This is a genomic window from Kitasatospora sp. NPDC004240 (genome assembly GCF_053603215.1).
Map to the genome: position 1 here is coordinate 1 of NZ_JBSGFD010000022.1, position 56,309 is coordinate 56,309.

The 56,309-nt window shown below is 73.9% G+C and carries 48 protein-coding genes and 2 pseudogenes (1 of these 50 running past the window's edge); 13 read left to right on the forward strand and 37 right to left on the reverse strand.

Annotated elements, in window-relative coordinates; all coding sequences use genetic code 11:
• Positions 1-371: pseudogene (locus ACWEQL_RS08835) on the forward strand (hypothetical protein); the annotation flags it as partial.
• A 46-nt stretch (positions 372-417) separates the two neighbouring features.
• Here ACWEQL_RS08835 and ACWEQL_RS08840 read toward each other — a convergent pair.
• Positions 418-1,227 carry a TrmH family RNA methyltransferase gene (locus ACWEQL_RS08840; RefSeq protein ID WP_452149495.1) on the reverse strand — a complete coding sequence of 270 codons (810 nt, stop codon included), beginning with the start codon at positions 1,225-1,227 and terminating at the stop codon, positions 418-420.
• Positions 1,228-1,314: 87 nt separating this feature from the next.
• Between ACWEQL_RS08840 and ACWEQL_RS08845 the strand changes: the two genes are divergently transcribed.
• On the forward strand, positions 1,315-4,065 hold the full coding sequence (locus ACWEQL_RS08845) for a SpoIIE family protein phosphatase (RefSeq protein ID WP_452149496.1): 2,751 nt from the start codon (positions 1,315-1,317) through the stop codon (positions 4,063-4,065).
• A 67-nt stretch (positions 4,066-4,132) separates the two neighbouring features.
• On the opposite strand, the gene cobA is transcribed toward ACWEQL_RS08845, so the two are convergent.
• From cobA to ACWEQL_RS08890, 9 genes are all read right to left on the reverse strand, one after another.
• Positions 4,133-5,386 (reverse strand): uroporphyrinogen-III C-methyltransferase, encoded by a 1,254-nt coding sequence (gene cobA, locus ACWEQL_RS08850; protein ID WP_452149497.1) that lies wholly within the window; start codon positions 5,384-5,386, stop codon positions 4,133-4,135.
• Between the two features lie 98 nt (positions 5,387-5,484).
• Positions 5,485-9,510, reverse strand: a complete 4,026-nt coding sequence (gene cobT / locus ACWEQL_RS08855; protein WP_452149498.1) for a nicotinate-nucleotide--dimethylbenzimidazole phosphoribosyltransferase — start codon at positions 9,508-9,510, stop codon at positions 5,485-5,487.
• Positions 9,511-10,008: 498 nt separating this feature from the next.
• The gene (gene cbiE, locus ACWEQL_RS08860; protein ID WP_452149499.1) at positions 10,009-11,319 is read right to left on the reverse strand and encodes a precorrin-6y C5,15-methyltransferase (decarboxylating) subunit CbiE; all 1,311 of its coding nucleotides are present in this window, start codon (positions 11,317-11,319) and stop codon (positions 10,009-10,011) included.
• Between the two features lie 243 nt (positions 11,320-11,562).
• The gene (locus tag ACWEQL_RS08865) at positions 11,563-12,192 is read right to left on the reverse strand and encodes a GNAT family N-acetyltransferase (RefSeq protein ID WP_452149500.1); all 630 of its coding nucleotides are present in this window, start codon (positions 12,190-12,192) and stop codon (positions 11,563-11,565) included.
• 220 nt (positions 12,193-12,412) lie between these two features.
• Positions 12,413-13,243, reverse strand: coding sequence for a MetQ/NlpA family ABC transporter substrate-binding protein (locus ACWEQL_RS08870; RefSeq protein WP_452149501.1), 831 nt, complete (start codon positions 13,241-13,243; stop codon positions 12,413-12,415).
• 74 nt (positions 13,244-13,317) lie between these two features.
• Positions 13,318-14,055: a methionine ABC transporter permease gene (locus ACWEQL_RS08875; protein ID WP_452149502.1), complete on the reverse strand. Its 738-nt coding sequence runs from the start codon at positions 14,053-14,055 to the stop codon at positions 13,318-13,320.
• Positions 14,052-15,077, reverse strand: a complete 1,026-nt coding sequence (locus tag ACWEQL_RS08880; protein WP_452149503.1) for a methionine ABC transporter ATP-binding protein — start codon at positions 15,075-15,077, stop codon at positions 14,052-14,054. Before ACWEQL_RS08880 ends, ACWEQL_RS08875 begins: the two co-directional genes overlap by 4 nt.
• Positions 15,078-15,623: 546 nt before the next feature.
• Positions 15,624-16,127, reverse strand: a complete 504-nt coding sequence (locus ACWEQL_RS08885) for a GNAT family N-acetyltransferase (protein ID WP_452149504.1) — start codon at positions 16,125-16,127, stop codon at positions 15,624-15,626.
• A 219-nt stretch (positions 16,128-16,346) separates the two neighbouring features.
• Complete coding sequence (locus ACWEQL_RS08890) at positions 16,347-17,570, reverse strand: RNA-guided endonuclease InsQ/TnpB family protein (RefSeq protein WP_452149505.1); 1,224 nt, start codon at positions 17,568-17,570, stop codon at positions 16,347-16,349.
• 33 nt (positions 17,571-17,603) lie between these two features.
• On the opposite strand from ACWEQL_RS08890, the pseudogene tnpA reads away from it, so the two are divergent.
• Positions 17,604-18,013: pseudogene (tnpA, locus tag ACWEQL_RS08895) on the forward strand (IS200/IS605 family transposase).
• 70 nt (positions 18,014-18,083) lie between these two features.
• Here the strand turns inward: tnpA and ACWEQL_RS08900 are convergent.
• From ACWEQL_RS08900 to ACWEQL_RS08940, 9 genes are all read right to left on the reverse strand, one after another.
• The gene (locus ACWEQL_RS08900) at positions 18,084-18,362 is read right to left on the reverse strand and encodes an RNA polymerase sigma factor (RefSeq protein WP_452149506.1); all 279 of its coding nucleotides are present in this window, start codon (positions 18,360-18,362) and stop codon (positions 18,084-18,086) included.
• Between the two features lie 77 nt (positions 18,363-18,439).
• Positions 18,440-19,864, reverse strand: a complete 1,425-nt coding sequence (gene argH, locus ACWEQL_RS08905) for an argininosuccinate lyase (RefSeq protein ID WP_452149507.1) — start codon at positions 19,862-19,864, stop codon at positions 18,440-18,442.
• Positions 19,865-19,995: 131 nt separating this feature from the next.
• Positions 19,996-21,189 carry an argininosuccinate synthase gene (locus ACWEQL_RS08910; RefSeq protein ID WP_452149508.1) on the reverse strand — a complete coding sequence of 398 codons (1,194 nt, stop codon included), beginning with the start codon at positions 21,187-21,189 and terminating at the stop codon, positions 19,996-19,998.
• Positions 21,190-21,404: 215 nt separating this feature from the next.
• Positions 21,405-21,953 (reverse strand): arginine repressor, encoded by a 549-nt coding sequence (locus ACWEQL_RS08915; protein WP_452149509.1) that lies wholly within the window; start codon positions 21,951-21,953, stop codon positions 21,405-21,407.
• A gap of 17 nt (positions 21,954-21,970) precedes the next feature.
• The gene (locus ACWEQL_RS08920; protein ID WP_452149510.1) at positions 21,971-23,179 is read right to left on the reverse strand and encodes an acetylornithine transaminase; all 1,209 of its coding nucleotides are present in this window, start codon (positions 23,177-23,179) and stop codon (positions 21,971-21,973) included.
• Entirely contained in the window at positions 23,176-24,051 is an 876-nt protein-coding gene (gene argB / locus ACWEQL_RS08925; protein ID WP_452149543.1) for an acetylglutamate kinase, read from the reverse strand. Before argB ends, ACWEQL_RS08920 begins: the two co-directional genes overlap by 4 nt.
• Before the next feature lie 93 nt (positions 24,052-24,144).
• Positions 24,145-25,299, reverse strand: coding sequence for a bifunctional glutamate N-acetyltransferase/amino-acid acetyltransferase ArgJ (argJ, locus tag ACWEQL_RS08930; protein ID WP_452149544.1), 1,155 nt, complete (start codon positions 25,297-25,299; stop codon positions 24,145-24,147).
• Positions 25,300-25,328: 29 nt separating this feature from the next.
• On the reverse strand, positions 25,329-26,357 hold the full coding sequence (argC, locus tag ACWEQL_RS08935; RefSeq protein WP_452149511.1) for an N-acetyl-gamma-glutamyl-phosphate reductase: 1,029 nt from the start codon (positions 26,355-26,357) through the stop codon (positions 25,329-25,331).
• A 145-nt stretch (positions 26,358-26,502) separates the two neighbouring features.
• Complete coding sequence (locus ACWEQL_RS08940) at positions 26,503-27,714, reverse strand: methyltransferase (protein ID WP_452149512.1); 1,212 nt, start codon at positions 27,712-27,714, stop codon at positions 26,503-26,505.
• 89 nt (positions 27,715-27,803) lie between these two features.
• On the opposite strand from ACWEQL_RS08940, the gene ACWEQL_RS08945 reads away from it, so the two are divergent.
• Together ACWEQL_RS08945 and ACWEQL_RS08950 are read left to right on the forward strand one after the other, a co-directional pair.
• Positions 27,804-28,205 (forward strand): VOC family protein, encoded by a 402-nt coding sequence (locus tag ACWEQL_RS08945; protein WP_452149513.1) that lies wholly within the window; start codon positions 27,804-27,806, stop codon positions 28,203-28,205.
• Between the two features lie 25 nt (positions 28,206-28,230).
• Positions 28,231-28,605, forward strand: coding sequence for an RNA-binding S4 domain-containing protein (locus ACWEQL_RS08950; RefSeq protein ID WP_452149514.1), 375 nt, complete (start codon positions 28,231-28,233; stop codon positions 28,603-28,605).
• Positions 28,606-28,620: 15 nt separating this feature from the next.
• On the opposite strand, the gene ACWEQL_RS08955 is transcribed toward ACWEQL_RS08950, so the two are convergent.
• Positions 28,621-29,142 carry an FBP domain-containing protein gene (locus tag ACWEQL_RS08955; RefSeq protein WP_452149515.1) on the reverse strand — a complete coding sequence of 174 codons (522 nt, stop codon included), beginning with the start codon at positions 29,140-29,142 and terminating at the stop codon, positions 28,621-28,623.
• A gap of 130 nt (positions 29,143-29,272) precedes the next feature.
• Here ACWEQL_RS08955 and ACWEQL_RS08960 point away from each other — a divergent pair, with 130 nt between their 5' ends.
• The gene (locus tag ACWEQL_RS08960) at positions 29,273-30,139 is read left to right on the forward strand and encodes an arylamine N-acetyltransferase family protein (RefSeq protein ID WP_452149516.1); all 867 of its coding nucleotides are present in this window, start codon (positions 29,273-29,275) and stop codon (positions 30,137-30,139) included.
• A gap of 79 nt (positions 30,140-30,218) precedes the next feature.
• Here ACWEQL_RS08960 and ACWEQL_RS08965 read toward each other — a convergent pair whose 3' ends face one another.
• On the reverse strand, positions 30,219-31,100 hold the full coding sequence (locus tag ACWEQL_RS08965; RefSeq protein WP_452149517.1) for an SAM-dependent methyltransferase: 882 nt from the start codon (positions 31,098-31,100) through the stop codon (positions 30,219-30,221).
• Between the two features lie 241 nt (positions 31,101-31,341).
• Between ACWEQL_RS08965 and ACWEQL_RS08970 the strand changes: the two genes are divergently transcribed.
• Positions 31,342-32,238: a polysaccharide deacetylase family protein gene (locus tag ACWEQL_RS08970; protein WP_452149518.1), complete on the forward strand. Its 897-nt coding sequence runs from the start codon at positions 31,342-31,344 to the stop codon at positions 32,236-32,238.
• Between the two features lie 26 nt (positions 32,239-32,264).
• Here the strand turns inward: ACWEQL_RS08970 and ACWEQL_RS08975 are convergent, their stop codons facing one another.
• Complete coding sequence (locus ACWEQL_RS08975; protein ID WP_452149519.1) at positions 32,265-33,083, reverse strand: SDR family NAD(P)-dependent oxidoreductase; 819 nt, start codon at positions 33,081-33,083, stop codon at positions 32,265-32,267.
• Between the two features lie 276 nt (positions 33,084-33,359).
• Here ACWEQL_RS08975 and ACWEQL_RS08980 point away from each other — a divergent pair, with 276 nt between their 5' ends.
• Complete coding sequence (locus ACWEQL_RS08980) at positions 33,360-34,229, forward strand: 3-hydroxybutyryl-CoA dehydrogenase (protein WP_452149520.1); 870 nt, start codon at positions 33,360-33,362, stop codon at positions 34,227-34,229.
• 404 nt (positions 34,230-34,633) lie between these two features.
• Here the strand turns inward: ACWEQL_RS08980 and ACWEQL_RS08985 are convergent, their stop codons facing one another.
• The 9 genes from ACWEQL_RS08985 to infC form a co-directional block, all read right to left on the reverse strand.
• Complete coding sequence (locus ACWEQL_RS08985; protein ID WP_452149521.1) at positions 34,634-35,365, reverse strand: DUF7873 family protein; 732 nt, start codon at positions 35,363-35,365, stop codon at positions 34,634-34,636.
• Positions 35,366-35,461: 96 nt separating this feature from the next.
• On the reverse strand, positions 35,462-36,286 hold the full coding sequence (locus tag ACWEQL_RS08990; RefSeq protein ID WP_452149522.1) for a chitosanase: 825 nt from the start codon (positions 36,284-36,286) through the stop codon (positions 35,462-35,464).
• A 244-nt stretch (positions 36,287-36,530) separates the two neighbouring features.
• Positions 36,531-39,032 carry a phenylalanine--tRNA ligase subunit beta gene (gene pheT, locus ACWEQL_RS08995; RefSeq protein ID WP_452149523.1) on the reverse strand — a complete coding sequence of 834 codons (2,502 nt, stop codon included), beginning with the start codon at positions 39,030-39,032 and terminating at the stop codon, positions 36,531-36,533.
• A complete protein-coding gene (pheS, locus tag ACWEQL_RS09000; RefSeq protein ID WP_452149524.1) occupies positions 39,032-40,153 on the reverse strand; it encodes a phenylalanine--tRNA ligase subunit alpha in 1,122 nt (373 codons plus the stop codon). Before pheS ends, pheT begins: the two co-directional genes overlap by 1 nt.
• Before the next feature lie 210 nt (positions 40,154-40,363).
• Positions 40,364-41,467 carry an ATP-binding protein gene (locus ACWEQL_RS09005; protein WP_452149525.1) on the reverse strand — a complete coding sequence of 368 codons (1,104 nt, stop codon included), beginning with the start codon at positions 41,465-41,467 and terminating at the stop codon, positions 40,364-40,366.
• Between the two features lie 49 nt (positions 41,468-41,516).
• Positions 41,517-42,392 carry a TrmH family RNA methyltransferase gene (locus ACWEQL_RS09010; RefSeq protein ID WP_452149526.1) on the reverse strand — a complete coding sequence of 292 codons (876 nt, stop codon included), beginning with the start codon at positions 42,390-42,392 and terminating at the stop codon, positions 41,517-41,519.
• Positions 42,393-42,675: 283 nt separating this feature from the next.
• Positions 42,676-43,068 (reverse strand): 50S ribosomal protein L20, encoded by a 393-nt coding sequence (gene rplT / locus ACWEQL_RS09015; RefSeq protein ID WP_452149527.1) that lies wholly within the window; start codon positions 43,066-43,068, stop codon positions 42,676-42,678.
• Positions 43,069-43,173: 105 nt separating this feature from the next.
• Positions 43,174-43,368: a 50S ribosomal protein L35 gene (rpmI, locus tag ACWEQL_RS09020; protein ID WP_153460093.1), complete on the reverse strand. Its 195-nt coding sequence runs from the start codon at positions 43,366-43,368 to the stop codon at positions 43,174-43,176.
• A 142-nt stretch (positions 43,369-43,510) separates the two neighbouring features.
• Positions 43,511-44,245 carry a translation initiation factor IF-3 gene (gene infC, locus ACWEQL_RS09025; RefSeq protein WP_452149545.1) on the reverse strand — a complete coding sequence of 245 codons (735 nt, stop codon included), beginning with the start codon at positions 44,243-44,245 and terminating at the stop codon, positions 43,511-43,513.
• 531 nt (positions 44,246-44,776) lie between these two features.
• Here infC and ACWEQL_RS09030 point away from each other — a divergent pair.
• Entirely contained in the window at positions 44,777-45,109 is a 333-nt protein-coding gene (locus ACWEQL_RS09030; RefSeq protein WP_452149546.1) for a DUF1844 domain-containing protein, read from the forward strand.
• Positions 45,110-45,241: 132 nt separating this feature from the next.
• On the opposite strand, the gene ACWEQL_RS09035 is transcribed toward ACWEQL_RS09030, so the two are convergent.
• Positions 45,242-45,985, reverse strand: coding sequence for an SseB family protein (locus tag ACWEQL_RS09035; protein WP_452149528.1), 744 nt, complete (start codon positions 45,983-45,985; stop codon positions 45,242-45,244).
• 150 nt (positions 45,986-46,135) lie between these two features.
• Between ACWEQL_RS09035 and ACWEQL_RS09040 the strand changes: the two genes are divergently transcribed.
• Positions 46,136-47,365: an alanine racemase gene (locus tag ACWEQL_RS09040; RefSeq protein WP_452149529.1), complete on the forward strand. Its 1,230-nt coding sequence runs from the start codon at positions 46,136-46,138 to the stop codon at positions 47,363-47,365.
• Between the two features lie 263 nt (positions 47,366-47,628).
• Positions 47,629-48,543, forward strand: a complete 915-nt coding sequence (locus ACWEQL_RS09045) for a lytic polysaccharide monooxygenase auxiliary activity family 9 protein (protein WP_452149530.1) — start codon at positions 47,629-47,631, stop codon at positions 48,541-48,543.
• A gap of 192 nt (positions 48,544-48,735) precedes the next feature.
• Here the strand turns inward: ACWEQL_RS09045 and ACWEQL_RS09050 are convergent, their stop codons facing one another.
• The 4 genes from ACWEQL_RS09050 to ACWEQL_RS09065 form a co-directional block, all read right to left on the reverse strand.
• Positions 48,736-49,929: a DUF2510 domain-containing protein gene (locus ACWEQL_RS09050; RefSeq protein ID WP_452149531.1), complete on the reverse strand. Its 1,194-nt coding sequence runs from the start codon at positions 49,927-49,929 to the stop codon at positions 48,736-48,738.
• A gap of 108 nt (positions 49,930-50,037) precedes the next feature.
• Positions 50,038-50,940 carry a 3-oxoacyl-ACP reductase gene (locus ACWEQL_RS09055; RefSeq protein ID WP_452149532.1) on the reverse strand — a complete coding sequence of 301 codons (903 nt, stop codon included), beginning with the start codon at positions 50,938-50,940 and terminating at the stop codon, positions 50,038-50,040.
• A gap of 10 nt (positions 50,941-50,950) precedes the next feature.
• A complete protein-coding gene (locus tag ACWEQL_RS09060; RefSeq protein WP_452149533.1) occupies positions 50,951-52,372 on the reverse strand; it encodes an aldehyde dehydrogenase family protein in 1,422 nt (473 codons plus the stop codon).
• 15 nt (positions 52,373-52,387) lie between these two features.
• Positions 52,388-53,791, reverse strand: coding sequence for a glutamine synthetase family protein (locus ACWEQL_RS09065; protein ID WP_452149534.1), 1,404 nt, complete (start codon positions 53,789-53,791; stop codon positions 52,388-52,390).
• 222 nt (positions 53,792-54,013) lie between these two features.
• On the opposite strand from ACWEQL_RS09065, the gene ACWEQL_RS09070 reads away from it, so the two are divergent.
• A complete protein-coding gene (locus ACWEQL_RS09070; protein WP_452149535.1) occupies positions 54,014-54,760 on the forward strand; it encodes a gamma-glutamyl-gamma-aminobutyrate hydrolase family protein in 747 nt (248 codons plus the stop codon).
• Positions 54,761-54,880: 120 nt separating this feature from the next.
• Here ACWEQL_RS09070 and chrA read toward each other — a convergent pair whose 3' ends face one another.
• Complete coding sequence (chrA, locus tag ACWEQL_RS09075) at positions 54,881-56,062, reverse strand: chromate efflux transporter (RefSeq protein ID WP_452149536.1); 1,182 nt, start codon at positions 56,060-56,062, stop codon at positions 54,881-54,883.
• Between the two features lie 171 nt (positions 56,063-56,233).
• Between chrA and ACWEQL_RS09080 the strand changes: the two genes are divergently transcribed.
• On the forward strand, positions 56,234-56,309 hold the beginning of the coding sequence (locus tag ACWEQL_RS09080; protein WP_452149537.1) for a cation diffusion facilitator family transporter. Its footprint extends 965 nt past the window's final position; only the first 76 of its 1,041 coding nucleotides appear in the window; the start codon lies at positions 56,234-56,236; the stop codon falls past the right edge of the window.

The window sequence follows — 56,309 nt, forward strand, 5'->3', positions numbered from 1 at the left end:
GCCACCCCGAGCACCCGGCAGAAGCTGCTGCTGAAGATCGCCGACGCGGTCGAGGGGCCCGCTACCGGGGGGCGCCGGCGGCCCTGGTGGTGCTGCGCCGGGCCGAGGGCTCGGTGCCGGTGGACCTGGTCCAGCTGTTCACCTTCGCCGGTGACCAGCCGGTACCGGTGGCCGCCCGCTCCTCGGCCGCCGACCCGCAGGCCACCGCCGCGTGGCGGGTGGAGAACGGCGCCCTGGTGCGCGAGGAGCGGGTCGCGCAGACCGGCGCAGTCACCTCGACCCGCTACACGGTGCGGGCCGACGGCAGCCTGGACGAGTCCTGGCCGGGAGCCGGCACCTCCGGCGGCCAGTCCCCGGCGGTCCAGAACTAGGGTCCCGGCGGTCCGGAACCAGGGCCGGGACCCCGGTCGGGCCCGGTCAGCCCTCGGCGGTGACCGCGTAGAAGGCGACCGCGGCCGCGGCGCCCACGTTGAGCGAGTCGATGCCGTGGGCCATCGGGATGCGCACCGCCTGGTCGGCGGCGGCGAGGGCGGCCCGGGTCAGGCCGTCGCCCTCGGCACCGAGCATCAGCGCGGCTCTGGGGAGCTTGCGGGGGGCCGCCTCGGCGAGGTCCACGGCGGTGTCGGCCGGGGTGAGGGCGAGCAGCCGGAACCCGGCGGCGCGGACCGTGGCCAGGGCGGCCGGCCAGGGCTCCAGCCGGGCGTAGGGGACGGCGAAGACGGCGCCCATGGAGACCTTGACGGCCCGCCGGTAGAGCGGGTCCGCGCAGTCGGGCGACAGCAGGACGGCGTCCATGCCGAGCGCGGCGGCGCTGCGGAAGATCGCGCCCAGGTTGGTGTGGTCGACCAGGCCCTCCAGGACGGCGACCCGGCGGGCGCCGGCCAGCAGCTCGGCGGCGTCCGGCAGCGGGCGGCGCTCCATCGAGGCGAGCGCGCCGCGGTGGACGTGGTAGCCGGTGACGGCCTCGGCGAGGGCGGGTTCGACGATGTGGACGGGTGCCTCGGCGTCGGCGATGACGTCGGCCATCACGTCGAGCCACTTGGGGGTCAGCAGCATCGACCGCATCCGGTAGCCGGCGGCCAGCGCGCGGCGGATGACCTTCTCCCCCTCCGCGATGAACAGGCCCTCGGCGGGCTCCCGGCGGCGGCGCAGTTCGACGTCGGTGAGGCCGGTGTAGTCGCCGAGGCGGGGGTCGGCGGGGTCGGTGACGGTGCTGGGTTCGGACATCCTGCGATCTTGCCAAGCCGGGCGGACGGGGACAAACCCGGGTGGGCAGCCCTGGCACGCCCGGTGAGGGGAGTGCAAGGATGACGTATGGCCCGTTTCCCGGGCCGATCGTGGGCTCCGTCGGCGTCCGGTTCGCCCGTGCTCCCCGGCACCGCGGACCAGGCGGCGGAACGCCCACGGGGTCGGCACGAAGAGCGCAGGCCCGCGCGCCGGAGGCGGTCGGGCCGACGGTCCGTGGCGGGCCAGGTGTTCGCGCTGCAGGTCGTGGTGGTGCTGCTGCTGGCGGCGGCCGCCGCGGTGGCGCTGGTGCTCCAGTCGAACCACGACGCCGCGCAGGAGGCCCGCAACCGTTCGGTGGCGGTGGCGCAGACCTTCGCCAACTCCCCCGGGATGGCCGAGGCGCTGGCCTCGCCCGATCCGACGGCGGTCCTCCAGCCGAAGGCGGAGGCCGCGCGGGTCGGCTCGGGCGTGGACTTCATCGTGGTGATGAACACCGACGGCATCCGCTACACACACCCCAGACCGGACCGGATCGGCGGGCAGTTCGTCGGCACGATCGAGCCCGCGCTGCGCGGCGAGGTGGTGATCGAGGAGGTCGACGGCACGATCGGCCCGCTGGTGCAGGCCGTGGTACCGGTCCACGGACCGGCCGGCACGGTGATCGGGCTGGTCTCCTCGGGGATCACGATCGAGAACGTCAGCAGCGCCAGCGAGCGCCAGCTGCCGGTGATGCTGGGCGCGGCGGCGATCGCCCTCGGGCTGGCGACCTGCGGGACGGCGCTGATCAGCCGGCGGTTGAAGCGGCAGACCCACGGGCTGGGGCCGGCCGAGATGACCCGGATGTACGAGCACCACGCGGCGGTGCTGCACGCGGTGCGCGAGGGCGTACTGATCGTCGGGGGCGACGGACGGCTGCTGCTGTACAACGACGAGGCGCGCCGGCTGCTGGACCTGCCGGCGGACGCCGAGGGGCGGCCGGTGACGGAGCTGGGCCTGGACCCGGCGCCGCTGGAGCTGCTGACCGCGGACCGCGAGGTGACGGACGAGGTGGTGCTGGCCGGTGAGCGGCTGCTGGCGGTGAACGTCCGGCTCACCGAGCAGGTGGGCGGCCCGCCCGGCTGCGTGGCGACGCTGCGCGACTCGACCGAGCTGCTGGCGCTGTCGGGGCGGGCCGAGGTGGCCCAGCGGCGGCTGCGGCTGCTGTACGACGCGGGGGTGACGGTCGGCTCGACGCTGGACGTGACGCGCACCGCGCAGGAGCTGGCGCAGGTGGCGGTGCCGAGGTTCGCGGACTTCGTCAGCGTGGACCTGGCCGAACAGGTGCTGGAGGGCGACGAGCCACCGCCCGGGGCCATGCTGGGGCGGATGCGGCGGGCGGCGTTCGCGGCGGCACGGGAGGACGCGCCGTTCTACGCGGTGGGGACCGTGATCGAGGTCATGCCGGGCACGCCGCTGGCCGGGACGCTGGACAGCGGGAGGCCGGCGGTGGAGCCGCGGCTGGCGCAGTCGCGGGCGTGGCGGGAGCAGGACCCGGAAGGCGCGCGGCGGGTGCTGGAGTACGGGGTGCACTCGCTGGTGCGGGTGCCGTTGAAGGCGCGCGGGGTGCTGCTGGGCGTGGTGCGGTTCTGGCGGGCGGAGCGGTCGGAGCCGTTCGACGAGGACGATCTGACGCTGGCCGTGGAGATGGTGGCGCACGCGGCGGTCTGCATCGACAACGCCCGCCGGTACACCCGGGAGCACGCGATGGCGGTGACGCTGCAGCACAGTCTGCTGCCCCGCTCGCTGCCGGAGCAGAGCGCGCTGGAGGTGGCGCACCGCTACCTGCCGGCCCAGGCCGGGGTGGGCGGGGACTGGTTCGACGTGATCCCGCTCCCGGGTGCCCGGGTGGCGCTGGTGGTCGGCGACGTGGTGGGGCACGGGCTGCACGCGGCGGCGACGATGGGACGGCTGCGGACCGCGATCCACAACTTCTCGACCCTGGACCTGCCGCCGGACGAGCTGCTGGGACACCTGGACGAGCTGGTGAACCGGATCGACCTGGAGGAGACGGCGAGCGGCGGCGGGGCGGTGACCGGCGCGACCTGCCTGTACCTGATCTACGACCCGGTGACGCGGCGCTGCACGGTGGCGAGCGCCGGGCATCCGCCGCCGGCGCTGGTGCACCCGGACGGGCGGGTGGAGTTCCCGGAGCTGCCGACCGGGCCGCCGCTGGGGCTGGCGGTGCTGCCGTTCGAGACCGCGGAGCTGGAGCCGCCCGAGGGCAGCCGGCTGGTGCTCTACACGGACGGGCTGGTGGAGGACCGCGAGCGGGACATCGACGAGGGCCTGGAGCTGCTGCGCGCGGCGCTCGCCGGGCACCCGGGGCGTGCGCCGGAGCAGACCTGCGTGGACGTGCTGGGCGCGCTGCTGCCCGCGCACCCGCAGGACGACATCGCGCTGCTGGTGGCGCTCACCCTGGTGCTGCCGGCGGACCACGTGGCCGAGTGGGAGGTGCCGCAGGACCCGGCGGCGGTGGGCCCGGTGCGGCGGGCGGTGGCGGAGCGGCTGGAGCGGTGGGGGCTGGAGGAGACGGCGTTCGCCACCGAGCTGATCCTCAGCGAGCTGGTGACCAACGCGATCCGGTACGGCGGCGGGCCGATCCGGGTGCGGCTGCTGCGCGACCGGGCGCTGATCTGCGAGGTGTCGGACGGGTCCAGCACCTCGCCGCACCTGAAGTACGCGGCGACCACCGACGAGGGCGGACGCGGGCTGTTCCTGGTGGCCCAGTTCGCCGAGCGCTGGGGGACGCGCTACACGGCGAGCGGGAAGGTGATCTGGACGGAGCAGCCGCTGGAGTGAGCGGCCGCCCCGTCCGGCGATCGGGGTCCGGACGGTCGGGCTCCGGACGATGGAGGGGTCCGGGCGGTCAGACCCGGAAGGCGGCGGCCAGGACGTCGACCACCTCGCCGACCACGATCACGGCCGGCGGCTTGATCCCCTCGGCGGCCACCGTGGCGGCGACGGTGCCGAGGGTGGCGTCCACCCGGCGCTGGGCGGAGGTGGTGCCCTCCTGGACGACGGCGACCGGGGTGCCGGCCGGGCGACCGCACTCGACCAGCTTCGCGGCGATCTCGCCGATCTTGTCGACGGCCATCAGCAGCACCAGGGTGCCGGTCATCCGCGCGGCGGCCTCCCAGTTGACCAGCGAGCGCGGGTCGGAGGGGCCGACGTGGCCGGAGATGACGGTGAACTCGTGGGTCATCCCGCGGTGGGTGACCGGGACGCCGGCCGAGGCGGGGACGCTGATCGAACTGGAGATGCCGGGGACCACGGTCACCGGCAGCCCGGCCTCGGCGCAGGCCAGCAGCTCCTCGCCGCCGCGCCCGAAGACGTACGGGTCGCCGCCCTTGAGGCGGACCACGAACTTGCCGGCCTTGGCCTGCTCGATCAGGGTCCGGTTGATCGCCTCCTGCGCCATGAAGCGCCCGTACGGGATCTTGGAGGCGTCGATGACCTCGACGTGCTCGGGCAGCTCGGCGAGCAGCTCGCGCGGGGCGAGGCGGTCGGCGACCACCACGTCGGCGTCGGCGAGCAGCCGGCGGCCGCGCACGGTGATCAGGTCGGGATCGCCGGGACCGCCGCCGACCAGGGCCACCCCGGCACCGTGCGAACGGTACTGGCGGGCGGCCAGCGAGCCGTCGCGCAGGCCGTCCACGATGGAGTCGCGCAGGGCGGCGGAGTGCCGGGGGTCACCGGTGAGGACGGCCACCGTGGCTCCGGCGTCCCGGCCGCTGGCGGGGGTCCAGGCGGTGGCGGCGGCCGCGTCGTCGCTGCGGGCGCAGAACACCCGCTCGCGCTCGGCCTCGGCGCTGACGGCGACGTTGACGGCGGGGTCGTCGGTGGCCACCAGCGCGTACCAGGCGCCGGCGAGGTCGCCGTCCTGGTAGGGGCGGGCGTGCCAGGTGAGCTCGCCGGCGTCGGCCATGGCCTGCACGGCCGGGGTGGTGGAGGGCGATATCAGGTGCAGGTCGGCGCCGGTGGCGATCAGCGCGGGCAGCCGGCGCTGGGCGACGTGGCCGCCGCCGACGACGACCACGCGGCGGCCGGCGAGCAGCAGACCCACCGGGTACGGGGTACGGCCCTCGGTGCCGGGGTGCGGGTGCGGGGTGGGCGCGGTCATGGGCGGGACTCCTGTGGGTGAGGGTTGCGGGGGTACGGCGGTACCGCCCCGCGCACCGGCGCGCCCTCGGGCCGGTGCGGGAGCGGTACCAACGGACGTCAGGCCTTCTCGGTGACCCCGGCGGAGTCGAAGGTGGCTACATCGTGCATCGCCCGGGCCGCGCTCTGCACCAGCGGCAGGGCCAGCAGGGCGCCGGTGCCCTCGCCCAGGCGCAGGTCGAGATCGATCAGCGGACGCAGGCCCAGCTTGGCCAGCGCGGCCTGGTGGCCGGGCTCGGCCGAACGGTGGCCGGCGATGCACGCCGCCAGCACCTCGGGGGCGATCGCCTTGGCGGCCAGGGCGGCCGAACCGGCGATGACGCCGTCCAGGATGACCGGGGTGCGCAGCGAGGCCGCGCCGAGCAGGAACCCGGCGATCGCGGCGTGCTCCAGACCGCCGACGGCCGCCAGCACGCCGATCGGGTCGGACGGGTCCGGCCGGTGCAGGGCCAGCGCGGCCCGGATGACCTCGATCTTGCGGGCGTGCGTCGCGTCGTCGATGCCGGTGCCGCGGCCGGTCACCTCGGCCGGGTCCAGACCGGTGAAGACCGAGATCAGGGCGGCGGAGGCGGTGGTGTTGGCGATGCCCATGTCGCCGGTGACCAGGCCCTTGTTGCCGGCCGCGACCAGGTCGCGGGCGGTCTCGATGCCGATCTCGATGGCCTTGAGGGCCTCCTCGCGGGTCATCGCCGGGCCCTGGGTCATGTCCCCGGTGCCGGGCCGGACCTTGCGCGGCAGCAGACCGGTGGTGCGGCCCTGCTGGATCGCGTGCGGCAGCTCGGCGGCCACGCCGACGTCCACCACGCAGACCTCGGTGCCGATCTGCTTGGCGAAGGAGTTGACCACCGCTCCGCCGGCCAGGAAGTTGCCGACCATCTGGGCGGTGACCTCCTGCGGCCAGGGCGTGACGCCCTGCGCGTGCACGCCGTGGTCGCCCGCGAAGATCGCCACGCAGGCGGGCTCCGGGATCGGCGGCGGGCACTTGCGGGAGAGCCCGGACAACTGGGCGGAGATGATCTCCAGCATGCCGAGCGAGCCGGCCGGCTTGGTCATCCGCTTCTGGCGGTCCCAGGCCTCGCCGAGCGCCTTGGCGTCCAGCGGGCGGATGCCGCGCAGCGTCTCGGCGAGCAGGCTGTGCGGCTCCTCGCCGGGCAGCGCACGGTTGCCGTACTGCTCCTCGTGGACGACCCACGACAGCGGGCGCTTCTTGGCCCAGCCCTGCTGGAGCAGCTCCGGCTCGTCCGGGAACGCGTCGACGTAGCCGACGCACAGGTAGGCGACGACCTCCAGGTGCTCGGGCAGGCCGAGCTCCCGGACCATCTCCTCCTCGTCGAAGAAGCTCACCCAGCCGACGCCCAGGCCCTCCGCGCGGGCGGCCAGCCAGAGGTTCTCGACGGCGAGCGCGGCCGAGTACGGGGCCATCTGCGGCTGGGTGTGCCGGCCCAGGGTGTGCCGGCCGCCGCGGGTGCGGTCGGCGGTCACCACGATGTTGACCGGCGTCTCCAGGATCGCCTCGGTCTTGATTTCCTTGAACTGCTTCGCCCGGCCCTTGGGCAGCGAGTCGGCGTACGCCTCGCGCTGGCGCTCGGCCAGCTGGTGCATCTTGCGGCGGGTCTTCGCGGAGCGGATCACCACGAAGTCCCACGGCTGGGAGTAGCCGACGCTGGGCGCGGTGTGGGCCGCCTCCAGGACGCGGATCAGCACCTCGTGCGGGATCGGGTCCGGGCGGAAGCCGTTGCGGATGTCGCGGCGCTCGCGGATCACCTGGTGGACGGCCTCGCGGCCGGCGTCGTCGTACCCGGCGGCGGGCGGGCCGGCGGGCTCGGCGGGCTGCTCCTCGACGGGCCCGTCCTCGGCGGCGGGCTCCTGGGCGGCGGGCTCCTCGACGGGGACGACCTCGGCGGCTGCCGCCTCGGCCTCCGCCTCGGCCTCCGCCTCGGGGGTCTCGGCGGCGGGCGCCTCGGTGGGCTCGGCGGCCTCGGCGGTGTCGGGGGCCTCGGTGGGCTCCTCGGCGACCGCCCCGGGGGCCGGGGCCTCGATGGCCTGCTCCTCGGCGGCGGGCTGCTCGGCGGCCACGGGCTCCGCCTCGGCAACCGGCTGTTCCGGGGCCTGCCCGGCAGCCTCGGCGCTCTCGGCGGGCTCGACGGCCTCCACCGCCGCCACGGCCTCCGCGGCTTCGGCGGGGGCGGCGGCCTCCACCGGCTCCGCCTGGGCGTCCGGGGCGGCCACGGCCTGGCCGGACGGCATCTCGCCGGTACCGGCGGCGGTCTCGGCGGCGGCCTGCTCGACGCCGGGCTCGGCGGCGACGGGCTCGACGGCGACCGGCTCGACGGATACGGGCTCGGCGTTCTCCACCGCGACGGCCTCGGCGGGGACGGCCTCCGGCGCCTGGTCCACGGCGGCGGGCGCCTCGGGCGCCTCGGCGACGGGCGCGGCGGCCTCCTCGGCGGGCTGCTCCACGGCCTGCTCCACCGCGGCGGCCTCCGCCTCGACGGGGACCTCGGTGGGCTCGACGGCCTCGGCGGGGGCCTCGACCGGCGCCTCGGCGACCGGCTGCACCTCCACCGGCGCCTCGACCGCTATGGGCGGCTCCTGGCCGGGCTCCGGCTGCTCGGCGACGACCGGCTCGACCTGCGGCAGGCCGTGCGGGGTCGGCGCGGCCAGGAACGCCGAGATGCGCCGCGGCTGACCCGCCTGCGGCGCGGACTGGACGACCTGGGCGGCCTCCGGCACGGGCTGCTCGACGACCTCGGCGACGGGCTGCTCCGGGGCGGCCTCCTCGGCCGGCGCCCCGGCGGCGACCTCCGCGACCTCGACGACCGGCTGGGCCTCGACGACCGGCTGGGCCTCCGCGCCCGCCGCGGCCTCGACGACCTCGGCGGGAGCGACCTCGGCCACCTGGGCGTCGGTCACCTGGGCGTCGGCCGGCACGGCCTCGGCCACCGGCTCGGCCACGACGGCCTGCGGGAGCTGCTCGGCCTGCGGGGCCTGCTCGACCGGCTGGGCCTGCGGCTCCACCGGCTGGACGGCCTCCATCGGCTGGACGGCCTCCACCGGCTGCGCGACCGGCTGCACCGGGACGGCCTGCGGCACCTCGACCTGCGGCGCCTGGACCTGCGGCGCCTGGACCTGGGGGGCCTGCGGCTGCGCCGGCACCTGCGCCTGCGGCGCGACCTGGACCTGCTGCGGCACCTGGACGACCGGCGGGGCGGCCTGCGCCATGACCGGCACCCCGTGCGCCGGCGTGGCGCCCTGCGAGGGCCCGCGGTCGGCGAGCGAGCGGACCGGCACCTGGCCGGTCATCAGCGACGGGTCCGGGATCGGCGGGCCGGCGTGCAGCGGGCGGCGCGGCGGCTGAACGGCCGTCAGCGGGTCGCCGCCCTGCGTCGGCGGGGCGAGCGGCTGCGCCGTCTGCGGCTGGGCCTGGGCGGCCGGGTCGACGGCGCCCTGCACCGGCGGGTCCAGCGGCGGCCAGGACGGCTCCACCGGGGTGCCCGGGGCGCCGGCCTGCTCCTCGGCGGCGGAGGCGGCGCGCAGCGGTACGGCGGCGCCCGGGGCCAGGTGCTCGGCCCCCTGCTCGGCGGTGGCCGGCTCGCCCCAGCTGCCCTGCGGGCCGGGCATCAGCAGGACGTCGTCCTCGTCGTCGAGCGGGTCCGGCTGGTCGGGCTGGTCGAGGAAGTGGAAGGCGGGCCGGTGCGGCGGGACGTCGGAGCCCCAGCCGGTGGCGGTGTAGCCCTGCGGGTCGAGGCCGTAGCCCTGGCCGTCCACGGCGTAGCCCTGGGCGTCGGTGACGTAGCCCTGCGCCCCGACGGCGAAGCCGTGGCCGTCGGTGGCGTAACCCTGGACCCCCATCGGGTAGGCCTGGGCGTCGGTGACGTAGCCCTGCCCGGGCAGCGGCGTGCCGGGGGCCATCGGCACCGCGCCACCGTCCGGCGTCATCACGGTGCCCGGCGCCATGCCCGGCACGGGCGTGACGCCCTGCACGGGTGCGACGGCCGCGGCGCCCTCCGGGCCGCCGAGCGGGTCGGGCCCGGCGAGCAGGTGCTCCGGCAGTCCCTCGTTCGGGACGTGGCCGCCATCGGTCATGTCAAAGCTCCTTCCAGGCCGCTGCCGCGCCCTCGGCGACGCGATCACCGACCGCAGCGCCCATCCTCCGCACGGGACGGCCTTGCACCGGCCCGCCCCACAACCACACGTGGCCGCCGCGCCGGAGCGCTGCGGCCTGAGTCCTTCCGGCGCGCTGCGGCACCCCGGCCCGCGCACCACCCGCGAGGGACGGCGCGCCATCTGAAACAACGACAGCCCGGGGCAACCGGCACGACCGCACCGGACCCTACGGCATTCTCCCGGTCCGACGCCCGGCCCGTCGAATTGCCCACACTCCGAGCCGCGATTGGTCGCATCACGTCAAAAAAGGCGACAACCCCCCAGGTCCGACAGGTCACCGGCCTCCGCAGCCACCTAGGACGCCACACTACCGGCCTGGAGGTGCCACCTCTCGAATCAGTGTCCGGATGCGACCGGGATCACCGCCGGCGCCCGGCCGCGGGCCCGCGCGGGCACCGCGCCTTCACAGGATCCGCGTCACGGCCGCCGCTCGCCCCACAGCAGCAGCACGCCCGGCTCCCCCGCGCCCAGGGCGAGCCCGCCGGGGGCGCCGTCGGGCGCGGAGAGCGGCGTGGCCTGCAGCAACGCGCCGTCGGCCCGGTAGCCGGCGGCGGCGATCGCCCGGCGGTGGGCCTCGGCCTCGCCGAGGGTCCGGGCCAGGGCGACCACCCGCTCCGGGCGGCGGGCGAGAACGGCGCGGACGACCTCCGGGCCGCCCGCCTCGACCACGGCCACGTCCGGTTCCGGCAGGCCGCCCAGCACCTCGGGACCGGTGCCGTGGACGGTCTCCACCTCGACGCCGAAGCGGCGGGCGTTGACGGCGATCCGGGCGCAGGCCGAGCGGGAGGCCTCGACGGCGACGACGGCGGCGCCGAAGCGGGCGGTCTCCACCGCGAGCGCCCCGCTGCCGGCCCCGACGCACCAGACCAGGTCTCCGGGGCGGGCACCGAGACGGGCGAGCACCAGCGCACGGGCGTGCGCCGGGAGCGCATCCGTACCACCGGCGGCATCCTCCGTGCGCCCGGCGCCCGGGGCGGCCCCCGCGCCCGGGGTCGCGCCCGCGCCCGCGCCGGTGCCCGTGTAGACGTCCCGGGCGAGCGCCCAGCCGCGCTCCGGGCCCGGGTAGCCCAGCGGGCGGCCGGCCAGCCAGCCGGCGGCCTCGTCGGACGGGCCGGGCCGGGCGTTGCCGCCGCCGATCACCAGCACCACGTTGGGGTCGCGCCAGGTGTGGTCGGCGACCCGGTCGGAGGTGAGGACGGTGACGTCCTCCTCGGGGGTACCCAGCGCCTCGCAGACCACGAAGGTGCGGTGCACCCCGCGCAGCATCAGGGCCAGCTCGCCGGGGCCGGCGCCGGGCGCGGTGATCACCGCGACCTTGGAGTGGGCCCGGCAGATGTTGGCCGCGCGACGCAGCCGGCCGCCGTGGGCGCTGACCACCTGGGCGTCCTCCCAGGGCATCCCGGCGCGGGCGAAGGCGGTGGCGACCGAGGAGACGGCGGGCAGCACCTCCAGTTCGAGGCCGTACTCGGGGCGGCGCAGGGTGCGGACCACGCCGAAGAAACCCGGGTCGCCCTCGGCGACCACCACGGCGGTGCCCCGGTGCGCGGCCATCCGGCGCGCGGCACGGCGGAGGTCGCCGAGGGCGATCCGTTCGGCACCGGGCGGCACCGGGAGGGCGTCGAGTTGATAGGGGGCGCCGGCCACCAGTGTCGCCGCGGCGAGGGCCGCGCCCGCGGCCTCGGTCAGCGGTGTGCCGTCCCACCCGATGACCGTGATCCGGTCAGCCATCTGCGGCCGTTCTCCTCGCCTCGTCCCCTGCGTACGCGCAGCTCCCCCCGCGTACGTACGGTGCGTGCCACGTGCACCGGAGCAGAGGCTACCCGGTGCGATCCCGCCGCCGCGGACAGGTCGCACACATGTCCGCCACGCGCCCTCCGCGGGCCGCGGCGGACGCGCGACACCCGGGACGGTCCGGGACCGGCGGGCGGCGGGCCGGGGCGGGCCTCGGGCCGGGGCGGGCGGCGGGCGCGGTCAGTCGCGCAGCGCGTACCGCTGCTCGCCGGGCCAGGCGTGCTCCTGCGGGTTCTCCATGTCCTCCGGCAACAGGCTCCAGAGGATCAGGTCGCTACGGCTCTCTTCGGTCACCGTGCCGGACTCGCCGCGCACTATCCAGGCGCTGCGCAGCACGCCCTCGCTGATGCCGCCGATCTTCTGGGCGACCTGCTGGGCGGCGGTGTTGCCGGCGGCGGTGCGCAGCTCCAGGCGCAGGAAGCCGCGGTCCTCGAAGAGCCACTGGGCGACGCCGAGGACGGCCTCCGGGGCGTAGCCCTCGCCGCGTGCCCAGGGGGCGGTGACGTAGGCGACCTCGGTGGAGCGCAGCCGCCAGTCGGTGTTGCGCAGTTCGACGAGGCCGACGACGCGCTGGGTGAGGTGCTCGGTGACGGCGAAGACGATCCCGCGCCCCTCGGTGCGGTGGGCGGGGGCGAGGGTGCGGGCGAGCTCGACGGCGTACGCCTCGGTGAAGGGCTGCGGGACGTCGGTCCAGGCCAGGACCAGTTCGTCGGCCATCATGGCGACCAGGCCGGGGGCGTCGTCGTCCGCAAGGGGGCGCAGCAGCAACCGTTCGGTGCTGATGGCGGTCTCGGGGAAGCTCGCTGCCATGCCGTCTCTCCTCGCCGGGTCGTGGACACACCGTACGCCTCGCCGCGCCACGCCGTCGTCCGGGCGCGTCCCGCGGTGCACGGATCGCACGACGGTACGTCAGATCGCGTCCTGTCGGTGCGTCACTACCTGCATACTGCCCGACCGGGCCCCCGCCGGGATGCGGCGGGGGCCCGGTCGGGGGCGTACGGCGGAGGGCGTCCGGGCTCGGCGGGGCCGGTCAGAACGCCGGGATGACGGAACCCTTGAAGGTGTCGTCGATGTACTTCTTCACCTCGGCCGAGTGCAGCAGGGTGACGAGCTTCTGGACCCGGGGGTCGTTCTCCTTGCCCTTCTTGACCGCGATGATGTTGGCGTACGGGTTGCCCTCGGCCTTCTCCAGGACCAGGGCGTCGGTGGCCGGCTTCAGGCCGGAGTCGAGCGCGTAGTTGCCGTTGATGACGGCAGCGTCGAGGTCACCGATGGAGCGGGGCAGCTGGGCGGCCTCCAGCTCCTTCCACTTGAGGTTCTTCGGGTTGCCGGTGACGTCGGCGGGGGTGGCTGCGGTGCCGACGCCCTCCTTGAGGGTGATGATCTTGTTGTCGGCGAGCAGCTTGAGCGCGCGGCCCTCGTTGGTGGCGTCGTTGGGCAGGCCGACGGTGGCGCCGTCGGCGAGCTCGCCGATGCTCTTGACCTTCTTGGAGTAGACGCCGAGCGGCTCCAGGTGGACCGTCCCGACGGAGACGATCGTGGTGCCACGCTTCTTGTTGAAGTCATCCAGGTACGGCACGTGCTGGAAGTAGTTGGCATCGGCCGAGCCGTCCTGCACCGCCGTGTTGGGGGTCACGTAGTCGGTGACCTCCTTGATGGTGAGCTTGAGGCCGGCCTTCTCCGCGAGGTTGTCCTTGACGTACTTGAGGACCTGGCCGTGCGGGGTGGGGCTGGCGACGACGGTCAGCGCCGCGTTCGGGTCGGAGGACCCGGCGGAGTCGCCGTTGCTGCCGCAGGCGGCGAGCGAGAGGGCGAGGCCGGCGGTCGCGAGGACGGTGATGGACTTCAGGGCGTTGCGCACGAAAAGTGCCTTTCTGCGTGGTGCGGGGAACCGCGTCCGGGGATCGGACGGGGGAGGTCTGGGGGGGGTGGGCCTCAGGAGCCGACGAGGGTCTTGTCGCCGGCGGGCGCCGGGGTGGCGCCGCGCGGGCGCAGCAGCCGGGTGCGGGCCGGGCGGCCCCGGTGGGAGAGGCGCCGGACGGCGTAGTCGCCGATCAGCTGGACGACGGTGACGATGATCACGAGCTCGGCGACGATGACCCACATGAAGGCGGTCTCGAAGCGGAAGTAGCCGTAGTTGATGGCCAGGGTGCCGAGCCCGCCGCCGCCGACGGCGCCGGCCATGGCGGAGTAGCCGATCAGCGTGATGACCGTGGTGGTGACGGAGGCGACGAGGCCGGGCAGGGCCTCGGGGACCAGCGTCTTGCGGACGATGGTCCAGGCGGAGCCGCCCATCGCCTGGACGGCCTCGACCAGGCCGCGGTCCACCTCGCGGATCGAGGTCTCGACCAGGCGGGCGAAGAAGGGGATCGCGCCGATGGTGAGCGGCACGGTCGCGGCCTCCCAGCCGATGGAGGTGCCGACCAGCCAGCGGGTGAAGGAGATCAGGGCGATCATCAGGATGATGAACGGCACCGAGCGGACGATGTTGACGACCGCGCCGAGCACCTTGTTGACCGGCCGGTTCTGCAGCAGGCCGCCCTTGTCGGTGAGCACCAGCAGGATGCCCAGCGGAAGGCCGATCAGCACGGTGCCGACGGTGGCGACGCCGACCATCTGGAAGGTCTCCCAGGTGGCGGGCCACATCAGTTCCTGCATCTGGTCCCAGGTCATGCCACCGCTCCGTCCGTCACGTCGATCACGTCCACCTGCAGGCCCTGCTCGCGCAGGTAGCCGATCGGCACCACGTTGTCCTCGCGGCTGCCGGACAGTTCGACCCGCATCCGGCCGACCATCCGGCCGGCGATGGTCTCGACGGCGGCACCGAGGATGTTGATGTCGATCTGGTAGGTGCGGGCGAGCTGGGAGACGAACGGCTGCCCGGAGGTGTCGCCCTGGAAGGTGATCTCCAGCACGGTGCCGCCGGGGTGGCCGGCGCCGAACTCGCTGAGCGGGAACAGCTCGCGGGCCAGCTCGGAGCCGGGCCTGGCCAGCAGGTCGGTCAGCGCACCGGACTCGACCACCCGGCCGCCGCGCATCAGGGCGGCGGAGTCGCAGACGGACTTGATGACGTCCATCTCGTGGGTGATCAGCAGCACGGTGAGGCCGAGCTGCTGGTTGAGGTCGCGCAGCAGCTTGAGGATCGAGCGGGTGGTCTCGGGGTCGAGCGCCGAGGTGGCCTCGTCGGAGAGCAGCACCTTGGGGTCGCCGGCCAGGGCACGGGCGATGCCGACGCGCTGCTTCTGGCCGCCGGAGAGCTGGCCGGGGTAGCTGCGGGCCTTGTCGGCGAGGCCGACCAGGTCGAGCAGTTCGGCGGCCTTGCGGCGGCGCTCGGTGCGGTCCAGTCCGATGATCTCCAGCGGGAGTTCGACGTTCTGCTGGACCGTGCGGGAGGAGAGCAGGTTGAAGTGCTGGAAGACCATGCCGATCCGGCGGCGGGCCTCGCGCAGCTCCCGGCCGGCCCGGTTCTCGCCGCCGGGCAGGGCGGTGAGCTCGACGCCGTCCACGGTGACGGTGCCGGAGCTGGGGCGCTCCAGCATGTTGACGCAGCGGATGAGGGTCGACTTGCCGGCGCCGCTGGTGCCGACGACTCCGTAGACCTCGCCGGGGCGGACGTGCAGGTCGACGCCGGCGAGGGCGGTCACCTCGCGGCCGCTGGAGCGGTAGACCTTGGTGAGGTCCTTGGTGGTGATCACAGCTGCTTCCGTGGGTCGGGGGCGGACGGCGCGGGACCGCCGGACCGGGTCGCGGTCGGCGATGGGGTACGGCGTCGCACCGGGAGGATCGGGCCCGGCGCCCCTCCGGTCGTCACCGCCGGACCGGCGGGCCGCGCGACGGCGCGACCCCACGGCTCACCGCGGGACGGCAGGGGACGTCAGGGATCGCCACCCGCCCGTACGCGGGCAGGCGGAGGGAGGGGGGTTCCGGTGGGGAGCGCGCTCACGAGGGGAGCGGCGGGGTCTCGCTTCGGGGCGCGAGAAGAGGAGCGATGGCCCTCAGCGGTGACACATTCGACGGCACATGGCACTCTCACCTGCCGGCAGGGTGCCGGTGGGGGTCCATTTCGTCGTCGCAGTCATGTGAGCCAGTAAATCAGACGAATCGATTCGGTCCCAATCATCAGGACCAGCTGTCCGCAATGCGGACGGATATCTCCGTGACCAGCGGAAACACCGGCCCGGCGCGGCCACTGGAGGTCCAGATGGTGGCGGCGCCGGGCCGGTGAGGGGTTGCGACGGGGTTCAGGCGGTACGCGCGAGCGGGGAGTCCGCGGGCTTCTCCAGGTGCACCAGGCTGATCCGCCCGCTCACCTGCTCCACCGTGGTCTGGCGGTATCCCTGGCGGGTGTACAGCCGCAGGTTGGCCAGGCTGCGGTGACCGGTGAAGAGCCGGTACGCCGTCACCGGGCGGCCGTCCTCGGCCAGCCGGCGCTCCAGGGCCTCCAGCAGGCGTCCGCCCAGTCCGTGCCGCTGCATCCGGGGGTGCACCACCAGACGCCCTATCCGGCCGATGCCGTCCGGGCCGACCTGTCCGCGCACCGTCCCGACGACCTCGCCGCCCAGCCGGGCCACCAGGACGTGCTGCTCCTCCAGTTCACCGCGCAGGCTCTCCAGGCTCTGCGTCAACGGCTCGATGGCCCAGTCGCCGTACAGCTCGGCCTCGCTCTGGTAGCCCAGGTACTGGAGCTTGAGGATCTGCTCCGCGTCCTCGGCGTCCGCCGACTCGATGATCACGCTCATGCCCATGTGCGGGGGCCTCCCCATCGTCGTGCCCGGCGCGCAAACGTGAGGGTGTCGCACCGGATGCCCTGCCGGAGATGTCCCGGCCGGGGATCGGCCCTGACCGGGGGTGGCGCACGAACGTATCAGCAAGCGCCACGTTCGCCACCGCTCTACCCGCGTGTCAGCTGCTCTCAACCTTCCGGACCCCTAACGTGGCGAGGGTCACTTGACGTCCTCCAGACCCTAAAGGGTCTGGATTCCTACCACCGGCATGTGCCGATCTCGGTGGGTTCCTGCTTCAACGCGCTGCGCCGGAACGGGGCCGGCCTTACCTGCGCTCCACGAGGCGTTTAGCCTGTCCGCCCGTCCGGCGGCCAGAATGTTGCGAGCGGCGTTCACGTCCCGGTCGTGGACACTCCCGCAGTCCCCACACGTCCATTCACGGACGTTGAGGAGCTTGGGTCCGTCCTTGATCCCACAGGCCGAGCACACCTGCGAGGTGGGCTCGAAGCGTCCGATCCGGCCGAAGTACCGGCCGTGCTTGACGGCCTTGTACTCCAGCATCATCACGAACTGCGACCATCCGGCGTCGTGCACGGACTTGGCGAGCCGGGTCCTGGCGAGGCCCTTCACACTGAGGTCTTCGACGTACACCGCTTGGGTCTCGCGGATGATCGAAGTGCTCAGCTTGTGCTGCCAGTCCCTGCGCCTGTCCGCCACACGGGCGTGCTGCCGGGCCACCTTCCTGCGGGCCTTGGCCCGGTTGCTGCTGCCCTTCGCGCACCGGCTGAGGGCCTTCTGCATCCGCTTGAGCTTCTTCTCCGCACGGCGCAGGAACGTCGGTGACTCCGCCTTGCGGCCGTCGGACATGACGGCGAAGTGGGTGAGGCCGAGGTCGATGCCGGTCTCGGTGTCCGACTCGGGCAGGATCTCCGGGTCCGTCTCGACCACGAACGACACCCAGTATCGGTCGGCGGCGTCCTTGGTGACCGTGACCGAGGTCGGGGCGGCCGGAAGCGTGCGGGACCAGCGGATCTCCAGGTCCCCGACCTTGGCGATGTACAGCTTGCCGTTGTCGCGCAGGTCGAAGCCGTTGGCGGTGAGCCGGATCGACTGCTTGTTGTCCCGCTTCGACCTGAAGCGCGGCGGGGCGACCTTCGGCCCCTTGCGCCTGCCGGTGAGGGAGGAGAAGAAGTTCCGGTAGGCGGTGTGCAGGTCCCGCAGGGCCTGCACCAGCACCACCGAGGACACCTCACCCAGCCACGCCCGTTCCCCGGTGCGCTTGGCGGCGGTGATGACCTGCTTCTGGAGATCGGTGTCCCTGATGTACGGCAGCCCCGCCGCGTGGGCTTCCCGACGAGCACGCAACCCATCGTTGAAGACCACCCGCGCACACCCGAACGCACGGGCCAGCGACTGTCGCTGACCTGACGTCGGGTACGCCCTGAAGTTGTACCTGAGCTGCACACACCAGATCATATCGTTTGTCCCGTAAGTGAGCTGACGGATCATCGGCATGGCCGAACGGTGGTTTCGGTGCAATGCAGGTGCACTTGGCCTTTGTGACGAAGTACCGGCGCGGAGTCCCGGACGAGGAGATGCCGACGACCTGCGAGGAGATCATGCGGAAGGTCTACCAGGACTTCGAGGCGGAGTTGAAGGAGTTCAATGGCGAGAAGAACCACGTGCCCCTGCTGATCGACCACCTGCCGAAGGTGGCCGTCTCCGGCCTCGTGAACAGCCTCAAGGGCGTGTCCGCCAGGCTGCTGCGCAAGGAGTACACGTACGCGATGAACCGGGCCATCATGCACGGACACCCGTGGTCGCCGTCCTACTTCGCCGCGTCCTGCGGCGGGGCACCGCTGGCGATCATCCGCGAGTACATCGAAAACCAGCAGCGCCCGTCGTAGAACGCTCCGCGCTACGGACCGAACCGGCTAGCCCCGCCCTGAGGGACGGGGCTTGCGCCGGACATGCGGGTCAATCCCGGTGGCTGTGCAGCACCGTGCGCAGCCGGGCCAGGCAGCGGGAGCGGGTCGGGCCGATGGAGCCGCGCGGCAGGCCGAGCCGGTCGGCGAGCTCGGCGTAGCTGAGGTCGGGATCCTCGGCGAGGGCGGTGAGCAGTTCGGCGCAGCGCCCGGGCAGCGAGGCGACCGCCGCCCAGAGCTCGCGGTCGCGCTGCCGGGCGAGCACCTGCTCCTCGGCGGACGGGGTCCGCGGGACGTCGGCGGAGGGGGCACGGGGGGCGTCGGCACACATACCCGGTACGACGCGATCCCGCCGCGGCCGGTCACGGCCTCGGCGGGATCGGTGCCCGAAAGTGGTTCCCGTACGGGTCAGCCCCGGACCCACTCCTGCTGGGCGGCCAGGTCGGCCTTCACCTCGGCGAGCTGGACGGCGACGGCGCTCGGGGCGGTGCCGCCGCGGCCGCTGCGCGCGGCGATGGCGCCGTGGACGCTGAGCACCGAGCGGACCTCGGGTGTCAGGTGCTCGGAGATTGCGGCGAACTGCTCGTCCGTCAGGTCGGAGAGCTCGATGCCCTGCGCCTCGCAGACCTTGACGCAGGCCCCGGCCACCTCGTGCGCGACCCGGAACGGCACGCCCTGCTTGACCAGCCACTCGGCGATGTCGGTGGCGAGCGAGAAGCCGGCCGGGGCCAGCTCCTCCAGGCGGGCCCGGTGGACGGTGAGGGTGGCCATCATCCCGGTGAAGGCGGGCAGCAGCACCTCCAGGGTGTCGCAGGAGTCGAAGACCGGCTCCTTGTCCTCCTGGAGGTCCCGGTTGTAGGCGAGCGGGAGGGCCTTGAGGGTGGCCAGCAGGCCGGTCAGGTTGCCGATCAGGCGGCCGGACTTGCCGCGGGCCAGCTCGGCGATGTCCGGGTTCTTCTTCTGCGGCATGATCGAGGAGCCGGTGGAGAAGGCGTCGTGCAGCGTGATGAAGCCGAACTCCTTGGTGTTCCAGATGATCACCTCCTCCGCGATCCGGGAGAGGTTGATCCCGATCATCGCCGTCACGAAGGCGAACTCGGCGACGAAGTCCCGCGAGGCGGTGCCGTCGATGGAGTTGCCCACCGAGCCGCGCTCGAAGCCCAGGTCGGCGGCGACCGCCTGCGGGTCCAGGCCCAGCGAGGAGCCGGCCAGCGCGCCGGAGCCGTACGGCGAGACGGCGGTGCGGGCGTCCCACTGGCGCAGCCGCTCGGCGTCCCGGCCGAGGGCCTGGACGTGGGCGAGCACGTGGTGGGCGAAGAGGACGGGCTGCGCGTGCTGGAGGTGGGTGCGGCCCGGCATGGCGGTGTCGGGGTGCGCCTCGGCGAGGCCGACCAGGGCGTGCTGGAGGTCGAGGATCAGCCCGCCGATGGTCCGCGCGTGGTCGCGCAGGTACATCCGGAACAGCGTGGCGATCTGGTCGTTGCGCGAGCGGCCGGCCCGCAGCTTGCCGCCCAGGTCGGGGCCGAGCCGCTCCAGCAGGCCACGCTCCAGCGCGGTGTGCACGTCCTCGTCGGCGATGGTGCCGGTGAAGGTACCGGCGGTCACGTCGGCGAGCAGCTGGTCGAGCCCGGCCAGCATGCCGGCCAGTTCCTCGTCGCTCAGCAGCCCCGCCTTGTGCAGCACCCGGGCGTGCGCCTTGGAGCCGGCGATGTCGTACGGCGCCAGGCGCCAGTCGAAGTGCACCGAGGCGGAGAGCTTGGCCAGCGCCTCGGACGGGCCGTCGGCGAAGCGAGCGCCCCAGAGGCGGACGTCTGCGGGCTGTTCGGACGACATCGCGTGGCTCCTTGCTGAGGTACGGCGGGGGTGCGAGGGGTACAGCGGGTGCGGAGGCGGGGCGGGGTGCGGAGGCGGGGCGGGCGGGGCCCCGGCCGTCGGGGGAACGGCCGGGGCTGTCACGGGGACCGTCAGCCGAGGTCGCGGCGGGCGGCGATCTTCGAGGAGAGGCCGAAGATCTCGATGAAGCCCTTGGACATCGACTGGTCGAAGGTGTCGCCGGTGTCGTAGGTGGCGAGGTTGAAGTCGTACAGCGACTGGTCGGACTTGCGGCCGTTGACCACCGCGCGACCACCGTGCAGGACCATCCGGATGTCGCCGGAGACGTGCTGGTTGGCCTCGTCGACGAAGCCGTCCAGGGCGCGCTTGAGCGGCGAGAACCAGAGGCCGTCGTAGACCAGCTCGGCCCAGCGCTGCTCCACCTGCCGCTTGTAGCGGGCGAGTTCGCGCTCGACGGTGACGTTCTCCAGGGCCTGGTGGGCGGTGATCAGGGCGATCGCGCCGGGGGCCTCGTAGATCTCGCGGGACTTGATGCCGACCAGCCGGTCCTCGACCATGTCGAGGCGGCCGACACCCTGCGCGCCGGCGCGCCGGTTGAGCTCCTCGATGGCCTGCAGGACGGTCACCTTGCGGCCGTCGATCGCGACCGGGACGCCGGCCTCGAAGGTGATGACGACCTCGTCGGCCTCGCGCGGGGTGGCCGGGTTCTGGGTGTACTCGTAGACGTCCTCGATCGGGGCGTTCCAGATGTCCTCCAGGAAGCCGGTCTCGACGGCCCGCCCGAAGACGTTCTGGTCGATCGAGTACGGGGACTTCTTGGTGGTGGCGATCGGCAGGCCCTTGGCCTCGGCGAAGGCGATCGCCTTGTCCCGGGTCATCGCGTAGTCGCGGACCGGGGCGATGCACTTCAGGCCCGGGGCCAGCGAGTTGATGCCGACCTCGAAGCGGACCTGGTCGTTGCCCTTGCCGGTGCAGCCGTGGGCGACGGTGGTGGCGCCGTGCTTCTGCGCGGCGGCGACCAGGTGCTTGACGATGACCGGCCGGGAGAGGGCCGACACCAGCGGGTACTCGCCCTGGTACAGCGCGTTGGCCTTGAGGGCCGGCAGGCAGTACTCGTTGGCGAACTCCTCGCGGGCGTCCGCGACCTCGGCCTCGACGGCACCGCAGTCCAGCGCGCGCTGGCGGATGACGTCCAGGTCCTCGCCGCCCTGGCCGACGTCGACGGCGACGGCGATGACCTCGGCGCCCGTCTCCTCGGCGATCCAGCCGATGCAGACGGACGTGTCCAGACCGCCCGAGTAGGCGAGTACGACGCGCTCGGTCACGGCTTTCTCCTTCACAACTGTGCGAACAGGTTTACGGCGATTGGCATAAGTATGCACTACACCGTATGAAATTCAAAACACGTGGGGGAAGTCGCTCCGCCCGGGCCCGGGAACCGGCCCTGAGCTGGTCGGATACGCCGAACGGCCCGGCCCCGGCGCGCTCGGCGGCGACGACGGGACCGGGCCGGACCACACCGGAGCGGCTCGGCGCCGGGCTACTGGGCCTTGGCCTGGGCCAGCTGCATCAGATGGTCCGCCAGGGCCTGCCCGCCCGCCGGGTCACGGCTGATCAGCAGCACGGTGTCGTCGCCCGCGATGGTGCCGATGATCTCGAAGACCTCGGCCTGGTCGATCGCGGACGCCAGGAACTGCGCGGCGCCCGGCGGGGTGCGCAGCACCACCAGGTTGCCGGAGGCGGTGGCGGAGACCATGAGCTCGCCGGCCAGCCGGGCCATCCGGCCCTCGCTGGCCGACTCCCCCATCGGCGCGCGCGGCGTGCGGTCGCCGCCCTCGGCCGGGACGGCGTAGATGAGCGCGCCGTCCCGGTTGCGGATCTTCACCGCGCCCAGCTCGTCCAGGTCCCGGGAGAGGGTGGCCTGGGTGACCACCAGTCCGTCATCGGCGAGCAGCTTGGCGAGCTGGCTCTGCGAGCGAACGGGCTGGCGGGTGAGCAGGTCCACGATCCGCCGGTGACGCGCGGTGCGGGTCTGCGGGACCTGCGGCGTCGGGCCGACGGTGGAGTGGTCGGAGCTGGGTACGGTCATGTGCTTATTCTCCCGGACTACGTACGGTCCGCAGCCGCCGGGGCGCCCTCGCGGACCGCCCGCAGGACGGCCGGCAGGGCCGCCAGGAACGCGTCCGCCTCCTGCTCGGTGAGCACCAGCGGCGGCACCAGCCGGACGGCGTCCGGGACGGCCGCGTTCACCAGGAAGCCCGCCTCCTGCGCGGCGGCCTGCACCTTCGCGGAGACCGGCTCGGTCAGCACGATGCCCAGCAGCAGCCCGGCGCCGCGCACGTGGGAGACCAGCGGGTCGCCGATCGCCTCGATGCCCTCGCGCAGCCGCTCGCCGATCTTGCGGGTGTGCTCCAGCAGGCCCTCGGACTCGATGGTGTCCAGCACCGCGAGCGCGGCGGCGGCGACCACCGGGTTGCCGCCGAAGGTGGTGCCGTGCTGCCCGGGCGTGAGCAGGTCGGCGGCCTCGCCGAAGGCCAGCACGGCGCCGATCGGCAGCCCTCCGCCGAGCGCCTTGGCGAGCGTGACCACGTCCGGGTCGACGCCTTCCTCGGCCTGGTGGGCGAACCAGTACCCGGTCCGGCCGACGCCGGTCTGGATCTCGTCCAGCACCAGCAGGGTGCCGGTGGCGCGGGTGATCTCGCGGGCGGCCCGCAGGTAGCCCCCGGGCAGCGGGACCGCGCCGTTCTCGCCCTGGATCGGCTCCAGGAAGACGGCCGCGGTCTCCGTGGTGACGGCCGCGCGCAGCGCCTCCACGTCGCCGAACGGGACGTGGGTGACCTCGCCCGGCAGCGGCAGGAACGGCGTCCGCTTGGCCGGCTGGCCGGTGAGCGCGAGCGCGCCCATCGTCCGGCCGTGGAAGCCGCCCTCCAGGGCGACCACATGGGTGCGGCCGGTACGCCGGCTGATCTTGAAGGCGGCCTCGTTGGCCTCGGCGCCGGAGTTGCAGAAGAACACCCGTCCGGGGCGGCCGGCCAGCGTCAGCAGCCGCTCGGCCAGCGCGATGGTGGGCTCGGCCATGAAGAGGTTGGAGACGTGGCCGAGGGTGCCGATCTGCCGGGTCACCGCCTCGACGACGGCCGGGTGGGCGGTGCCCAGCGCGTTGACCGCGATCCCACCGACCAGGTCGGTGTACTCCTTGCCGTCGGCGTCCCAGAACCTGGCGCCCTCGCCGCGCACCAGCGGGAGCCGCGGGGTGCCGTAGTTGTCGGTGAAGGAGTGCTGCCAGCGTTCGGTGAGCTGCTGGTTCGCGGTCATGCCAGTCCCCCGGTCACGGTCGTCTCGTCGTCCGGCACGACCATCGTGCCGATGCCCTCGTCGGTGAAGATCTCCAGCAGGAGCGAGTGCGGCACCCGCCCGTCCAGGACGCGGGCGGTGCCCACGCCGGAGCGGACGGCGCGCAGGCAGCCCTCCATCTTGGGCAGCATGCCGCTGGCCAGGCCGGGCAGCAGCGCCTCCAGTTCGCCCGCGTTCAGCTGGCTGATCACGTCGTCGGAGTCGGGCCAGTTCTTGTACAGGCCCTCGACGTCGGTCAGGATGACCAGCATCTCGGCGCCCAGGGACACCGCGAGGGCGGCGGCGGCGGTGTCGGCGTTGATGTTGTAGACGTGGCCGTCGGCGCCCCGGGCGATCGAGGAGATCACCGGGATCCGGCCGTCGCCGATCAGCGCCTTCACGGCGCCGGCCTCGATGTTGACGATGTCGCCGACCAGGCCGATGTCCACCTGCTCGCCGTCGACCACCGCGTAGCGCTTGACGGCGGTCATGGTGTGGGCGTCCTCGCCGGTCATGCCGACCGCGAACGGGCCGTGCTCGTTGAGCAGGCCGACCAGCTCGCGCTGGACCTGACCGGCCAGCACCATCCGGACCACGTCCATGGTCTCGGGGGTGGTGACCCGCAGGCCGTTGGTGAAGGAGGACTCCAGGCCGAGCTTCTCCAGCTGGGCGCTGATCTGCGGGCCGCCGCCGTGCACGACCACCGGGTGCAGCCCGGCGTAGCGCAGGAAGACGACGTCCTGGGCGAAGGCGGCCTTGAGCTCCTCGTCGACCATGGCGTTGCCGCCGAACTTGATGACGACGGTCTTGCCGTGGAAGCGCTCCAGCCAGGGCAGCGCCTCGATCAGTGTCATGGCCTTGGGCAACGCGGTGTTGTTGCGGGCCTGTTCGCCCTTGGGTGCGATCTGCACGGTGTGTCCCCGGGTTCCGTGTTCGACTGTGCGGGATCAGGTGGAGTAGGCGCTGTTCTCGTGCACGTAGTCGGCGGTGAGGTCGTTGGTCCACACGCTGGCCGCGGCCGGGCCGGCCTTGAGGTCGGCGGTGATGACCACCTCGCGGCCCTTCATGGAGACCAGGTCGCGGTCCTCGCCGACGCTGCCGTCGCGGCAGACCCAGACACCGTTGATGGCGACGTCCAGGCGGTCGGGGTCGAAGGCGGCGGAGGTGGTGCCGATCGCGGCCAGCACCCGGCCCCAGTTGGGGTCCTCGCCGTGGATGGCGCACTTGAGGAGGTTGTTGCGGGCGATGGTGCGGGCGACGTCCACGGCCTCGTCCTCGGTGGCCGCGCCCACCACGTCGATCCGGATGTCCTTGCTCGCACCCTCGGCGTCGCCGATCAGCTGGCGGGCCAGGTCGGCGCAGACCGTCCGGACGGCCTCGTCGAACTCGGCGCCGTCCGGGGTGACGCCGCTGGCACCCGAGGCCAGCAGCAGCACGGTGTCGTTGGTGGACATGCAGCCGTCGGAGTCCGCCCGGTCGAAGGTGACCCGGGTGGCGGCGCGCAGCGAGGCGTCCAGGGCGGCGGCGTCCACGGCGGCGTCGGTGGTGAGGACGACCAGCATGGTGGCCAGGCCCGGGGCGAGCATGCCGGCGCCCTTGGCCATCCCGCCGACGGTCCAGCCGGACGGGCTGGTGACCTGGGCGGTCTTGTGGACGGTGTCGGTGGTCTTGATGGCGATCGCGGCGGCCTCGCCGCCGGTGGCGGTGAGCGCGCCGGCGGCCAGGGTGACGCCCGGCAGCAGGATGTCCATCGGCAGGCGCACACCGATCAGGCCGGTGGAGGCGACGGCGACCTCGCCGGCGTTCAGGCCGAGCTCCTCGGCCACCTTCTCGGCGGTGGCGTGGGTGTCCTGGAAGCCCAGCGGGCCGGTGCAGGCGTTGGCGCCGCCGGAGTTGAGGACGACCGCGGAGACCTGACCGCCCTTCAGCACCTGCTGGGACCAGAGCACGGGGGCGGCCTTGACCCGGTTGGAGGTGAAGACGCCGGCGGCGGCGAGCGAGGGGCCGTCGTTGACGACCAGGGCGAGGTCCGGGGTGCCGGAGGCCTTGATGCCGGCGGTCACGCCGGCGGCGCGGAAGCCCTTGGCCGCCGTGACTCCCACGTCGGCGGCCGCGTTGGTCGGGTCTTCGGTCACGGTGCGACTCCGTTCAGGGGCAGGCCCAGCTCTTCGGGCAGGCCGAGGGCGATGTTCATGGACTGCACCGCGCCGCCGGCGGTGCCCTTGACCAGGTTGTCGATCGCGCTGATCGCGATGATCCGTCCGGCGGTCTCGTCCAGCGCGACCTGCACCAGCGCGGCGTTGGAGCCGTAGACGCTGCTGGTCTGCGGCCACCGCCCCTCGGGCAGCAGGCGGACGAAGGGCTCGCCGGCGAAGGCCTCCTCGTACGCGGCGCGCAGGCCCTCGGCGCTCACGCCGGGCCGGGCCTTGGCGGAGCAGGTGGCGAGGATGCCGCGGGGCATCGGGACCAGGGTCGGGGTGAAGGAGACGCTGACCGGCTCGCCCGCGAGCGGGGTGAGGTTCTGCGCCATCTCCGGGGTGTGGCGGTGGCCGCCGCCGACGCCGTACGCGCTGACGTTGCCCATCACCTCGCTGCCCAGCAGGTGGGTCCTGGCGGCCTTGCCGGCGCCGGAGGTGCCGGAGGCGGCGACGATCACGGCCTCGGGCTCGGCGAGCCCGGCGGCGTACGCGGGGAACAGCGCGAGCGAGACGGCGGTCGGGTAGCAGCCGGGGACGGCGATGCGGTTGCTGCCCTTGAGCGCGGCGCGGTGGCCGGGCAGCTCGGGCAGCCCGTACGGCCAGGTGCCGGCGTGCGCGGAGCCGTAGAACTGCTCCCAGTCGGCGGCGGCCCTGAGCCGGAAGTCGGCTCCGCAGTCGACGACCAGCGTGTTCGCGCCGAGGGCCTCGGCGACGGCGGCGGACTGGCCGTGCGGCAGCGCCAGGAACACCACGTCGTGCCCGGACAGCACCTCGGGCGTGGTCTCCTCCAGCACCCGGTCCGCCAGCGGCAGCAGGTGCGGCTGGAGCGCCCCGAGTTCGGTGCCGGCGTTGGAGGCGCCGGTGAGCGCCCCGATCTCCACCTCCGGGTGGCCGAGCAGCAGGCGCAGGACCTCACCGCCCGCGTACCCGCTCGCACCGGCGACGGCGACTCGCAATGCCATGGCGTTCCTCCTAGGTCGTGGCATGAATATACGCAGCACGGAACATTCATGCAAGGAGTTCATGCGGGGGCCACCTCTTTCACACGGGTGGCCCGGCCGCACGCGCGGGGGTCCCGGCCGTCGCGCGGGCGGCCGGGGGCGGGGGTCAGCGCTTGACGGCCCGCAGGACGACGAACTTGGGGTTGCCCGCGACCAGCTCGCAGTCGCCGAACAGACGGCGCAGCTTGACGTGGTAGCCGAGGTGGCGGTTGCCGACCACCCAGAGCTCGCCGCCCGGGCGCAGCGCGCGGCGGGAGGTGGTGAACATCCGCCACGCGGTGGCGTCGGTGGTGGCCTGGTGGGAGTGGAACGGCGGGTTGTTGAGCACCACGTCCACCGAGCCGGGTGCCAGGGTGTCGCCGGCCAGGGCGTCCGCGGCCAGGAACTCGGCCGGCGCCCCGGGGCCCAGGTTGGCACGGAAGGTGGCCTCGGCCGAGGCGACGGCCTGGTGGGACTCGTCCACGAAGACCAGCTCGGCCGAGGGGTTGGCCAGCGCGGCGGCGGTGCCCACCACGCCGTTGCCGCAGCCCAGGTCGACGATCCGGGCGCCCGGGGCGGTGGCCGGCAGGTGACCGAGGAGGAAGCGGGTGCCGATGTCCAGCTTCTCGGCGCAGAAGGTGCCCGCGTGGTTGGTCACCGTACGGCCGGAGGCGGCCCCGATGTCGTCCGGGAGCGCGTAGCTGTGCGGCCAGGGGTTGGGGCCGGGGTCGAGCGCGGGGTCCGGGGTACAGAGGATCAGCCGGGCCTTGCGGACGGCCAGCGAGGTGCGGGTCGGGCCGAGGATCCGCTCGAAGAGCCGCAGCGTGGAGGTGTGGATCTCGGTGACCATGCCGGCGCCGACGACCAGGGTGCCCGGGTGGACGGCCGGGGCGAGCCGGTGCAGCTGGTCCTCCAGCAGCGCGAGGCTCTTGGGGACGCGCACCAGCAGCACGTCGATCCGCTCGGGCGGGGTGTCCCGGGTGGTGAGCAGCCGGACGGCGTCCGGGGCGGCGCCGGACCGGGCCAGGTTGGCCGCGGTGGCCCGCTGGCCGAGGTGGGAGTCCCCGATCTGGACGGGCCGGCGGTCGGCCAGCGCGGTGGCGAGCGCGCCCCAGCGGTCGCCGACGATCACCACCGAGCGCCCGTCGAGCTCGGCCGCCCGTCCCTCGGCGCTGTCCGCCAGGCCGGCGAGGTGGCGCAGCAGGTAGTGGTCGGCGGCGTCCCAGGCGCGCAGCCGCTCGCGCGGGTCCTCCGGATACCGGGTGAGGGCGAACTCTCCCCAGGGGGTGTCGAAGGGCTCGACGGCTGGGGTGGCGGCGGGCGTGCTGAGGCGGTTCATCGTGGTCAGGCTAGCCGACCGGCCGTCCCGGGCGCGGCGACCGGCTCCGGACCCGATACTGGAGGGGCCCGCACGAAGGGACGTGAGCGATGGACTGGAAGCTCGAGGTCGTGGTCGTCCCGGTCAAGGACGTGGACCGGGCGAAGCGCTTCTACAACGAGCAGGCCGGCTTCAGGGTCGACCATGACACCCGGCTCGGCGACGACGTCCGGGTGGTCCAGCTGACGCCGCCCGGCTCGGGCTGCTCGATCGTGATCGGCACCGGGGTCACCGAGGCGCCGGCCGGTTCGATGAAGGGCCTGCAGCTGGTGGTGGACGACATCGAGCGGGCCCATGCCCAGCTGGTCGCCCGCGGGGTGGAGGTCAGCCCGGTGCAGCACTTCGAGGACGGCGTCCGGGTGGACGGGCACGGCGGTGCCTGGAACTCGTTCGTCTTCTTCAACGACCCGGAGGGCAACGGCTGGGCCATCCAGGAATCCCCGCAGCGTTGACCGGCCGGGGCGTTAGGGTCGGGGCATGGTGGAAGACGAGGGATCCGTCCGGCTGGACAGCTGGATCTGGTCGGTGCGGCTCGCCAAGACCCGGTCGGCGGCGGCTGCCGCGTGCCGGGCCGGGCACGTGAAGCTGAACGGGACGAGCGCCAAGCCGGCGCAGGCGGTGAAGGTCGGCGACGAGGTCCGGGTGCGCCAGGAGGGCTACGAGCGGGTCGTGGTGGTCCGCAAGCTGATCCGCAAGCGGGTCGGCGCGGGCGTCGCGGTCGAGTGCCTGGTGGACAACAGCCCGCCGCGGCCGCCGCGGGAGACGGTGGCGCTGGCCGCCGTCCGCGACCGCGGCGCGGGCCGGCCCACCAAGCGCGAGCGGCGCGACCTGGACCAGCTGCGCGGACGCTGACGGCCGGCCGCGAGGCTAGCCCGCGGCCCGGACCGGCAGGCTCTCGTCGAGGACCTGGGCGAGGAAGGCGTCCAGGTTCGTCCGGGTGCGGGCGATCTGTTCCTCCACGGTCAGCGACTCGTCGGGCCGGCTGACCAGCGGGGACCTCTTGATCCCGCGCAGGTAGAGCGAGCAGGCGAGGTCGGCGCACATGTAGGTGCCGACCGAGTTCCCCTCCCGCCCGGCGGCCCCGGCCCGGCGGGCGGTGAGCAGCGCGACCCCCGAGCCGGCGTGCGCGCTGATGCAGAGCGAGCAGACGTTGGTCCGGGTGAGGCTGCGGCGCACCGAGGGCACCCGCAGGGTGACGCCGATGAGGCCGCCGTCGCGCTCCGCCACCAGATAGCTGCGGTCGGGGGCGCCCTGGTCCCGCCAGCCGAGGAAGTCCAGGCTCTCCCAGGGGAGTTCGGCCAGGCTCCGGGGCAGGTGGAGCCTGCGGGCCTCGCCCTTGGAGCAGTTGACGAAGGAGCCGCGGATCTCGTTCTCGGTCAGGGGTCGCATACGACGGAAGCTAGCACCGGCCCGGCGTCCGCGTCGCGGCAATTTCCCCCGGTATGCGCCGGCCCGGTGTGCGCCGGCCGGGCCGGATCGGGGGTGACGCACCGTCAGTGGCCCGGGGTATCGTCCGGACATGCTGAACGCTGCCGATGTGAACAGGTACCTCGCCCGGCTGGGGCTCGCGCACCCCGGCCCGCCGACGGTGGCGGCGCTGCGCGCGCTGACCGCGGCGCACGTCGAGCGGGTCCCGTACGAGGCACTGGAGATCCACCTGGGGCGGCCGACCACGGTCGACCCGTACGAGTCGGTGGCCCGGGTGCTGCTCGGGCGCGGCGGGTACTGCTTCCACCTCAACGGCGCCTTCGCGACCCTGCTGGCCTCGCTGGGGTACCGGGTGACCTGGCACGTGGGCGGGGTGCACGCCGACCCCTCGCAGCCCGCGCCGGGGGCGGACGCCAACCACCTGACGCTGACGGTGGAGTGCGAGGGCGGGCACTGGCTGGTGGACGTGGGCCTCGGGGACGCGCTGCACGAGCCGCTGCCGCTGCGCGCGGGCGGCTACCGGCAGGGGCCGTTCACGCTGCGGCTGCGCCCGTCCGAGGTGGTGCCGGGCGGCTGGCGCCTGGACCACGACGAGCACGGGTCGTTCAGCGGGATGGACTTCTCGACGGCGCCGGCCGGCCCGGCGGACTTCGCGGCCAAGCACCACTTCCTGTCGACCTCGCCGGAGTCTCCGTTCGTGCGGATCCTCACGGCGCAGCGCCGGGACGCGCGGGGCGCGGACGTGCTGCGCGGCGCGGTGCTCTCCCGGGTGGAGGGCGCCGGGCCGGTCAAGGAGGTGGAGCTGACCACCGCCGAGGAGTGGTTCGGGGTGCTGGGCGGGGTGTTCGGGCTGACCCTCGCCGAGGTGCCGGCGGCCGACCGGGAGGCGTTGTGGGAGCGGGTGCGGCGCTCGCACCTGGCCTGGCGGGCGGCCCAGCCGGTGGGCTCGGAGGCCTGAGCGGGGCCGCGGCGGGACATGCGGCGGGCCGCGGCGGCCTCCCCCGGCGGCCGGGGGAGGCCCGTGAGGCACTCGCGCCTCAGCGCTTGAAGGCGATGCCCGCGTACGCGGAGACGTCGGCCCAGCCCTCGGGCAGTTCCTCGGTCGGGACGTGCCCCGGCTCGGACCGCCAGAGCGGCAGCTGCACCAGGCCGGGCCCGGCGAACTCGAAGTCGCCGAAGAACGGCTCGACGGCGGCGCGCGGGCGCAGCACCAGCGGGGCGCTGGCGTTGCGGTAGATGCGGGCGCCCTCGCTGGCGCTCTCCCGGGAGGCGAAGTCGGGGCTGCCGTGGGAGAGGATCAGCGCGCTGCCGGGCGCGAGGGCGTCGCGCAGGGTGCGGACGATCTCCTCGGCGCCGTCCTCGTCCCGGATGAAGTGCAGCACGGCGACCAGCATCAGGGCGACCGGCTGCTCCAGGTCGATGGCCGCGCGCAGGCCCGGGTGCTCCAGGATGCTCGCCGGGTCGCGCAGGTCGGCCTCGACGACGGAGGTGTGCCCGACCGGGTGGCTGGCGAGCAGGGCGCGGGCGTGGGTGGCCACGATCGGGTCGTTGTCGACGTACACCACCCGGGCGTCGGGGGCGACCCGCTGGGCGATCTCGTTGGTGGAGCCGCCGGCCGGGATGCCGGTGCCGATGTCCAGGAACTGGCGCAGGCCGCGGGAGGCGGCGTAGGCGACCGCCCGGCCGAGGAAGTCCCGGTTGGTGCGGGCCAGCAGCGGCAGGGCCGGGTAGGCGGCGATGGCGGCCTCGGCGGCCTTGCGGTCGGCCTCGAAGTTGTCCTTGCCGCCGAGGTAGTAGTCGTACATCCGGGCGGTGTGCGGGATGCCGGTGTCCAGTTCGCGCGGCGGCTGCCAGTCCTCCGCCCTCGCCCATTGCCAGTCGGTGCCGTCCCCCGTGGCCACGGCCGTTTCCTCGGTCATCCCGCCATCCCCCATTCGGTCTCAAATGCCGCGGATCGGGCCTGACTTGACCCGCCGTCGCGCGACATCCGCGTCACACGTCGCGATCGTACCGAACGCGTGGCGCGCGTAGACAGGGCCGTCGGAATTCGACGCTCCTTGACCGAACTAGATGTGTGCACGTCAAAGCATGTCCGGACCGCCCGCCACCGGTCTCCATTGGTGCGGACCAGTGCCGCCGGGCTCCCTATGCTGGCTGCCGATGACTGCCGACCGGCGCACCCTGCTGCGCACCACCGCCAAGCTGGCCGCCCTGACCGTCACCGGAGGACTGCTCGCCGCCTGCGGCGACTCCGGCAACCGCCGGGCCGACGACCCGGACCTCTCCGTCCGGGACGGCGGCCCGGGCGGCGGGGAGCCGGCCTGGCCCGGCCACGAGGGCCCGGCCTCCCCGGCACCCGCCACCCCGGCCGGGGGCACCGCCGGCGAATCGCCCTCGGGCCCGCCGGCCCCCTCCACACCCCCGAGCCCGCCCGTGCTGCCGCCGCTGCCGCCCGGCGTCCCCGCCGAGGTGGTCAACGGGCCGCGCGCCGCCAAGGCCGTGGCCCTCACCTTCCACGGCGCCGGGGACCCCGAACTCGCCACCGCCGTCCTGCGGACCGCCGAACAGCGCGGCGCCGGGCTCACCGTGCTGGCCGTCGGCAGCTGGCTCGACCAGCAGCCGCAGATGGCCCGCCGGATCCTGGACGGCGGCCACGAGCTCGGCAACCACACCCAGAACCACCGCGACCTCGGCGCACTGACACCCGAGCAGGTCCGCGCCGAGATCGCCCAGTGCGCCGAACGCCTCCAGCGCCTCACCGGCTCGATCGGCCGCTGGTTCCGCCCCTCCGCCGCCCAGTACGCCACGCCGGTGGTCCGCGAGCAGGCCCGCGCGGTCGGCTACCCGTACGTGCTGTCCTTCGACGTCGACCCGCGCGACTACGGCGACCCCAGCGCCGCCGAGCTCCGGCGCCGGGTGCTCGGATCGGTGCGCGGCGGCTCGGTGGTCGCCCTGCACCTGGGCCACCGCTGCACCGTGGACGCGCTCCCGGGCATCCTGGACGGCCTCGACCGGGCCGGGCTGCGCGCGGTCACCGCGAGCCGGCTGTTCACCTGAGCCCCGCCCCGGGGAGGGGCCGGACGTCACCCCATCGGGTCGTCCGGCCCGTACGGGCGCAGCCGCAGCGTCCGGGCGTCCGCCTCGCGGATCTCCTCGGCCCGGCGGACCAGCTCCTCCAGGTTGTCCCGCCCGGCGTGGACGAAGCGCCCGTGCAGCGCGTCGAAGCGCCCGCGCGCCGCGTCCACGGTGACCGCCACCATGTACGGGATGGAGCCCCAGGCCTTCATGTCCCGGAACATCGGCATCCCGGCGGTCATGTCGGTGGCGACCGCGCCGGGACTGATGTCCAGGACCACCACATGGTGCTCGGCGAGCGAGTCGGCCATGTTGTCGGAGAGCTGCAGCAGCGCGCCCTTGGAGGTCGCGTACGCGGTGTAGTGGCCGTCCGGGCGCAGCGCGAATCCGGAGTTGAGGTTGACCACCCGGCCGCGCCGGCGCTCGACCATGCCGGGCAGCACGCAGCGCAGCAGGTTGTACGGGCCGCGCAGGTTGGTCTCCACCACCTGCCACCACTGGCCGGGGTCGGTCTCCCACAGCGGCACCTCGGCGCGGTCGATCTGGCCCGCGTTGTTGACCAGCAGGTCGACCGGGCCGAGGTCGCGCTCGACCAGCCGGACGGCCTCGCGCACCGCGTCGGGCCGGGTCACGTCGGCGGAGACCGCCACGCCCCGGGAGCCGTGCCGCGCGCACTCCCGGAGGGTGTCGGTGAGCGCCTCGTGGGTGCGGCCGATCAGCCCGACCGCCATGCCCTCGGCGGCGAGGCCGATGGCGATCTCCCGGCCGATTCCCCGGCCGGCCCCGGTGATCAGCGCGACCTGCCCTTCCAGCGAACCCGTCGGCATGCCCTGCTCCCTTCCCCTGCGCGGTGCCCCGCATTCTGTCCGCCGACGGGCGGGCGGGCCGACGGGCACACGCGCGCCGGCCCCGGGCCCACCCGTCCGGAGCAGCGCCCCGGAGAAACCCGAGGTCGGGGAGGGGATGACCTACCGGCCGGTACGGAGTAGTAACGTCGTCGTGGCGGTACACGGGATCACGAAATCCGGTGCACCCCCTCTCAACAGCGGTTTGCTGGGACCACCTGTGCCGGGCGATCCCCAGCACCAAGGAAGGGCAACTGAGTGAGTGACATCGCGCGCGTCGGAGTGATCGGCTGCGGCCTGATGGGGTCGGGCATCGCGGAGGTCTTCGCCCGCGCCGGGCTGGACGTCCTGGTGTCGGAGGCCACCGCCGAGGCGCTGGAGTTCGGCCGTGCCCGGCTGACCAACTCCCTGGACACCGCGGTCAAGCGCGGCAAGCTGAGCCCCGAGGACCGTGACGGGGCGATGTCCCGGCTGTCCTTCACCGTCGACCTGGCCGACTTCGCCGACCGCGACCTGGTGGTCGAGGCGGTCGCCGAGCGCGAGGACATCAAGGTCCAGATCTTCCAGACCCTCGACCAGGTGGTCGAGCGCCGGGACGCCATCCTGGCCTCCAACACCTCCTCCATCCCGATCGTGAAGCTGGCCGCCGCCACCTCCCGCCCGGAGCAGGTCATCGGCCTGCACTTCTTCAACCCGGCGCCGGTGCAGAAGCTGGTCGAGGTCATCCCGACGCTCACCACCTCCGCCACCACCACCGAGCGGGTCGAGGCCTTCGCCACCCAGGTGCTCGCCAAGGAGCCGATCCGCGCCCGCGACCGGGCCGGCTTCGTGGTGAACGCCCTGCTGGTGCCGTACCTGCTCTCCGCGGTCCGGATGTTCGAGTCGGGCGTGGCCACCGCCGCCGACATCGACAAGGGCATGGAGGCCGGCTGCGCCCACCCGATGGGCCCGCTGCGCCTGTGCGACCTGATCGGCCTGGACACCATCGTCTCGATCGCCGAGTCGATGTACGAGGAGTACAAGGAGCCGCTGTACGCCGCTCCCCCGCTGCTCTCCCGGATGGTCGACGCCGGCCTGCTGGGCCGCAAGTCCGGCCGCGGCTTCTACGACTACACCGCCACCGCCTGATCCGGCGGCCGGGAACGGTGACGGGGCCCGGAAGCGGTATCCAGCTTCCGGGCCCCTGCTGTGCCACCCAATTGCTGCGCACCGGCACGTTTAAGGGTGCGGGTCAGATTCACAACGTTGCTCTGCCGTTGAAGCTACCGCGCCGTGAAGAGGCGCAGACGGGATTCGAACCCGCAACCCACGTTGTAGCGCACACCCGGTCGATCCGGCGCTCGGCGGCGAATGCTGAGACTTGAGCGAGAGTCTGAGTCTCACAGGGGATGCCTCTGCCGTGTTGGGCCACCCCGGCACGAGTGCCGGGGGGAGGACTCGAACCTCCACCCTTCCCCTGAATCAGCTTCAACCTCAGTATCAGCTTGCGCTCTTCGCGCCACCCCCGGTCTCACCCGGGGGCGATCATGGGGCTACCCGAACAGGTAGCCGAACACCGCGTCGCCGACCCTGTGGTCGGTGACCTCGGCGGAGTTGGCCTCCTCGCGGGCGAACTGCACGGCCTGCTGGAGCTTCTCCACCCGCTCCAGCAGCTCGTTCACCCGGCGGGCCGGGAGGGCGCCGGAGAACTTGACCGTGGTCCAGTACCCGATGGCGACGTCCTCGTAGTAGACCTCGACCTGGGCCGGGTGCTTCTCGGTCGCCTCGGCCTTGACGTGGTTGCGCGGCACCTTCTTGGTACGGATGGTGCGCACCGCGTCGGTCTTCCAGGCGTCGGTGGACGGGTCGTGGTTCCACGACTCGGCGGCGTCCAGCACCGGGAGCTTGCGCACGAAGGTCCGCAGGTCGGTGAGCTGCTTCTCCAGGAAGAGCAGGTAGGTCACCGGGGCGTCGGCCACCAGCGTCCGCCCGTCGACCACCACGTCGGCCCGGGCCTCGGTGTTGGCCCAGTCCTTGGTCGCGGTGACGTCGAACAGCCGGGTCAGCGTGGCCGCGGTGGCCCGCAGCACGTCCTCGGTCTTCACCTGCACCCGGGTGGACTCCGGGGGCAGCTGCTCGCCCTCCTCGTCCTTGGGCTGGTACGTCCGGGAGATGCCGGCCAGCAGCGCGGGCTTCTGCAGGTCCTGGTGGGACTGCGTGAGCTCCTGGAAGGACTTCGACTTGACGCCCTTTTCGACGGCGATGATCTGGTTCAGCTTTGCCACGTCGGCGAACGTACCAGCGATTCCGACGAGGTGTCACACCATTAAACGCGCGGGGGCCGGAGCGTTCCGGCCCCCGCGAAACCGCCCGGGCCCGGATCAGCCGTTGATGACGTAGGAGTCGCCGTAGACCTTCCACCGCAGCGGCGGGTTGAGGTCGAAGTTGCGCTCCTTGACGAACACCCGCTGGGCGGTGTCCACGCGGCTGGTGTCGGAGTGCGCCTCCTCGCTCTTCATGGCGACCTTGCGGGCGTCCAGGAAGGCGTTGAGGTAGGTGGCCTCGTCGCCGCCCTGGGACGGCGGCTTGGCCTTCTTGAGGGCGTTGCGGCGGATGCTGGAGAAGCTGGCCGCGTCGCCGCCGTCGCCGTGCATGACGATGGCGTCGTAGTAGGCGAACTGGCCCAGCGCGCGCAGCCCGTCGGCCTTGGCCTGCTTGACGGCCGGGTTGAAGTAGACCCGGTCGCGCTCGTCGTTCTGGGCCTGCTGGAAGACGGTGTCCTTGGCGGCGGTGGCCCAGTCGCGCTCGAAGGCGCTGCCGAGTCCGGCGTGCGAGTCGGTGCCGTTGACCTTGCGCAGCGCGGGCAGGTACTTGGCGAGGACGTTGCCGGGCTTGAGCGCGGTGTAGTGCTCGACCAGGTCGAGCATGTCGCCGGTGCCGGAACAGAAGCCGATGATGCCGGCGGTGTAGCCGCGGCCGTCCTTGATGTCCTCGATGTACTTGTACTGGGCCTTCCAGTCCAGTGAGGAGTTCTCCGCGCTGGACACCAGCTGCATGGCGATGTCCTTCTTGCGCGGGTCGTCCAGGCCGACGGCCTGGACCCGGGTCTCGGCGGCGTGACCGGCTCCGGCCACGGCCACCGTGACGGGGGCGGCGACCAACACGGCGGCGAGGGCTATCCGTACGGTGCGGTGCTTGAGGTGCATCTGGCGCTCCGTTTCCCTGGCGCGGGCATGGCGGTGCCCGCGCTCCATGAGGAGTTAGGAAAGTTTCCTAACTTGATTGAAGCGTTCACGCCCACTCCGCCGCAAGGGTTCCGCCCCATCACTCACCGAACCTCCCCCGGACCCACCCCGCGCCGCACCCACCCGACACCACACGCTCCGCCGGTACGCCGCAGGCCCCGGCCGGGCGAACCCGGCCGGGGCCTGCGTGCGCGACGACGGACCGTCAGGCCCCGCGCAGCACCGCTCCGGTGCGCGCCACGGCCTCGGCGACCGCCGCCTCACGGGCCGCGGTGGCCTCGTCGGCGGTCAGCGTGCGGTCGGCGGCGCGGAAGCGCAGCGCGTACGCCAGCGACTTCCTGCCCTCGCCCACCTGCTCGCCGGTGAAGACGTCGAACAGCCGGATGGCCTCCAGCAGTTCGCCGGCGCCGGCGCGCAGCGCGGCCTCCACGTCGGCGGCCGGCACGGCCGAGTCGACGATCAGCGCGACGTCCTGGGTGGCCACCGGGAACGCGGACACGGCCGGGCCGGAGACCCGCTCGGCGCCGTCCTCGGTCAGCAGGTCCAGGTCGATCTGCATCGCGCTGGTGCGCTCCGGCAGGCCCATCGCCTTGACGACGCGCGGGTGCAGCTCACCGGCGTGGCCGACCACGCGGTCGGTGCCGGACACCACGAACTCGGCGCAGCGGCCCGGGTGCCACGGCATCAGCTGGCCCTGGCGCACGGTCACCTCGACACCGGCGGCGCGGGCCACCGTACGGCCGGCCTCGATCGCGTCGGCCCAGCTCGCCTGGGAGCCCTTGCCCCACCAGCCGGACGGCAGCCGCTCGCCGGCCAGCGCGACCGCGACCCGGCGCGGCTGGTGCGGCAGCGCGGCGTCCAGCGCGGCCAGCTCCTCGTCGCTCGGGCGGCGCTCGACGGACGGGCGCGGGGCGACCGACAGCTCGTCCTTCGGCAGGAAGACGGTGCCCGTCTCGAAGACCGCCAGATCGGTGTTGCCGCGGCCGATGTTGCGGCGCAGCGCCCCGAGCAGGCCCGGCAGCAGCGTGGTGCGCAGCGCCGGCTCCTCGTCGTTGAGCGGGTTGACCAGCTTCACCGTGCGGCGGCGCCGGTCGTCCTTCTCCAGGCCGAGCGCGTCGAAGGCGGCCTCGCCGACGAACGGGTAGTTGTTGACCTCGACGTAGCCCGCGGCGGCCAGCGCCACGCCGACCCGGCGGTGCACCCGCTGGGACTCGGTCAGCCCCGTGCCCGGCGGCACGGTGGGCATCCGGGCGGGCACGTTGTCGTAGCCCTCCAGGCGGATGACCTCCTCCGCGAGGTCGTACGGGTCGGTGAGGTCGGGCCGCCAGGTCGGCGGGGTGACCTCCAGGACGTCGGCGCCCGCGACCGAGCAGCCGATCTCCTGCAGGCGCCGGGTGACGGTCTCGCGGCCGTACGCGGTGCCGGCGACCCGGTCGGGCAGGTCGGCGGCGATGGTGATGGTGCGCAGCGGGTGCGGGGCCGCGATGTCGGTGACCCCGGCCTCGGCGGTGCCGCCGGCGATCAGGACCAGCAGGTCGACGGCGCGCTGCGCGGCGGCGCGGGCGGCCTCCGGGTCGACGCCGCGCTCGAAGCGCTTGGACGCCTCGGAGGGCAGCTTGTGCCGCTTGGCGCCGCGGGCGATGGCGACCGGGTCGAAGTGCGCCGCCTCGATGATCACCTCGGTGGTGCCCGGGCCGGCGGCCGGGTCGAGGATCTCGGTGGAGGCGCCGCCCATGACGCCGGCCAGGCCGATCGGGCCGGAGTCGTCGCAGATCAGCAGGTCCTCGGGGGACAGCTTGCGCTGCACGCCGTCCAGCGTGGTGAGGGTCTCGCCCTCCACCGCCCGGCGGACCGCGATCGGGCCGGCCACGCGCTGCCTGTCGTAGGCGTGCAGCGGCTGGCCGACCTCCAGCATCACGTAGTTGGTGATGTCGACGGCCAGCGAGATCGGGCGGATGCCGGACTTCTGCAGGCGGCGCTGCAGCCAGATCGGCGACCTGGCCTCGGGGTTCAGGCCGACGACGGTCCGGGCCACGAAGCGGTCGCAGCCGGCCGGGTCGGCGACCTTGACCGGGTGGCCGAAGGAGTTGGCCGGGGGGACGTCCAGCAGCGCCGGGTCGGCCAGCGGCAGCCCGAACGCGGCGGCGGCCTCACGGGCCACGCCGCGCATGGACAGGCAGTAGCCGCGGTCCGGGGTGACGGCGATGTCGAGGACCTCGTCGACCAGCTGGAGCAGCTCGATCGCGTCGGTGCCGGGCTCGTGGTGCGGCTCCAGCACGATGATGCCGGCGTGGTCGTCGCCCATGCCGAGCTCGCGGGCGGAGCAGATCATGCCGGCCGAGGTGTGGCCGTAGGTCTGCCGCGCGGCGATCGGGAACGGGCCGGGCAGCACGGCGCCCGGGAGGACCACGACGACCTTGTCGCCGACCGCGAAGTTGGTCGCGCCGCAGACGATCTCCTGCGGCTCGCCGGTGCCGTTGGCGTCGCCGACGTTGACGAAGCAGTGCCGGATCGGCTTCTTGAAGCCGGTCAGCTCCTCGATGGAGAGCACCTCGCCGACCGCCAGCGGGCCCTTGAGGTCGGCGCCGATCTGCTCGACGGTCTCGACCTCGAGGCCGGCGCGGACCAGGCGCTCCGCCACCTCACGGCCGGTCACGCCGGCCGGCAGGTCGACGTACTCGCGCAGCCAGGAAAGCGGGACGCGCATCAGATCTCCATCCCGAACGGGAGGGTGAAGCGGACGTCACCCTCGACCATGTCGCGCATGTCGGCGACGTTGTGACGGTTCATCAGGATCCGCTCCAGGCCCAGGCCGAAGGCGAACCCGCTGTAGCGGTCCGGGTCGACGCCGCAGGCGACGAGCACCCGCGGGTTGACGACGCCGCAGCCGCCGAGCTCGATCCAGCCCTCCGAGGAGCAGGTCCGGCAGGGCTTGTCCGGGTTGCCCACCGACTCGCCGCGGCAGACGAAGCACTGCAGGTCGATCTCGGCGCTCGGCTCGGTGAACGGGAAGTACGAGGGGCGCCAGCGCAGCTCCAGGCCGTCGCCGATCAGCTTGGACACCAGCAGCTCGATGGTGCCCTTGAGGTCGGCGAAGGTGATGCCCTCGTCCACCGCCAGACCCTCGACCTGGCGGAAGACCGGGGTGTGGGTGGCGTCCAGCTCGTCGGTCCGGTAGACCCGGCCCGGGCAGACCACGTAGACCGGGGGCTCGCGGTCGAGCAGGGTGCGGGCCTGGACCGGGGAGGTCTGGGTGCGCAGGACCACGCCGGAGTCGGCCGAGCCGTCCGGGGCCTGCACGAAGAAGGTGTCCTGCATCGAGCGCGCCGGGTGGTCCGGGCCCAGGTTGAGCGCGTCGAAGTTCAGCCACTCCGCCTCGACCTCGGGGCCCTCGGCCACCTGGTAGCCCATCGCCACGAAGGTGTCCTCGATGCGCTCGGCCAGGGTGGTCAGCGGGTGGCGCGCGCCGCGCGGGGCGCGGCCGTACGGAAGGGTGACGTCCACCGCCTCCTCGACCAGCACGCGGGCGTCCCGCTCGGCCTCCAGCTCGGCCTGCCGCCGGGCGAGCGCCTGGTTGACGGCGCCCCGGGCCTGGCCGATCAGCTTGCCGGCCGCGGCCTTGGCGTGCGGGGGCAGGGCGCCGATCTCGCGGTTGGCGAGGGAGAGGGCGGAGCGGTCGCCGGTGTGGGCGACCTTGGCCTGCTTCAGCTCGTCCAGGCTGGTGGCGGCGGCGAAGGCCGCGACGGCCTCGTCGCGGGCCGCCTCCACCACCTCGGGCTTGAGGGCCTCGACCTCGACCGGGTCGTACGACTTGTTGGGTGCCGACATCTCTATCTTTCCCGTGCTCCTGCTCGTCCGTGCTCAGGTAAGGGTGGCTCGCCTCTGCGCCACGCCCGGCGTGGCCGGGGCACGGGCAGCCGGTCCCGTACGGGAGAGGGGTGTCCGCGGCACGGCCGCACAGGGCGTCCCACAACGCCAAAGGTCGAGTGTAGTCGCAGCGCGTAGCGCGGCTGCCGCGGTGCCCGTCCGGGGGCCGCTTCAGAGCATGAAGTCGGGCACGCCGGCGGGCAGGATAAATCGGAACCGGGCGCCGCCGCCGGGCGCGCGGTCGACGCGGATCGAGCCGCCGTGGGCCTCCACGATGCCCTTCACGATGTAGAGGCCGAGGCCCGTCCCGCCGCGCTTGGAGCCGCGCCAGAAGCGGGTGAAGACGCGCGGCATCGACTCCTCGGGGATGCCACTGCCTTCGTCGCTCACGGTGACCGCTGTGCCTTCCAGTACGCGGGGCGGGGTGCCGGGGCGCTCCCAGACGGGTGCCTCGACGATCTCCTTGGCCGGTGCCACCTCGATCGTGACAGTTCCCTCGCCGTGGCGCACGGCATTTTCCAGCAGGTTGCCGAGCACCTGGTCGATCTTGTCCGGATCGGCCCACAGCTGGGTGAGCGGCTCCCGGACCCGGATGTCGAAGCGGTCCTCGGGGGTGCCCGCCGCGACCTTGCCGTCCACGTGCCGGCGCACCGCGGCCGCCAGGTCGACCACCTGCTTGCGCACCTCCAGCCGGCCCGCGTCGATCCGGGAGATGTCCAGCAGCTCGGCGATCAGCCGGGTGACCCGGTCGGCGTCCGCGTCGACGGTCTCCAGCATCAGCCGCTTCTGCCCGTCGGTGAACCGCTCCCACTTGGCGAGCAGGGTCGCGGTGAAGCCCTTGACGCTGGTGAGCGGCGAACGCAGCTCGTGCGCCACGGTGGCGATCAGCTCGGCGTGGCTGCGCTCGGTGCGGCGGCGCGCCTCGGTGCCGCGCAGCGCGATCACCAGCCGCTCCAGCGGCCCGCACGGGCGCGCGCGCACGTAGCGCGCGGAGACCAGCACCTCCCGGCCGCCGGGCAGCAGCAGGTTGCGCTCGGGCTGCCGACTGCGGGTCGCCAGCCCGCCGTACGGGTCGGTCAGCTGCCACCAGCGGCGGCCGTCGAGGTCCTCCAGGGGGAGCACCTCCTCCAGCGGACCGCCGAGCGCGTCCTCGGGGCGGACCCCGGTCAGCTCGGCCGCGGCCCGATTGAAGCGGACCACCAGGCGCCGGGCGTCGGCGACCACCAGGCCGTCCGGCAGGTCGTCCGGGTCGATTTCTGCCCCGCTGCCGACCATGGGTGTCCTCCCCGATTACCCACCGTGTCTGTCGTCCCCGACGCAGACCCTAGCGCTTGGGGGCCTGTGCGCGACAGCCTCCGGGCGAGCGCTGCGCGCGGGCCGAGGCATAGAGGCAGACGGCGGCGGCCGTGGCCAGGTTGAGGCTCTCGGCGTGTCCGTGGATCGGCACGCGCACGACCTCGTCGGCGAGTGCGCGGGTCGCCTCCGGGAGCCCCCAGGCCTCGTTGCCGAACACCCACGCGCCCGGCGCGCCCAGGGTGCCCTCGTCCAGCTCGCGGTCCAGGTCCCGCTCCCCCGCACCGTCCGCGGCCAGCACCCGCACCCCGGCCCCGCGCAGCCCGGCCACCGCCTCCTCGACCGGCACGCCGACCGCCACCGGGAGGTGGAACAGGCTGCCGACGGAGGCCCGGACGGCCTTCGGGTTGTAGAGGTCCACCGAGGCGTCGGTGAGCACCACGGCGTCCGCGCCGGCCGCGTCGGCGGTGCGCAGCACGGTGCCGGCGTTCCCGGGGTCGCGGACGTGGGCGAGCACGGCGACCAGCTTGGGGCGGGCCTTCAGCACCTCGGCGAAGGGGGTGTCGATGAAGCGGCAGAGCGCCACGATGCCCTGCGGGGTCACCGTGTCGCAGATCCCGGCGATCACCTCGTCGGTGGCGGTGACCACCGGCAGCCGCTCGGCGCGGGCGGCGGCCACGATGTCGGCGTGCCGCTCGGCGGCCTCCGGGGTGACGTACACCTCGACCACCGCGTGCTCGCCCGACCCCGGCAGCGTGCCGAACGCCACGGCCTCCCGGACGGCCTGGGGGCCCTCGGCGAGGAAGCGTCGCTCCTTGGTCCGCTGGTTGCGCTTGGCCAGCCGGCGGGCGGCGACGACGCGGGGCGAGCGCAGGGAGGTGAGCAGGGGGGTGTCGGTGCTCTGCATGGTCTCGTCTCTGGGGCGGGGGCGCCGTGGCGCGGTGGCCGGTGGTGCGGACGGGCGGGGCCGGTGGCCGGGTGCGCCGAACTGCCGGGCTTCCGGGCTGCCGTACAGGGGGTACCGGCAGCCGGGGTGGGGTGCCCGCGGCCGGGCCGCCGGGCGGTGTGCCGGCGGCCGGCGGTACCGGTGGGTGCCGGCGCGGGCACCCGGCGTACGGGGCGGGGAAGCACGCGGACCCGCAGGCGGGGAGCCTGCGGGTCCGGTCAGCTCAGCCGATCCTGGGAGTGGATCAGGCGGCGTCGGCGGCCTTCGGGGCGTTGACGTCGGTCGGCAGCGCCTTCCGGGCGACCTCGACGAGCGAGGCGAACGCGCCCGGGTCGTTGACCGCGAGGTCGGCCAGCATCTTGCGGTCGATCTCGACGCTGGCGGCCTTCAGGCCCTGCACGAAGCGGTTGTAGGTGATGCCGTTGGCACGGGCCGCAGCGTTGATGCGCTGGATCCACAGCTGACGGAAGTCGCCCTTGCGCTTCTTGCGGTCGTTGAAGTTGTAGACCAGCGAGTGGGTGACCTGCTCCTTGGCCTTGCGGTACAGGCGCGAGCGCTGGCCGCGGTAGCCGCTGGCGCGCTCCAGGATGACCCGGCGCTTCTTGTGGGCGTTGACTGCCCGCTTGACGCGTGCCACTTGATTACTCCTTGGGTTGGACCACGGACTACTTCACGTGGTCCGTCATTCGAATGGGTCGGGAAGGATCAGCTGGCCCGCCGGACGGTGCCGACGGGAGGGCGATCACTTGCCGAGAAGCTTCTTGATCTTCTTGGCGTCGGCGGGGGCCATCTCGATGGTGCCGGCCAGCTTGCGGGTCAGCGTCGAGGGCTTGTGCTCCAGGAGGTGGCGACGGCCGGCGCGCTCGCGCAGCACCTTGCCAGAGCCACTGATCTTGAAGCGCTTGCTGGCGCCACTGTGCGTCTTCTGCTTCGGCATTTCGCCGTATCTCCTCGTCGGTCCGTGCACGCCCGCGCGGCCTGCGCCGCGCGGGCGTGCACTGGATGGATCTGCGGTGGCCGGGCGGGGCGCCCCGTCACCTCTGGTGGCCGGTCTCCCGGAGCTCCTGGGCCTCGGGGGCTCAGGCGTCCTGGGAGGCCTCGGCCGGCTGCTCGACCTCGGCGGGAGTCTCCTCGGCCTCGGTGGCCTCGTCGACCTCGGGGGCCTCGTCGACCTCGGGGGCCTCGTCGATCACGTCGACCTCGTCGGCCTCGTCCGCGGCGGCGTCGGTGCCGGGGGTGCGGCCCTGACGCTCGGCCTTGCGGGCGTCCGCAAGGGCGCGGGCCTCGGCCATCGCCTCGGTCTTCTTCTTGTGCGGGCCCAGAACCATGATCATGTTCCGGCCGTCCTGCTTGGCCGAGGACTCGACGAAGCCCAGGTCCTGGACGTCGTTGGCGAGCCGCTGGAGCAGTCGGAAGCCCAGCTCGGGGCGGGACTGCTCACGACCGCGGAACATGATCGTGATCTTGACCTTGTCGCCCTGCTTGAGGAACCGGACGACGTGACCCTTCTTGGTGTCATAGTCGTGCGGGTCGATCTTCGGCCGGAGCTTCATCTCCTTGATGACCGTGTGCGCCTGGTTCTTGCGCGCCTCACGGGCCTTCATGGCCGACTCGTACTTGAACTTGCCGTAGTCCATGAGCTTGCACACCGGCGGCCGGGCGGTCGCCGCGACCTCGACCAGGTCGAGGTCGTACTCCTGCGCGAGCTCCAGCGCCTTGGCAAGCGGCACGATGCCGACCTGCTCGCCGCTGGGACCGACGAGTCGCACCTCGGGGACGCGAATCCGGTCGTTGATGCGGGGCTCGGTGCTGATGGGGCCTCCTCGGTTGCACCTTCTGCGATGCGGCCGTCGGACGGCGGTCGCACGTAGTGGACTCGACCACTGGGCGGGGCTTCATTCGTGCTGCGCTGCCTGACTCGCTGGTCCGCACTGCACGCACCGCGACACGAAAAAAGCCCCGCTCGGTACAAGCGGGGCTCCACACAACCGGGGGCGGCGCCCGGTGAGGGGCGCTGCGGCGATCCGACGCCCTTCGGCGTCCGTCGCGGACCGGACCCGTCGACCGCGAGGCCGATCAGGTGGGAGACTTTCGCGGTTGCCCTCTCGGGCCTCCTGGGTGGAGCCTCCACTTGCTGGCCGGGCACCCTCTCGGGTTCCTGGCCGGTCAGTCTCGAAGCATACAGCGTTTCGCCCCCCGGTGGTATTCCGCCTCCCGCCGCGCGCCCCCGGCACCCTTGTACGCTCCCTTGTGTACGTACACCGGCACGACGGAGTGAGTCCCCCTTGAGCAGCGAGCCCACCGAGAACCCCGCCACCACCCCGGCCGCCGAGGGCGAGGAGGCGATCGGGTTCGACGACCTCACCCGCGACATCGCCGAGGTCCCGGCCGTCGAGGTGATCACCACCGTCGCGGTGCACCTGATGAGCGCCGCCGCCGTCAAGTGCGGCCTCGCCGAGGGCGGCGAGGCCGACAAGGACCTCGACGAGGCCCGCAAGCTGATCACCGCGCTGGCCGGGCTGGTCACCGCCGGCGCGCCGGAGATCAGCAACTTCCACGCCGCCCCGCTGCGCGACGGCCTGCGCTCGCTGCAGCTGGCCTTCCGCGAGGCCTCCCTGGTGCCGGACACCCCGGGCGCCGGTCCCGGCGAGAAGTTCACCGGGCCGGTCTACTCCTGAGCCGCTCGGATCCTGAGCCGCTCGGAGTCGCGGACATGACGGTGCCCTCCCCGGTCCGGCCGGGGAGGGCACCGTCATGTCGGGCGTCGGGCGCGCGACGTCAGCGGGTACAGGGATCAGCGCACGTACGGATCAGCGGGTGTACAGGGGCTCGCCGGGCAGCCGGGCGTCCGGCGGCAGCACCGCCAGGTTCAGCCCCCGGTCCAGGCGCACCCGCAGCACCGGATCGGCCACCAGGGCCTGCCCGATCCGCCGCACCGCCTCCTGGACGTCCTCCTGGCTCAGGCCCGGCTCCAGCACCACCGCGAGCAGCCCGTCGGCGTCCTCGTACGGCGCTAGCAGCCCGGCGACCACCTTCGGCTCGCCGGCCAGCAGCCCCCGCACCGCCTCCCGGACCTGCGGGTCGGCCGCCGGCGCCAGGTAGGGCCGGTTCTCGGCGAGGGCCCGCAGCCGGGCGCCGCTCAGCTGGAAGGCGACCGGACCCGCCGGGTCGACGAGCAGGGTGTCCGCGCGCTCGGAGACGGCGACCATGGCGGCCTGCGGCGCGGCGACCGGCGCCGGGCGGGCGTCGGCCCGCCAGCGGGCCAGGGTCTCCAGCGAGGTGAAGGCGGGCAGTGCGCGACGGCCGTCGGCCGCCTCGATCACCGGCACCGCCATGTCGCTGGTCTTCTCGTGCCGCAGCCCGTTCTCGTCGGTCTCCACCTCGCCGAGGACGGCGACGATCGGCACCATCAGCCGGGACGGGGTCAGCGCCGCCAGGACGTCGGGCTCGGCCGTGCGGTCCTGCGACCAGCGGGCCAGCGCCTCGGCCAGCGCGGGGTCGGCGGCGCCGTCGTCACCGGCGAATCCTGGGTCGGGGATGTTCTTACGCTCCACCCGGCCGACCCTATGCCACCTCACACCGGCGCCGACCCGTGGCCGCGCCCGCACGCGCCCCCGCCTTCGCCGTCGACCGTCACCGCCCGGCCGGGGTCTCCACCCACACACCTCTACCCACCGGTAGTGCCGGTGTGGCAGGGTGCGGCCATGGCCACCCCCGTACTCGCCGCGCAGCAGCCCGCCGCCTCCCCCCGCGCCGACCGGGCACGGTACGACCGGGCCACCGCCCATCTGGACGGGCCGGTGGCGATCGTCGACCTGGACGCGTTCGACGCCAACGCCGCCGACCTGGTCCGCCGGGCGGGCGGGAAGCCGGTCCGGGTGGCCAGCAAGTCGCTGCGCTGCCGGGCCCTGATCGAGCGGGCGCTGGCGACCGACGGCTTCCGCGGGGTGATGGGCTTCACCCTGGACGAATCGCTCTGGCTGGCCCGCCACGGCGTCGAGGACGTCCTGCTGGCCTACCCCTCCACCGACCGCGCGGGCTACGCCGAGCTGACCGCCGACCCGGCGCTGGCCGCCGCCGTGACCGTCGTCCTGGACGACCCGGCGCAGCTCGACCTGATCGACGCCGCCCGCGCCGGCAGCGCCGAGGTGCGGGTCTGCCTGGAGCTGGACACCGCGCTGCACCTGCTGGGCGGGCGGATCCGGGTCGGCGCCCGGCGCTCGCCGCTGCACCACCCCGAGGCCCTGGCCGCCTTCGCCGAACTGGTCCAGCACCGGCGGGGTTTCCGGGTGGTCGGGCTGATGGCGTACGAGGGGCACGTCGCCGGCGTCGGCGACCGGGTGCCGGGACGGCCGGTGCGCTCGGCGCTGATCCGGGCGATGCAGGCGCGGGCCCGGGCCGAGCTGGCCGAGCGCCGGGCGGACGCGGTGCGACGGCTGCGGCGGGTGGCGGACCTGGAGTTCGTCAACGGCGGTGGGACGGGCAGCGTGGAGTCGACCGTCGCCGAGGCGGCGGTGACCGAGGTGGCGGCCGGCTCGGGGCTGTACCAGCCGCGGCTGTTCGACAACTACCGCGCGTTCCGGGGCCGTCCGGCCGCGCTGTTCGGCCAGCCGGTGGTGCGCCGGCCCGGCGTCGGGGTGGTGACGGTGCTGGGCGGCGGCTACCCCGCCTCCGGCGCGGCCGGGCCCGACCGCTCGCCGGTGCCGCACCTGCCGGCCGGCCTGCGCTACGACCCCGCGGAGGGCGCCGGCGAGGTGCAGACCCCGCTGCTCGGCTCCGCCGCGGACGACCTGCTGATCGGCGACCGGGTGTGGTTCCGTCACGCCAAGGCGGGCGAACTGTGCGAGCGCTTCGCCGAACTCCACCTGGTCCAGGGCGACTCGGTGGTGCGCAGCGTACCGACCTACCGGGGGGAGGGCCGCGCGTTCCTCTGAGAACGGCCGGTCCGGGGGGCGCTGCTTAGCCCCGCCTTAAGAGGGCCCGATGGGAAGCTCAAACCAGGCTTCCCGTCGGGCTTTTGTGCTGTTCTGCCGGATACGGTCCGTCAGAAAACGTGTGACACGGGGCTATTGCCAGTTGGTCTAGTCCAATCATACGCTCCAGCCAGGGGGACCGCGTGCCGGGTCGGCGGGCCTCCCGGGGACAGGCGTGTCCCCCTCCCCCACACCAGCGGCCCGGATTCAAGGAGTCCCACCTCATGTCCATCAAGCGCAGCGCAGTATCCGCGGGCGTCATCGGTGCGGCCTTTCTCGCCGTCGCCGCCTCCACCGCCGGCACCGCGGCCGCCCACGGCACCATGACCGGCCCGGTCAGCCGCGTCGCGGCCTGCTACGCCGAGGGCCCCGAGAACCCCAAGTCCCAGGTCTGCAAGGACCTCGTCGCGATGAGCGGCACCCAGCCGCTGTACGACTGGAACGAGGTCAACCTCGCCAACGCGGCCGGCAACCACCAGGCGCTGATCCCGGACGGCAAGCTCTGCTCGGCCGGCCGCGACAAGTACAAGGCGCTCGACCTGCCGCGCCTCGACTGGCCGGCCACCTCGGTCCAGGCGGGTGCGATCAACTTCAAGTTCCGCACCACCGCCCCGCACGTGGGCACCCAGGTCACCTACATCACCAAGGCCGGCTACGACCCCACCAAGCCGCTGAAGTGGTCCGACCTCGACTCGACCCCGGTCGCCAACGTGCCGGTCACCCGCACCGCCACCGAGGGCTACTACAACTACACCGGCACGCTCCCGCAGCGCACCGGCCGCCACATCCTCTACACCATCTGGCAGCGCACCGACAGCCCCGAGGCGTTCTACAGCTGCTCGGACGTGGACTTCGGCCAGACCGCCCAGGCCGTCACCGGCCTGACCGCCCTGTCGGCCCCGGCCGCGCCGAGCGAGGCGCAGATCGCTTCGGACGCCTCCAAGTCCACCGTCTCCCACGACGGCCACGGCGGCGACCCCAACTCCCCGGCCGGCGCGGTCGCCCCGCTCGCGACCGCCTCCGTCGGTACGTCGGCCACCGGCCCGATGCTGCTGAGCGGCGCCGCCGCGATCAGCGTCGGCTGGGTCGCCATGGTGCTCCGGCGCCGTCGCATCGAGGCTGTTCGACGCGACGCCTGACCGCCGGGAGGCCGGAGCCGGACCGTCCAGCGACCCCCGTACGGTCCGGCCCCGGCTGTGCGTCCGGTGAACGGGAGCACCCGACGAGCGGCGCGCCCGACGAGCGGCGCACGCGATGAGCGGTGCCACCCGATGACAGCGTGACGGCGGCCCACCCGGACTCCGGGTGGGCCGCCGTGGTGAGCGGACCGGTCAGGTCGTGCCGGGTCCGTCACCACCGCCGGTACCACCGGGGACACCCCCGCCGGGGACGCCCGGGACGCGGCCCTTGTAGTCGGTGACGCCCTTGACGATGGTGTCCATCACGGACACGTCGGGCGCCTTGGCGGCGATGTCGAAGCCCAGGTGCAGCGAGACCAGCGACCCGCCCGCGGCGGACGGGAAGACCACGGTCTGGACGTAGCCGTCGTTGCCCTTGGCCGCGTCGACCTTCCAGCGGACCAGCCAGCCGTCACGGCCGCCGACCTTCACCGCCTCGGACTTCAGCTCCTCGTGCGAGTTGATCTCGCTGTACGCCTCCTTGGCCGCCTTCTCGATGTCGGCCTTCGCCGCCGCCTGCACATCGGTGCCGGCGCCGGCTATCCGGCCGGTGTTGGCGCCGCCGAGCGAGCACGTGCCGCCGCCCTCGCAGGTGTACGAGCCGATGGCGAGCTGCGCGAAGCCGTTCTGGGTGGTGCCGCCCTTCCAGCCGGCGGGGACCGGGAGGGTGATCCGGTTCACCAGGTCCGCGGCGGTCCGGCGGCCGGTGGCCGTACCGTCCTCGGAGCCGCCGTCGCCGCCCTTGCCGTCGCCGTTGTTCTTGCCGTCGCCCTGCTTGCGGTTGGGGCCGTCCGTGTCCGGCAGGCCGCCGCCCGGCCCGCCCTCGCCGTACCACGGCGGCGCCTGGCGGGCGTTGCGGTGGGCGGTGGGCCGGGACTCGTCGTGGCCGTCCATGACCAGGAAGGTGACACCGGAGCCGACACCGAGCCCGAGCACCGCGGCCACGGCGGCCGCGATGACCACCTTGGACGGCCGGCGACGGCGCTCGGGCGGCTGCGGCGCGGCCGCGCCGTACGCGGTGCCGAACGGCGGCGGCTCGGGGAACCGCACGGTGGGGCCGCTGCCCAGCACCTCGCCCTCGATCACCCGGGGGCCATTGACCTCCGTCGGGGCCTCGGTGGGGGCCTCCGTCGGGGCCTCGGCGGAGGCGCCCGTCGGCGCCCCCGCCGCCGACGGCGTCCCGTCGGCGGCAGCCGGCTCCGCGGCGGCCGGCTTCGGGGCGTCCGAGGGCGCGGGCCGGGTGTCGGCGGTCCAGCCCTTGCCGTCCCACCAGCGCTGCGGTCGGGGGTCGCCGGTGGTGTCCTTCGGGTCCGGGTACCACCCGGCGGGAATCTGCTGCTCGCTCACGCCAGAGAATCTAAACGGCCCCGGTTAAACGCGATATCAGCGTGACGGCCCATTCCCGGGCTTTTCGATGAGATTACGGTGAGAACCGCGCGCGCCGCCCCGCCCCGGTCACAACGGGGTCACATAGGCCCCGGAGATCCCGCCGTCCACCAGGAACTCGCTCGCCGTGATGAACGAGGAGTCGTCGCTCGCGAGGAAGGCCACCGCCGCCGCGATCTCCTCGGCCCGGGCGAACCGCCCCAGCGGGATGTGCACCAGCCGGCGGGCCGCCCGCTCCGGGTCCGCGGCGAACAGCTCCCGCAACAGCGGGGTGTCCACCGGCCCGGGCGAGAGCGCGTTGACCCGGATGCCCTCCCGGGCGAACTGCACCCCCAGCTCCCGGGACATCGCCAGCACCCCGCCCTTGGAGGCGGTGTACGAGATCTGCGAGGTGGCCGCGCCCATCCGCGCCACGAAGCTCGCGGTGTTGATGATCGAGCCGCGCCCGTGCCGCCGCATGTACGGCAGCGCCGCCTTGCAGCACAGGTACACCGAGGTCAGGTTGACCTCCTGCACCCTGCGCCAGGCGTCCAGCCCGGTGGTCAGGATCGAGTCGTCGTCCGGCGGCGAGATGCCCGCGTTGTTGAACGCCACGTCCACGCTGCCGCAGGTCTCGTACGCCTCGTCGAACAGCGCCTCGACCATGTACGGGTCGGTGACGTCGGTGTGCACGAAGAGCCCGCCGACCTCCTGCGCGGCGGCCTTGCCGGTGGTCTCGTCGAGGTCGGCGCAGACCACCTTGGCGCCCTCGGCGGCGAGCCGCCGGGCGGCGGCCAGGCCGATGCCGCTGCCCGCGCCGGTGACCACCGCCGTCCGCCCGACCAGCCGCCGGCAGACCGGCGCCCCGTCGTCCCGGCCGGCCTTCCCGTGCCGGCCCGCCTTGCCGTGCCCGTCGGACCTGCCGTGCTCGTCGGAGCCGCCGTGCCGCTCGGCCTTCCCGGACTTCTCGGGCCTGGGTGTCTTCCCCGTCATGGCCGGGCTCCTACTCCTCGCTGTGGATGAAGACGTTCTTGGTCTCGGTGAAGTGCGCCAGCGCGTCCGGCCCCAGCTCCCGGCCCACGCCGGACTCGCCGAAGCCCCCGAAGGGCGTCCAGTACCGCACCGAGGAGTGCGAGTTGACCGACAGGTTGCCCGCCGCGACCCCCCGGGCCAGCCGCAGCGCCCGGCCCAGGTCGCGGGTCCAGATCGAGCCGGAGAGGCCGTAGCGGGTGGCGTTGGCGAGGCGCAGCGCGTCGGCCTCGTCCTCGAAGGGCAGCACCACCGCGACCGGCCCGAAGATCTCCTCGGTGACCGCCGGCACCCCGGGGTCGGTGGGCGCGAGGACGGTCGGCGGGTACCAGAAGCCGGTCCCGTCCGGCACCTCGCCGCGGGCCAGCACCGGCAGGTCCGGGGTGACGTACGAGGCGACCCGGCGCACCTGGGCGGCGGAGATCAGCGGGCCGAGCTGGGTGTCGGAGTCGGCCGGGTCGCCGGTGCGCACGGCCTCGACGGCGGGCAGCAGCAGGGCGAGGAAGTCGTCGTACGCCTCGCGCTGGACCAGGATGCGGCTGCGGGCGCAGCAGTCCTGGCCGCTGTTGTCGAGGAAGGACATCGGGTCGGCGGCGCGGGCGAGGTCGGCGTCGGCGAAGACGATGTTGGGGCTCTTGCCGCCGAGTTCCAGGGTGACCCGCTTGGCCCGGGCCGCGCAGCGGGCGGCGACCTCCTTGCCGACGGCGGTCGACCCGGTGAAGACGATCTTGCGGACGGCCGGGTGGTCGACCAGGGCGCGGCCGGTGACCGGGCCCGCGCCGGGCAGCACCTGGAACAGCCCCTCCGGCAGACCGGCGGCGAGCGCGAGCTCGGCCAGCCGCAGGGCGGTCAGCGGGGTGGCCTCGGCGGGCTTGAGCAGCACGGCGTTGCCGGCGGCGAGCGCGGGCGCGAAGCCCCAGGCGGCGATCGGCATCGGGAAGTTCCACGGGGCGATCACCCCGACCACGCCGATCGGCTCGTGGAAGGTGACGTCCAGGCCGCCGGCCACCGGGATCTGCCGGCCGGTCAGTCGCTCCACCCCGCCGGCGGCGTACTCCAGCAGGTCACGGACGTTGTCGGCCTCCCAGAGGGCGTTGCCCCGGGTGTGGCCGGCCTCGGCGACCTCCAGCGCGGCGAGCTCGATCCGGTGCGCGTCGACCTGGTCGGCGAAGCGGCGCAGCAGCCGGGCCCGCTCGCCGGGGGCCAGGGCGGCCCAGCCCTGCTGGGCCTTGAGGGCGCGCTGCGCGGCGGCGTCGACCCGGTCGGGGGTGGTGTCGGGGACGGTGGCGAGGAGCTCACCGGTGGCGGGGTTGCGGACCTCGCTGCCGGCGGGCCCGGTCGGTTCGGCGGGCACGGGCGGTTCGGTCGGTTCGGTCGGTTCGGTCGGTTCGGTCATCTGGATCTCATCCGCTCACATCCGTTCGAAGGAGCGGTAGCGCTCCCAGTCGGTGACGGCGTTGTCGAAGGCGGCCAGCTCGACGCGGGCCGTGGTGAGGTAGTGCTCGACGACGTCCGGGCCGAAGGCGGCGCGGGCGAGCTCGCTCTGCGCCCACAGGTCGGCGGCCTCGCGCAGCGAGCCGGGCACCCGGGCGTAGTCGTCGACGGCGTAGGCGTTGCCGAGGCAGGGCGCGGGCAGTTCGAGCTTCTGCTGCAGACCGTGGAGTCCGGCGGCGAGCATCCCGGCCACCGCGAGGTACGGGTTGACGTCGCCGCCGGGCACCCGGTTCTCCATCCGCAGGCCGGGGCCGTGGCCGACCACCCGGTAGGCGCAGGTGCGGTTGTCCCGGCCCCAGGCGACCGCGGTCGGGGCGAAGGAGCCGGGGCGGTAGCGCTTGTAGGAGTTGATGTTGGGGGCGTAGAGCAGGCTGAACTCGCGCAGCGCGGTGAGCTGGCCGGCCAGGAAGTGGCGCATGGTGTCGGTCATCCGGCCGTCGCGGTCGGCGAAGGCGGGGGCGCCGACCGCGTCGCGCAGCGAGAGGTGGATGTGGCAGCTGTTGCCCTCGCGCTCGTCGTACTTGGCCATGAAGGTGAGCGCGCAGCCCTGCTGGGCGGCGATCTCCTTGGCGCCGGTCTTGTAGACGCTGTGCTGGTCGCAGGTGGTGAGGGCGTCGGCGTAGCGGAAGGCGATCTCGTGCTGGCCGAGGTTGCACTCGCCCTTGGCGGACTCCACGACCAGGCCGGCGCCGGCCATCTCCAGCCGGATCCGGGACAGCAGCGGCTCGACCCGGGCGGTGCCGAGGAGGGAGTAGTCGACGTTGTACTGGTTGGCCGGGGTGAGCCCGCGGTAGCCGCCGGACCAGGCCTGCTCGTAGGTGTCGCGGAAGACCAGGAACTCCAGTTCGGTGCCGATGTCGGCGCTCAGGCCGTACTCGGCGAGGCGCTCGATCTGCCGGCGCAGCAGTTGGCGCGGGGCGGCCTCGACCGGGCGGCCGCCGTGCCGGGCGAGGTCGGCGGTGACCTGGGCGGTGCCGGGCTGCCAGGGGGTGAGCCGCAGGGTGGCGAGGTCGGGGCGCATGGCGAAGTCGCCGTAGCCGGTCTCCCAGGAGGAGAGCGCGTAGCCGTCCACGGTGTTGAGGTCGATGTCCACGGCGAGCAGGTAGTCGCAGGCCTCGGCGCCGTGCTCGGCGACCTCGTCGAGGAAGAAGCGCGCGGCGAAGCGCTTGCCCTGGAGGCGGCCCTGCATGTCGGTGAAGGCCAGGGCGACCGTGTGGACCTCGCCGGCGTCGACCAGCGTGCGCAGTTCGTCCAGGGTGAGCGGCGCGCGCGGTGGTCCGCCCGAACCGGGTCCGGCTGTCGGGGGCGCGGTCTCGGACATGGCGAAGCCCTCCTCCTCGATCACTCAGCGAGATCAAGCGGTCACAGCGAACCGTACGGCCTGCCGGTGACACACGGAAGAGGGCGGACACGCCCGGCGCGCCGGGTGGGGCGGGCGCGCATGGGGGCGCGCATGGAATCTGTGCGCCGCTCGGGGTGCGTGTGGCGCGCCGCGATCGCGGATCGGCGGGTTGCCGGGTGGGACGGGAGGAGAATGCGCGCCATGGATCGCAGGCCTTTCATCGGCGTCAGCACCTATCTGGTGGACGCGAGTTGGAGCGACTGGCGGGACCGCCGCGTGGCCCTGGTGCCCGAGCGGTACACCGCGTACGTACGGGACTCGGGCGGGATCGCGGTGCTGCTGCCACCCGATGCGCCGGAGCGCGCCCCCGAGGTGCTGGCCCGGCTGGACGCGCTCGTCATCGCGGGCGGACCGGACATCGACCCGGCCTACTACGGGCGGCCGCCGCACCCCAGGACCGAGGCGGACGCCCACGAGCGGGACGCCTGGGAGGTGGCGCTCCTGCGGGGGGCGCTCGCCGCCGGCATGCCGCTGCTCGGCATCTGCCGGGGCATGCAGGTGCTGAACGTGGTGTGCGGCGGCACGCTCGTCCAGCACCTGCCCGACGTGGTCGACCCCGACGTGCACACCGGCTCCCCCGGCCGGTACGGCGAGCACACCGTCCGCCCGGTGCCGGGCACGCTGCTCGGCGGGTTGCTGCCGGAGAGCGAGCTGACCGTGCCGACCTTCCACCACCAGGCGGTGGACCGGCTCGGCGACGGGCTGCGGATCGGCGCGTACGCGCCCGACGGCACGGTGGAGGCCGTCGAGGGACCCGGCTTCACCCTCGGCGTGCAGTGGCACCCGGAGCAGGGCGAGGACCTGCGGGTGATGCAGGCCCTGGTCCGGGCCGCGACGGCCGCCCGGACGGTCCCGCTGGAGGTGGTGGAGGCGGGCTTCCTCGCCTGAGCCCGGACACCCCGACGCCCCGGGCCCGACGCCTACGCCTCCGGCCCCGCATCCGGCACGGCCCCGGCGGTGAGCACCCGCCGGGGCCGTCACGCTCCCGGTCCCGGGGCCGTCTCGGTCTCAGGCCGGCGGCAGCCCCGCCAGCACCGCGGCCACCCCGGCCCCGCCCGCCAGCAGCAGCGCCGCGACCACGCCCCGGCGCGCCGCGAGCAGCCAGAGCAGGGCGCCGGCCAGCACCGCCCACTGCCAGCCGTACGACAGCGAGGCGGCCAGCGGCAGGGCGGAGCCCGCGATCGCCCCGGTCACGGCCGGGCCGGCGCCGGTCAGGAAGTCCTGGACCCGCCGGTCGGCGCGGAGCCGGTCGAAGTGCGCGCCGCCGAGGATCACGAACAGGAAGGACGGCGCGAAGGCCACCAGCGCGGCCAGCAGCCCGCCGACGGTCCCGGCGGCCGCGTACCCGACGGCGGAGACGGTGTGCACCACCGGCCCCGGAGTGACCTGACCCAGGGCGACGGCGTTGAGGAACTGTCCGTCCGTCATCCAGTGGTAGCGGTGCACCGCGTCGTCCCGCATCAGCGGGATGATCACGAAGCCGCCCCCGTACGAGAGCGCGCCCACCTTGAACGCCACCCAGGAGACCGCCCCCAGCCCGCCGAGGGCCGGCAGCGCGGCGAGCCCGACGACCGGCGGCAGTCCGGCCCCGCGCCGGCCGTCCCCACGTCGCCCGTCCCCACGCCGGCCGTCCCGCGGGGCCCGGACGGCGACCTCGGTGAGGCCGGTCGCGATCAGCACCAGGACCAGCCAGGGGCCGGTGAGGACGGCGGCCACCGCGCCCGCGAGCGCGTACCCGGCCCAGCGCAGCCGTCCGGCGCGGCCCTCCCCGGCCCGCCGGAGGCTGCCCGGGACCAGCGCGGAGGCGGCCTGCACGGCCACCGCCGGGACCGCCGCGCCGGCGCCGGCCGCGGCGCCGAGCACCCACGGCGGCGGGTCGCCGGCCAGGAACAGCGCGGACAGCGCGAGGATCAGCGCCAGCCCGGGCGCGATGAAGCAGAACCCGCCGAGCAGGGCGCCGGGGGTGCCGCGCAGCCGCCAGGCGGTGAACACGGCGAGCTGGGTGGAGGCCGGACCGGGCAGCAGGTTGGTCGCCGCGATGCCGTCCTCGAACTCGCCCTCGCTCATCCAGCCGCGCCGCTCCACGCAGAGCCGGCGCAGCAGCAGGATGTGCGCGGGCGGTCCGCCGAAGCCGGTGATCCCGATCCGCCCCCACTCCTTGGCGATGGTGCCCAGCCCGACCCGCTCCACGATGCCTTCTCCCCTGCTCGACGCGAGGCGCGACCCTACCGGAGGACCATGACGCGTCGGCAACGACAACGGTCACCAGTGCAGCCTTTGGATCTTCGTTCGATCTGCGGTTCACTTCCGGTGCAGGCCTGTTGTGCCCCTTACTTCCCGCGCGTCAAGGAGAGGACTCCGATGGCCGGTCACGAGCAGCACCATGATGATCATGTCCATGACCATCAGCACGACCACGGGCACGGGCACGGCGGCC

What these genes read in the sequence shown, in the direction of transcription:
- ACWEQL_RS08840 (WP_452149495.1), bottom strand. Translation starts at nt 1,227, where the DNA reads ATGTCCGAACCCAGCACCGTCACCGACCCCGCCGACCCCCGCCTCGGC.
- ACWEQL_RS08845 (WP_452149496.1), top strand. Translation starts at nt 1,315, where the DNA reads ATGGCCCGTTTCCCGGGCCGATCGTGGGCTCCGTCGGCGTCCGGTTCG.
- cobA (WP_452149497.1), bottom strand. Translation starts at nt 5,386, where the DNA reads ATGACCGCGCCCACCCCGCACCCGCACCCCGGCACCGAGGGCCGTACC.
- cobT (WP_452149498.1), bottom strand. Translation starts at nt 9,510, where the DNA reads ATGACCGATGGCGGCCACGTCCCGAACGAGGGACTGCCGGAGCACCTG.
- cbiE (WP_452149499.1), bottom strand. Translation starts at nt 11,319, where the DNA reads ATGGCTGACCGGATCACGGTCATCGGGTGGGACGGCACACCGCTGACC.
- ACWEQL_RS08865 (WP_452149500.1), bottom strand. Translation starts at nt 12,192, where the DNA reads ATGGCAGCGAGCTTCCCCGAGACCGCCATCAGCACCGAACGGTTGCTG.
- ACWEQL_RS08875 (WP_452149502.1), bottom strand. Translation starts at nt 14,055, where the DNA reads ATGACCTGGGACCAGATGCAGGAACTGATGTGGCCCGCCACCTGGGAG.
- ACWEQL_RS08885 (WP_452149504.1), bottom strand. Translation starts at nt 16,127, where the DNA reads ATGGGCATGAGCGTGATCATCGAGTCGGCGGACGCCGAGGACGCGGAG.
- ACWEQL_RS08900 (WP_452149506.1), bottom strand. Translation starts at nt 18,362, where the DNA reads ATGTGTGCCGACGCCCCCCGTGCCCCCTCCGCCGACGTCCCGCGGACC.
- argH (WP_452149507.1), bottom strand. Translation starts at nt 19,864, where the DNA reads ATGTCGTCCGAACAGCCCGCAGACGTCCGCCTCTGGGGCGCTCGCTTC.
- ACWEQL_RS08915 (WP_452149509.1), bottom strand. Translation starts at nt 21,953, where the DNA reads ATGACCGTACCCAGCTCCGACCACTCCACCGTCGGCCCGACGCCGCAG.
- ACWEQL_RS08920 (WP_452149510.1), bottom strand. Translation starts at nt 23,179, where the DNA reads ATGACCGCGAACCAGCAGCTCACCGAACGCTGGCAGCACTCCTTCACC.
- argB (WP_452149543.1), bottom strand. Translation starts at nt 24,051, where the DNA reads ATGACACTGATCGAGGCGCTGCCCTGGCTGGAGCGCTTCCACGGCAAG.
- argC (WP_452149511.1), bottom strand. Translation starts at nt 26,357, where the DNA reads ATGGCATTGCGAGTCGCCGTCGCCGGTGCGAGCGGGTACGCGGGCGGT.
- ACWEQL_RS08940 (WP_452149512.1), bottom strand. Translation starts at nt 27,714, where the DNA reads ATGAACCGCCTCAGCACGCCCGCCGCCACCCCAGCCGTCGAGCCCTTC.
- ACWEQL_RS08945 (WP_452149513.1), top strand. Translation starts at nt 27,804, where the DNA reads ATGGACTGGAAGCTCGAGGTCGTGGTCGTCCCGGTCAAGGACGTGGAC.
- ACWEQL_RS08950 (WP_452149514.1), top strand. Translation starts at nt 28,231, where the DNA reads ATGGTGGAAGACGAGGGATCCGTCCGGCTGGACAGCTGGATCTGGTCG.
- ACWEQL_RS08955 (WP_452149515.1), bottom strand. Translation starts at nt 29,142, where the DNA reads ATGCGACCCCTGACCGAGAACGAGATCCGCGGCTCCTTCGTCAACTGC.
- ACWEQL_RS08960 (WP_452149516.1), top strand. Translation starts at nt 29,273, where the DNA reads ATGCTGAACGCTGCCGATGTGAACAGGTACCTCGCCCGGCTGGGGCTC.
- ACWEQL_RS08965 (WP_452149517.1), bottom strand. Translation starts at nt 31,100, where the DNA reads ATGACCGAGGAAACGGCCGTGGCCACGGGGGACGGCACCGACTGGCAA.
- ACWEQL_RS08970 (WP_452149518.1), top strand. Translation starts at nt 31,342, where the DNA reads ATGACTGCCGACCGGCGCACCCTGCTGCGCACCACCGCCAAGCTGGCC.
- ACWEQL_RS08975 (WP_452149519.1), bottom strand. Translation starts at nt 33,083, where the DNA reads ATGCCGACGGGTTCGCTGGAAGGGCAGGTCGCGCTGATCACCGGGGCC.
- ACWEQL_RS08990 (WP_452149522.1), bottom strand. Translation starts at nt 36,286, where the DNA reads ATGCACCTCAAGCACCGCACCGTACGGATAGCCCTCGCCGCCGTGTTG.
- pheT (WP_452149523.1), bottom strand. Translation starts at nt 39,032, where the DNA reads ATGCGCGTCCCGCTTTCCTGGCTGCGCGAGTACGTCGACCTGCCGGCC.
- pheS (WP_452149524.1), bottom strand. Translation starts at nt 40,153, where the DNA reads ATGTCGGCACCCAACAAGTCGTACGACCCGGTCGAGGTCGAGGCCCTC.
- ACWEQL_RS09005 (WP_452149525.1), bottom strand. Translation starts at nt 41,467, where the DNA reads ATGGTCGGCAGCGGGGCAGAAATCGACCCGGACGACCTGCCGGACGGC.
- ACWEQL_RS09010 (WP_452149526.1), bottom strand. Translation starts at nt 42,392, where the DNA reads ATGCAGAGCACCGACACCCCCCTGCTCACCTCCCTGCGCTCGCCCCGC.
- rpmI (WP_153460093.1), bottom strand. Translation starts at nt 43,368, where the DNA reads ATGCCGAAGCAGAAGACGCACAGTGGCGCCAGCAAGCGCTTCAAGATC.
- ACWEQL_RS09040 (WP_452149529.1), top strand. Translation starts at nt 46,136, where the DNA reads ATGGCCACCCCCGTACTCGCCGCGCAGCAGCCCGCCGCCTCCCCCCGC.
- ACWEQL_RS09045 (WP_452149530.1), top strand. Translation starts at nt 47,629, where the DNA reads ATGTCCATCAAGCGCAGCGCAGTATCCGCGGGCGTCATCGGTGCGGCC.
- ACWEQL_RS09055 (WP_452149532.1), bottom strand. Translation starts at nt 50,940, where the DNA reads ATGACGGGGAAGACACCCAGGCCCGAGAAGTCCGGGAAGGCCGAGCGG.
- ACWEQL_RS09060 (WP_452149533.1), bottom strand. Translation starts at nt 52,372, where the DNA reads ATGACCGAACCGACCGAACCGACCGAACCGACCGAACCGCCCGTGCCC.
- ACWEQL_RS09065 (WP_452149534.1), bottom strand. Translation starts at nt 53,791, where the DNA reads ATGTCCGAGACCGCGCCCCCGACAGCCGGACCCGGTTCGGGCGGACCA.
- ACWEQL_RS09070 (WP_452149535.1), top strand. Translation starts at nt 54,014, where the DNA reads ATGGATCGCAGGCCTTTCATCGGCGTCAGCACCTATCTGGTGGACGCG.